Origin of the sequence: Acinetobacter sp. YH12140 (genome assembly GCF_013418475.1) — a bacterium.
In the GTDB taxonomy this organism is placed as follows: domain Bacteria; phylum Pseudomonadota; class Gammaproteobacteria; order Pseudomonadales; family Moraxellaceae; genus Acinetobacter; species Acinetobacter amyesii.
The window spans coordinates 345,472-403,142 of record NZ_VPBZ01000005.1; the positions used below are offsets into that span (position 1 = coordinate 345,472).

Genomic DNA, 57,671 nt, shown 5'->3' on the forward strand with positions numbered 1-57,671 from the left:
GGCTCAATCTGACAAAGTAATGGATGACTTTGCGACCGAGCGTAATTATTGACCTGATTTGCTTTAGTCTCTGCGATGTCTCGCGGATAAACCCCTGCAACACCCTTTCCTTCATAATGTACAGTTAGCATTACTTGAGTGGCTTGGTCAAGATTCAAAGCAAAGTATTGTTGTAAAATTTCAATTACAAAGTCCATTGGGGTGTAATCATCGTTCATTAAAACGACAGCATACATAGGAGGACGCTTTAATTCAGGTGGCGCAGTCAATACTTGAATGTCTGAATCACCATCATCCTGCATACCTTGACTGAGAGTCGAGTTTAGATGCCAGTCCACTAAACCAGATTGGTAAAATGAATTTTTAATGTCAGATAAACACGTTTGACGCTTATTGGTTCGCATAGGATTTAGGTTTCACACTTAGTTTGCACTTGCTTCAGTTTGAGGAATTTCTGAAAGGAAGGCAGATTGATTTTCAACAGGCTGACCTTTCGACCAGCTAAAACGGCGAATAACGGGTTTAGAACCGCTTAAACGCACTTCAATAAAGTCTGGACTAAAGCCTTTTGGCATGGTCCAACGTCCAGTGAGTCGCTCACTTTCGCTAAAGTTAAAGTTTTTGTCTTCTAAAGGCACTGCAAGTACTTCTGTACCCTTAATTAGACGCAGCTCAACACTTCCAGACACAATACTTTTTGACGGACTTACTTGAACGAGATCAAGTTGGTATTCATACGCATTTTCAGGTAACGGTTTAATCGCTAAATGTTGTACTGCAAGCGGCATACCACCACGTTGGCGCAATACTTCACGATACAAAACACCCAAATTACCGGTTAATTCTTGATCATCACGTGCTTTTTTAACAGCCAAATATAAATCATTTGAATTACTTACAGCGACATCACGCTCTTGAATTGCCGCATTCAAACTTTTATTCAGGCCTGCTAATTCATTTTTTTGCTTTTGCACCACATCAACCAGTTGCTCTGCATCTGCATCATATCCGACCACAGTTAAGCCCTGACGATGACCGATACTATATCCGAGAAAACCGCTGCTCAATGCAAGTACAACTGCACCAATCGCCAGTGGCATATTCGTCTTCATAAAAGGCGTTTTTTCACTGTTTTCAGGTTCTGACTTGAAATTAGATTCTGTATTCGACATCGTCATCTCTTATTTTTAGTTCACTCAAGGCACACATTTAAATCCAGTTTTAAATGTGTGTGAAGTTTTAAATCGTTTCTTATGGTAATAAACCAATGCCTTGAAGTCCTGCATTTTCAGCAAAACTAAACATCAAGTTCATATTTTGTACGGCTTGACCTGCTGCACCTTTCACCAAGTTGTCTTGAGCAACCAAAATCACTAATTTTTTCGGCTGAGGTTTGCAAATCGCAATACGTAATTGGTTCGCACCACGCACAGTACGTGTTTCAGGTGAGCTACCTGCAGGCATAACATCTACAAACTGCTCATTGGCATAGAACTGTTCATATATGCTTTGTAAATCCGCAGAAGCACCTGCGTCTGTCAAATCAATATAGATAGTGCTGAGCATGCCACGAATCATTGGTACCAAATGCGGTACGAATAAAATTTCGTTAAACACACCTTTTTGACCTGAAATATTTTCTAAAGCTTCTACAATTTCAGGATGATGACGGTGACCTGCAACTCCATATGCCTTAAAGTTATCTGCATTTTCAGAATAGATCATACCTAGGCTGGCTTTACGACCTGCACCAGACACACCTGATTTTGCATCAATAATAATGCTTTCAGGTTTCACTAATCCTTCAGCTTTTAATACTGGTGCTAAACCGAGCTGAACAGTTGTTGGGTAACAACCTGGGTTACCAATCACTGAAGCCTTTTGAATTTTTTCACGGTTTAATTCAGACAAACCATAAACTGACTCTTTTAATAGCTCTGGACATGCATGGTCTAGGCCATACCATTTCTCAAATTGAGCTAAGTCTTGCAAGCGGAAGTCAGCAGCAAGGTCAATCACTTTAGTATTTGCAGCAACTAACTCTTCTGCGTGTTTCATTGCTACACCGTGAGGCGTAGCAAAGAATATAACGTCACATTGTTTTAGTTCTTCAATATTTAGATCTGAATAGCAAAGGTCTGTATGTCCACGCAAACTTGGGAACATATCATCCACACGGCGGCCATTTTCAGTACGCGAAGTTAAAACTTTCACTTCCGCATTTGGGTGTCGCAGTAAAATACGCAGTAATTCAACACCTGTGTAACCTGTACCGCCGACAATACCTACTGAAATCACGCTCTTTACCTCTATTCAAAGTATCCATTTGATGACTGCGTAGTATGACAGGAAGTTTAGGATTTCTGAACTGTTTTACTAGGGTTTATTGCAATACAGATATTTTTTATCAGGTTAAGAGAAAACATATTTTCAGAAAGAACTAAACTTACGTTGGATGAAAGGTGCAACTGCCCTGTTTGTAGCAACTATTACTGTTTCAAACTAATTTCTACAGGTATTTTCTGTCCTTTTCTTAAAATTTCAAACTTTACCGTGTTTCCTCTTAAATAGTTTGAACTTTCAACAAATGCACTGACATCATTAATATTTTCATCATTCATTTTTAAAATGATATCTTGCGACATTATCATATTTTCAGCAGGAGAACCCAGCTTAACCACTTTAGCGATAACACCTGATTGAATACTATTATAAATTTTATCCCTTTGGGATAATTCAGTAGGATAAATACCTGTTATTGAATTAAATTTGTAAAAATAAACGACATTTAACTGATCACTTAAAGATTGGTATCGGGCTGGTCTGCTTTCTATCGTGCCTACCGGTATATTATTTAAATTATTGACATCATATTTCCCCCTATCACCACCAGAAATTCTTGCAGCCTCTGGCTGATGCATACGGGTATCATAAACAACCTTACTGCCTAAAGATTCACTACTAAAAACCGCAATAGCTGAGCCATGAAGTAAAGCTTTTTGTCGAATATCCCTCATACTTCTACTATAGGAATAATCAATTAATTTTTCAGTAGATATAGGCACATATCCTTCTTCTAGCATTTCAAGTGTCTTTTCTTCTAAATCATCTACTTTATAAATCTTTGGATTCAACCTTTGTACATTTTTCCCGCTGTAATCCTCAGCACAAACAAAATTAAAGCTACAAACCAATATCAAAGCACCACAAGATCCTAATAGCTTCATCACTCTCATTGCTCTCTTTTATATTTAATTTTCTCTTTAAACTAAATATATAAATAAAAAATCCTGATATATTCAATCATTATTAGATAAAAGAAACTTTTTGTTTAAAAACAAGCACAACACATAAGTTTCTAGATTTCAACCTTCAAATATTCCACCACCAAGGCATTGCCGTCATTTTTAGTATTTTTCGATGCTGCTGAAAATTTATATCATGCTTTTGCACTTCAGCCCAAAAATTTAGACTATGATCAAAGTGCTTAGTATGCGCTAACTCATGTACAGCCACATAACGCGTGATTTCCAACGGAAAAAGTACCAGCCCACTATTCAACATAATGTCATGCTTTGCAGAACAGCTGCCCCAGCGAGTTTTGGGCTGACGAATTGAGCAATCACCATATTTCAAGCCTGTTTCACTGCTCACTTGCTTTAAATAAATTGGTAAATACTCTTTGGCATAAGCAATCACAAAGCTTTTTAAATATTGCTCAGGCTGCCGAACACTGATGAAAAGCTGATGCTTTTCTTCATCTAAGATGAATGAGTTTTTTTGTACTTTATAAACAATGCTTAGAGGCTGCTCTAAATTGAATAGTTTTAATTCTACTGGTAGCGTTTTATCAATCTGCCCTGTTTTTTCCTGCTGCTTCTGCCATGTCTCAATCATCCATTGTTCCGATTGTTTAAGAAAATCTTGAACTTGGCGCTGTGTACAAAACTGGGGAACCGTTAATTTAATTTGAGTTGGTTCTACACGCAGCCTTAAGCGTGTGGCACGTAATTTTCGGGTGATTTGAATTTCAGGAAGGTTTGGGATCATATTTTTTATTAATTTTAAATCCTCCCTAACCCTCCTTTTACAAAGGAGGGAAAATCACCTAAATAAATTCAGGTGAAAAGTCCCCCTTTATCAAAGGGGGATTTAGGGGGATTTTATAAAACTCGTTAAACAGCAGTACGCTCTTCAATACCGTTATCGGTCGCAACAACAGCAATATCCGCTTTGTTTAATGCAAAGATACCGTTACACACTACACCTGGAATGTCATTCAAAGTCTTTTCAAGTTCCAATGCATTTAGGATATTTAAGTTGTGTACGTCTAAAATTACATTACCGTTATCTGTTACTACGCCTTCACGGTACACAGGATCGCCGCCTAAAGAAACGATTTTACGTGCCACAGCAGAACGTGCCATTGGAATCACTTCTACAGGAAGCGGAAATTCACGTGCCAACTGATCAACCCATTTAGAATCATCTACGATACAAACGAATTTTTTCGCAATAGACGCCACGATTTTTTCACGAGTCAACGCTGCGCCGCCGCCTTTAATCATGTGCATATGACGGTCGATTTCATCCGCGCCATCTACATAGGCATCTAAACCTCCAACGTGGTTCATATCAACCACTTCAATGCCTAATTTTTTCAAACGTTGTGCAGTTGCTTCAGAACTTGCAACAGCAGCTTCGAGTTGAAGCTCTGGCAATAATTCGATGAGGAAGTTCACAGTACTTCCTGTACCAACACCCAAAATACCGCCCTTTGGCAAATGCTTTAACGCAGCTTTTGCGGCAGCTTGTTTCTTTTCATCTTGGGTTGCATACAGACTCATAACTTGGCTCAACTATTTTTTGACATTAGACGCTGATTTTTCAGCCCAAATGTACAGGGGTTTGTTACAATAAACCCCTATTTTAAACTGTTAGATGGAAAATTAACATGCTGTCTCGTTTGGTTCGACAAATATTACAGGCAACGGTCTATGACGTTGCAATCGAAACCCCACTCGAAGCAGCGCCACGAATTAGTGAAAAACTAAACAATAACATTCGCTTTAAACGCGAAGATTTACAACCTGTCTTTTCTTTCAAGCTACGCGGTGCCTACAACCGTATTAGTCAATTACCGAAATCTCAGTTGGAACGTGGCGTTATTACTGCTTCTGCAGGTAACCATGCTCAAGGCGTGGCATTATCTGGTAAAAAGTTGGGTATTCGCGCCATTATCGTTATGCCTAAAACCACACCAGACATTAAAGTACAAGCGGTTAAACGCTTAGGTGGTGAAGTGGTTCTGCATGGCGATTCTTTTGATGTAGCCAATAAATACGCAATCCAATGTGCAAAAGATGAAGGTATGACCTTTATTCCACCTTATGACGACGAACTCGTTATGGCCGGTCAAGGAACCATTGCCAATGAAATTCTTCGTCAATGGCGTGATGTGGACTATGTATTTGTTGCTGTAGGCGGTGGCGGTCTTATTGCCGGTGTAGCCGCTTACTTAGGTGATGTGGCACCTCACGTTAAAGTCATTCCTGTTGAATATGATGAATCAGCATGTTTAAAAGCAGCCTTTGAAGCCAATGAACGTGTCATTCTGCCATCTGTCGGTCTTTTTGCCGATGGTACAGCGGTTGCACAAATTGGTGAAAAACCATTTGAAGTGATTCAGCTACAAAAATCAGATAACTCAGGTCCAATTGTTGAGCGTGATGTTATTTTGGTAAATACCGATGAAATCTGTGCAGCGATTAAAGATACCTTTGATGAATGCCGCAGCATTGTTGAACCGTCAGGTGCAATGGCGCTTGCAGGTATTAAGAAGTATGTTGCTGAGCATGGTCTAGAAGGCAAGAATATGGTGTCGATTGTATGCGGCGCCAATATGAACTTTGACCGTCTGCGCTATATTGCAGAACGTACCGAACTTGGTGAACGTAAAGAAGCGATCTTTGCTGTGACCATTCCAGAAGAAAAAGGTTCATTCCTCCAATTCTGCCGCGCACTACAAGGCCGTAACATCACTGAGTTTAACTACCGCGCAAGCAACTCAAGTGCCGCTCAAGTATTTGTGGGTATCAGTCTCAAAAATGGCGAAAAAGAACGTCAGGAAATTTTTGAAACCTTAAAATTCCAATACGATGTAGACGATCTTTCTGATGATGAAGTGGCTAAACTGCATATCCGTTATTTAATTGGCGGTCATGCAGATATCGAGAATGAACGTTTATTCCGCGTGGAATTCCCCGAACGTCCAGGCGCATTGCTGACTTTCTTAGAACGTCTTGGACCTACACATAACATCACCCTATTCCACTACCGTAACCACGGTGCTGCTGAAGGTCGTGTATTGGTGGGTATGGAAGCAACAGATGCGAAACAAAACCCAGATGGCTTGATTGAAACATTGGAAAATATTACCTACCCATATGTTGAGATTACCAATAATCTGGGTTATCAACGTTTCTTGAAATAAATGAGACTTCTATAAAAGAGCTGGAATCTAGATTCCAGCTTTTTTATTTGCATCAATTCTTTTCTACATCAAAAAAGAATATATTCATCAATTTAATTCATCAACGCCGTCATTGTTGTTAAATTCACCATACCCTATAATCCATTGAAAATAAAACAAAATGGATAATTAAAATTGAATATTTATGCCTTATTTATGATCGCCATTGTGGGTTTAGGTGGATATTTTTATGCATATCCGGCTTATCAACTTAAGCAAGAGGAAGATAAGATTCGTCAAAGTATGAAACAAATTCCAAATCAGTCACGTACGCAAAATCTAGAAAATATTTACGGCTATACCGCGCAGGCTGAAATGTTGAATCAATATCCAAATTACATTGTATATATTCGCTTTGATGAGCTAAGTGATCAAACCGCTCCCGAATCTGTTCAAGCCATTATCCGTGAATTTTCATGCGATGGCTTAAACCGTTTAAAGAACAATTCCGAGCTCGTTCGTAAAGCTACCCTAAATGTCATTAAAGAAGATCAGCATCAATTTCAATACATTCTAAAAAACAAATTAGGTTATGAAATTTTTAAATATCAACAAGTTATGGATAATTGCCCCAATATTGCTGAACTTTATGCCTATCAAAACACTGAAGAAATTAAAAATTAGAGCTTTTCGGTTTAGATGGATTATGTAAATTTTCATAGCCGCTCTAGGCCGAACAAGCTAACATCAACATATTCAATAACTTTAGAATAATTTAGGAATACGGCATGGCTCAATTCGCTGTGATTGGCTTAGGAAGTTTTGGCGCAACTGTTGCCACTGAACTCATGGGTTTAAAACACGATGTCATTGGAATCGATAGCAACAAAAAGTTTGTTGAAAGTATTTCGGACCAGCTGACCCATGCAGTGATTGCTGATGCAACAGATGAGCACGTTTTACAAGAACTCAATATTCAAAATTGTGAAGCCGTCGTTGTCGCGATTGGTGAAGATATTGAAGCCAGCATCTTATGTGTGCTCCATCTAAAAAACATGGGGATCAACAAAATTTGGGCCAAAGCCAAGTCCAAAGCACATCACATGATTTTAACCCATTTAGGCATCAGCAAAATCATCCATCCTGAAGAAGATATGGGTGTCCGTGTTGCCCAGTCACTGAGTTATCCAATGGTGAGCCGCTACATGGTGCTCGAAGATGATCATTATTTGGTGAAAGTTGAAATTAAAGAACCACAACAAGGCACGCGTTTAAATCAAATAATGGATCATGTCCCAGAAGTGAAGACGATTTTGCATAAACGTGGCACCGAGCTTCAATATAGTTTAGATCCGAACTTGATTTTACAAACAGGCGATATTTTAGTGGTTGAAGGTTTACTCGAACATTTACGTCGACTGGCTAAACATTTCAAAGCAACTTTGTAATCAGCGTCGTGCTCTATTTGCACACAATCGCGCAAGATGACAGTAGAAAAACATGAAACTGCACAATAAACAGCGTAATACCATTAATCTCAGCCCGCCCAGTATTTTGGCATTGGGTTTTCTTGGGCTTATTATCATTGGCACCTTGCTGTTAAAACTCCCTTATTCACATCATGGTGATTTAAGTTGGATCAATGCCCTCTTTACAGCGACCTCAGCCGTGACCATTACAGGACTTTCAGTTGTGAATGTCGGCGAAGCCTATACTGTGTTTGGTAAAGTCGTGATTATGGGTTTACTACAATGCGGCGGTCTCGGCTTTATGACCTTTGCGATATTGGCCGCTATGAGTTTGTCCCCTAAAATTGGGCTAAAACAACAAATTATGGCTCAAGAAACCATTGGACAGACAAGCCTTGCCAAAGTGACCATGACCATCAAAGGCGTACTGCTGTATTCGCTATTTTTTGAAATGGTGGGAACGGTTATTTTGACCATCGCTTGGATGCAAGAATACAATTTTAACCAGGCCCTGTTCTATGCTGCCTTTTATAGTGTTTCTGCATTTAATAATGGTGGATTTTCATTATTTCCCAATAGTTTAATGAGCTTCGCTGACCGTTATTTCATTACGTTTACCATCAGTATGCTTTATATCATCGGTGGTATCGGCTTTTTGGTACTGATGGACATTAAGCGCAATAAAAGTTGGAAAAAACTCAGCACCAATAGCAAGCTGATTTTATCGACCATTGCAGGCTTAAATATCTTCGCCTTCATCACCATTTGGTTATTAGAAGCCAATAATGCTGCAACCTTAGCCACGATGTCACTAGGTGATCAAGCCCTCAACGCGTGGTTCCATGCAACGGTTCCACGTTCATCCGGTTTTAACAGCTTACCCATGGAAAGCATGAGCGATGCATCATCACTCGTCACGATGTTACTGATGTTTATTGGTGGTGGTTCTCTCAGTACGGCCGGTGGCATTAAAGTCGGGACGTTTATTATTGTTGTACTCAGTGTGGTCAGTTTTTTAAGACGTGAAGATGAACTGCGTGTGTTTAACCACTCTGTTTCAGAAAAAACCACCTTTAAAGCATTAGCGGTAATTTTCATTACAGTGACGTTGATATTTATTGGTTTTTTCAGTCTATTGCTTCTCGAACCTGATAAACGCTTTTTAGATTTGCTGTTCGAAGCGGTATCCGCTGCTTGCACCGTTGGTCTATCTCGTGGCATCACCAGCGACTTACAACCCGCCAGTTTAGTCGCCCTGATGTTATTAATGTTCGCAGGCCGCCTTGGACCCTTAACACTGGCTTATCTGATTGCCACACCGAAGAAGAGTCGCTTAAAACACCCACCTTCTGAGATTCAGATTGGTTGATTTGTACATTTTCTCACAGTTATAAAAAACCACGCCTTAGCGTGGTTTTTTTAAATTCGCATCTTTAGAACCAATTCATTAATGACACACCGACACCGACATAGGTTGCCCGATGGTTATAGTCAATCAGGCTTTCACCATAGCCATCAAACAATTGAACTGTGCCGCGCAATTTACCATTGATTGGGAAAGTCCAATCAAACTGCACAGCACCATGTGAGTCATCACCACCTTTCAGTGAATGACGTAACATCAAACTAAAATCATGATCTTTATGACGATAAAATGCTGTTAAATCCCCACGTCCCACATAATCGGTAATGTCAGGGTTGTTATCATCTTTGGTATCCTCTTCGAAACGATACCAAGGACGTAACATCAGTGCAAAATTGTCACGTTCAAATCCTAGATTTAACATGACACGGTTCCAACTCCGCGATAAGGGATCAGAACGTCCATTAGACTGATGGTTAAAGGTTAGACCCAACATACGCCAATTCAAACCTAAGAGTTCATAGTTGGTACGAAAAACCAGACTAGCCTCAGGTTCATAGTTGGTTTCACGGAATGGTCGTGATTCGTCTTCGTTGTAGACTTGCCAACGAGAAGACTGGGTATAGCCCAACCAGATATCACCATTATCACTAAATAAGTTTTCAACAGCTTTGGTTTTTAATGACAATTGAAATTTGGCTTCCATCGATTTCAGGTTTTGTTCCTGATCGGCTTGTACCGTGTTGTTTTCATTCGGGCTTGATGGACGTTCATTTTTATCCGAAGTCCAATATCCCGGCATTAAATACACAGGTTGATAGCCACGAATATTCCACGTCCCCAATTTACTTTCTGGAGAAAGCTCCCAACGACTATCCAATAGTGAAAGATTTGGATTGAGGTTCGGTGCTTCTACAGCAAATAAACGGTCCGTAAACGCATGACTGACTTTTTCTTTCAAAGTCAGCTTTTCAGTCGGCTCAGGTTTGATTTCTTGGGCAGCTTGACGCTCAGAAACCAACATTTCTTTTTCAGCAGGTTGCACTTTAAACAAAGCGTCATAACACGATAATCGCTCTGCATTTGACTCAAGTGCCACACATGCTTCAGCGGTAGCTGGTTTAACAGCCACTTCCGCATTTTGTGCATTTACAGTATTGACATACATTGAACTGAGCGCAATGAGGCTCAGTTGCAATGTCGTACGCTCAAGAGATTTGAACGCCATAAAAACCCCTTTTTTGTTTTAATTCACTTGTTTTATTTCGAAACCAAGCTCAACCAAAGCATCTCGCTTAGCCACCGGTGCAACCACAGCTTTTGTCGGTTGTTGTTCAACCAAGTACGCCACAGCAACACGTTTTAGATCTTCCAAAGTCACATTCAAAAGACGTTCACGTAACATTTGACGGAAAGCTGGAGTGCGTTTATGCAATAAAGCATAACAAGCTGTAATAGCTTCACCCGCTGGTGACCCTGGTTTATCCATGCTGGCAATTAGACCCAAAATCGCTTCTTCTAGCTGATGCGGTTGTTGTTCAGCATTCAGTAGCCACTGCACACTTGCGTCAAAATCTTTAAACGTTTCAGCTAAACGTGGGTCACGGTAGCTATAGAAACGGAATGAACATGCATTACCGTCATAGCTTGCACCACCACCATAAGCACCACCTTTTTCACGAATCGCGCTATGCAAGAAGCCATTACGCAAATAAGCCGCCAAAATCATTAAAGGTGCTGCATCAGGATGCGACACTTCCACCGCAGGATATGCTGAAGCGCAGAACTGAACATTGGCTTGAATGAGCCAAGCTTCGTCATTGTTGCTATCTGCAAAATTCACTTGAGTTAAAGCATGTGGGTTATCATCAATCGCCACTTTATCCCAAATGGTTTGAACTTCCTCAACCAATCGGTCTGAATGATGTTCTTCACACACCACCAAGAATTGTTTTGGTGCTTTAAGCAAACGGTTATGAATTAACTTAAGCTCATCAATCAAGGCATTATAAGCAGTGTCGTCTTGCTCAATTTTGCTGACAAGTTCTGACAACCAGTTCAGCGCGCCTAGGCCTGTATTATGATAATCACGTAACGCCAATGCACTATGTTGACGACCTGCAATTTGCATTGCATAGCTATGACCAGAGCCAGAAACACGTGAATGCCAACGTGCTTTACGTTGTTGCAATAACTCTACGATACGGTTTTTCTCATCAAAACGTAGCTGTTCAAAAGCCAATTTCAATAAGCGAATGGCTTCAAGATTATTCACCAATGATTTAGTGGTCAACGTTAGCCAAGCACTAATTTGACCTTTATCGTCCACTTTTGAACGCAGCGATGCGCCCATACCTAAACCGCCACTCACAGCTGTTTGCAACTGTTGTAGCTCTAAGTAGTCGTATTCACCTGCACCAACTTCACCCATCAAAATCGATAAGAGATTGAAATACGGCGATTGCACCACTTCATCAGGAATCTGAATCAAAACTTGTTGGTAATAAAGACCATTGGTGCCTGCATGGTAAAGATTTAACGGCGTATCCAAGCCATTACTGATAATTTCGCGTAATTGACCTTGTACAATCTGTAATTGTGCAGGAACGTCTTCCAAACCTACTTTAGGTAATAGGTTCAAATCATCTGGGGTATCTTGACGAATGTTCAGTGCTTCAGTCTGCGCAATAATCTCTGCTTTTTGCGCTTCAGTTAAGTTCGCAACAATTTCTTTTAAACGTGCTTTTTCTGCTGCCGCTTCCAACGCATTTTTTTCAGCATCTGGAACAAAAGTTAATTGCACACGATGTTGATTATCTAGCAAGTAGGTTTTGATTAAGTTAGATAACCACATTGGGTCTTTCAACTCTTCCTTCACTTGTTCAATGGCCGTATCCACATCCCAGACATCCACAGGGTCTGAATGGTGAATCGCACTGCTTAAACCATTCAGAATTAAGCTTAGGCCATATGGTGTACCATCACCATTGATTTCACGCTGATGCAATTCAATTTGATGCAAAATCGCCTCAACTAAAGCCGGGTCAACAGGCTTAGCCGCAACGTCTTCTAATACTTTAAACACGCCATTTTTAAATTGTTCTGCATGCTCAGGGTTGGAACCTTGAATTGCACAGTAGAACGTCATTTCAAAGTTTGAGTCATCTACGCCCATAAATGGACCAGTAGACTGCGCATAACCACAGGTTTCTAAGTAATGACGTAATGGTGAAGCAGAATCTTCAAGCAATACACCCTCAACCAAACGCATACCTAAACGTAATTTGATATTACTTGCTTCTGGCAATAACCAAGAAAGTACATGATAGGTTTTGTCTTTGAGGTCTTCAGCATCAACTGCATACGTTTCAGTTACAGTTACAGGCGCAGTTAAACGACGTTCAGGTTTTGAATACAGCGTTTGACCTTTTTCAAATTTAGACAAAGCAAGCGTTTCAAACTGTTCTTGTAAGTTATATGCAGGCTCATTACCAAAGGTCATGAACACCGCATTACTTGGGTGATAATGTGATTTGTAGAAACTGACCAACTCTTCATAGCTTAAGTCAGGAATGTCTTTCGGATCACCGCCTGAGTTGTAATGATATGTCGTTTCTGGGAATAAATGATGTGCAAGTTGGTGATACAACTGATCTGAAGGTGAACTCATTGCACCTTTCATTTCATTAAATACCACGCCTTTATATACCGCTTCGCCATTTTCTAGCTCAATACGAATCCCTTCTTGCGCAAAATCAAGGGGGTTCAAATTCGCAGCAAAAGCAGCATCCATATAAACTTCTAACAAGTTTTGGAAATCTTTTTTGTTTTGCGTTGCAAATGGATATGCCGTCCAATCCGCTGCGGTAAACGCATTCATAAACGTATTGAGGGAACGACGAATCATTAAAAAGAATGGGTCACGTACAGGGAACTTTTCTGAGCCACAAAGTGCTGTATGCTCAAGAATATGCGCCTCACCTTTTGAATCCATCGGCTGTGTACGGAAGGCAACTAAAAATACATTTTCATCATGGTTTGTGGCTAAGTGATAATGCACTGCGCCAGTCACTTTGTGTTTATATTCAGACACTAAAATGTCTAAAGCTTCAACATGATGTTGACGAATCAACTGAAACGCGGGATGTACAGTTTGAGAAATGGTTTCAGTGACATCTACAGTCATGTGTGCTCCTAATCTATTCATTTAAATTAGGCAAAGTATACCTTAAAAAATCACAACTAGATTCACCGAAACAACATTTCCAACTGTTTTAATCAACTTGAACTTTAATTTTAAAAATCACTTGTTTTCGCACTAAAACATTTAGACTGGTTTTATAGATTGCCTATCATTTCGTGTTGACCAATAGACACAAATCACAATCGCCAATAACAATACAAAGGAAGCCATAAAGCGACTTAAATCCAATCCACCTGAACTGATTGGCTTATCTAGAAAATCGCCGACAACTGCGCCCAATGGACGTGTCAAAACAAAAGTAGCCCAAAATAAAATCGTCGTTGAGACCTGACTAAAAAAGTACAACAATGCCATCAAGATAATTAGACCACCAAATAGCCAAATGCCACCGCTATAGCCTAATCCTGCACTATCGGAAGTCCAGTCCCCCAAAGCTGTACCTAGCGTTTGAGAAAATGTAATCGTCAACCAATAAAAGATCTGTGTTCGCGGCAAATTCACTACACTTGGATTGATCGATCCTTCGACTCGATACCAACTAAAAAGCGATATGAGCACCAAACTCAGTAACAGCAAACTACCACCCAAGTAGCCAATACCTAAAGAACGATCTACAAAATCCGCTAAGGTCGTACCGACCGTGGTACTGGCAATAATCGTGGCCCAATATAAATAAGGTTTATAGGCTTTGGACTGTATTTGAAAATACAGCATACCGATAAATATGCCCGCAAAAATAAAGGTACTGAGTAAATAGCCCAAATTTAAGGACATGGACAATGCATCACCACTGGTTTCACCAAAGGTGGTCGCAAAAATTTTGATCAACCAGAACAGTGCGGTAATCTCAGGGACTTTTTTAACGTAGTCTTGTAGCTCATGCACGTGCATATGCATCACTCAATGCAGTTATTTTGATGCTTATATCTTCGACAACTGAAATGAATTTTTGCTTAAAATTTTGTTTTAAAAATCGCACTATTTTTTAGAATTACCAAATAAAAAAAGCACCCGATGTCGGATGCTTCATTTACAGTGTTTACTGTCTATTTTTGGATTGAAAACTAAACCAAATATTTGAAATAATTATAATTTGGATGACTTTCGACATAGACATAATTCTGTTTTTGATAGAATTTTGCAGCATTTTTAAGTTCTGTATTTAAGCATAGTGCAGAAAAATGCTTTTTCGCACCCTTTTCCAATTCCACCAATAGCTGCTTACCCACGCCATGCTGACGGTACTGTGGATGCACATAGAAACGACGAACTCGACCAATCCGTTCTTCTACACCAGCATCACCCCATTGCTGATTTAAACCGCCACAAGCAATCAATTTATCGCCATCATAAGCAAGCAATAATTGCTCACCCGTTTGGTCAAAACGATTTTTACCACTTTGATATTCTTCAATTAAACGGTGTATAAATGTATAGCCTTCATGCTGCGCCAAAGCAGCAATATTTTCGATTTGAGCAGGAAGTTGCTCTGCTGGACGAATCGTAATTTCCATATATTCACACTTTTAATCTGTTATCTATTTATGATGACCAAATCATCTTGATTCAGTCTGAACACCCTATAGCTCTATAAAAGTAAAATTTTTCGATTTGCACAATAGCAAAGCTGATTAAAACGGTAACTAATTCAAAAAAAATGTAAAAATATAATGGATTTGCCCGATTTTTATACACACTTGTCCTTTAATTGAATTTTCTTCAACAAACTACAGCAATCCTGAGCATTCGTGTAAACTTAGCACTTTCATTTTTTTGATGTGAACATACAACATGGCAACTGTTGACCTTTTTGCAATTGGTAATGCACTTATTGACCAAGAATTTAAAGTCTCTGACGAATTCCTAATTCAACATAATCTGCAAAAAGGTACGATGCAACTGACTGATGGCGATACTCAAGCAACCCTTTATAACAATCTAAAAGCCACTCAAGAATATAAAGGTCAAGCTTCTGGTGGTTCTGCAGCAAATACAACGGTTGCTTTTAGTGCTTTAGGCGGAACTGCATTTTATGGTTGTCGTGTCGGCAATGATGACTTAGGTCAAATTTACCTAAATGGTTTAAACGACGCTGGCATCCAAACTGCAACTCAATCAATCAGTGAAGGTGTAACTGGCACATGTATGGTATTGGTCAGCCCTGATTCTGAACGTACGATGCATACTTACCTTGGTATTACTGCTGAATTAACTGATAGCCAAATTGATTTTGGCAACTTAAATACTGCGAAATGGTTATATATCGAAGGTTATCTTTCTACATCAGACAGCGCACGCCTAGGAATAAAACAAGCACGTCAAATCGCCAAAGCCAATGGTGTACAAATTGCATTGACCTTATCTGATCCAGCAATGGTGCAATATGCACGTCAAGGTCTAGATGAGCTACTCGATGATGGCGTAGACTTATTGTTCTGTAACGAACAAGAAGCACTGATGTACACCGAAACAGATCATTTAGATGCTGCACTTGCTAAATTGCAATCACTAAGCAAACACATTGTCATTACATTAAGTGCCAAAGGTGCCTTAATTCATAATGAAGCCGCAACATTTACCGTGCCAGGTCGTAAAGTTACCGCAGTAGATACCAATGGTGCTGGTGATGCTTTTGCTGGTGCTTTCCTATATGCACTCAATGCAGGTCATGACTATCAAACGGCTGCTGAACTTGCCATCTTGATCTCAAGTGAAGTTGTGGCTCAGTTTGGTCCACGCCTAGCAGTTGAAGACTATGCTCAGCTTTTACAATCATTTCAGAAGGAATGTGCTTAATGTTTAAAATTTGCATGACGGATGATGTGCCTGAACGTGAAGCACGATCATTCGAAACGCCTGAAGGTGAAACGATTTTTATCACCCAACGTGATGGCATGTTTTACGCTTATCAAAATAACTGCCCACACTTGCACGTGGAACTTGAGTTTCTAGAAAATCAGTTTCTAGATCGTGACCAAGAATTTATTGAGTGCTCAACACATGGCGCACTGTTTATGGTCGAATCTGGGGAATGTATTTCTGGACCATGCCAAGGTCAAGCTCTTGAAAAAGTGAATATTAACGTGCATTCTGATGGTGGAATCTACCTCACAGAAGAATAAACGCTGGAATACAACCATGTCCGCATTTTTAACAGACTATAACTTAATACCCTTTCATTTAAGTTTATTGGCCGTACTGTTATTGGGCATGGTTGAAACCATTGGCTACTATATCAATATTAGTCCTAGCCAAGTTTTAAAAAGAATCGCTCCTCAGCGCATACAAGAGTTGGCATTATTGAATGTCAAATTTTCCAAGTCTCTGATTTTGTTCTTCTTACTGATGAATTTTAGCTTTGCAGGCTATGTACTTCAGTTTTGCATCCATGCCAAAGAAGGTCAATTCGTTCCAGCTTATTATTTAATTTTACCTGCGTTGATCATTGCCATATTCTTTACGGTATTTATGATTCATTGTTTGGATCAGGTTGTCCCACCCAAATATAAAAAACAAACGGTTAATTTACTCGGTCGTCTAGCCACCATTTCAAGTGGAAATGCCCGTCCCGGCTTTTCGGCTCAAGCGCGTGTACGTGATGAGTTTGGTCAACTACATTATGTGCAAGTTGAGCCAGAGTTTGGTGAGTTAGAGTTTCAGTCGAAAATCATTTTGATTCGTCAAAAAAAATCACACTATATTGGCAAAAAAATCAGTGTGTCGAACCGTTTATTTAATCCATCTTAGCGTCACATTGTTATCATTTTTCAAATCATAAAAAAGCCAGTGTTCACTGGCTTGTATTCAATCAAATACCTAAATCGATATTTTGATTAACGCTTCAGGAAACCTGAGACCAAATTCATCACTTGTTGAATATCAGCATTAGCTTCTTGCTGATTGGTTTGTCCAGCTTGTGGCGTCAATGAGTCAATAATTTGCGGCAATACCGTTGAAATTGCGCTATATACATCTTGTTTCTGAGTTTGTGTTTCTTGTGCAACTTGCTCCACTTCGGCATCATCAAATAAATTTTGTACTTGTTGATTAGTCACAGCAGCATTATCACCAGGGCCTGTAGATACCCAATCATCAACCTGACTGCTCAAGCCCTGTCCACGTAATTTATCCAAAGCACCTTGTAGGCCACCTTGTTTTTGAATCCAAGCCAGCACCAGAGGTAACACTGCTACTAAAATGGTTGATGCATTACCACCGCTACTACGTTGCTGCGGCTGCGCTGCACCACCCAGTTGGCCCAACACAGAGCCTAGAATTCCACCCAAACCACCCGCTTGGTTTTGAGCATTGGTTTGGGTATTTTGAGTGCCTGCATTTGCGCCCAATTGACCCAGCACCGAACCTAAAATACCACCCAAACCACCTTGTTGATTTTGATTGTTTGCACCACCAAGGGCCTGCTTTGCTAAAATCTCAACAATATTATTTAAATTTGTCATTTTATTTTTCCCAGTGAAACCTAGATAAACTTAATTACAGCATACGTGGGAAAACACAGATTTATCATAAATGTTTGTTAATTTTTGCAATTTCTCGCAGGCTAAGTATTTGTTACCAACGGAATTTATCCCAGTTTTCAGGATTTGCCCAAAATTTAGAGTTAAACCAATCTGGAATGTGTTTATAAGTCAAAATATTAAACTGCCATAAAGCAAAATCACTTTCATGTGTGGTTTTATCAATGAGCTGAGTAAAGCCTAAAGCACGTAATAATTGTTCATCGTGTAATTTGCTCACCACCACGATGCGTTTGGCAAATAGGTCACGCAATTTTACCAACATCTGAGTTTTCTGCTGCTGATCCAAACTCAACATCATTTCAGTATCAAGAATCACAAATCCAAGGTCAAAACGCTGGGTAAAAGGCAGATTTAAAAACTCAGTTACGTTAAAATGTTGCCATTGAATTGGATGAAATTGATTGTATTGCTCAAGATCCTGACCAATACAGATTGCGGTTGAAATGGGCTGCTCTTTTGACAAATCGTCTAGCATAGAAGTGATGACATTTTGTTCAGCCATTGACCGCATCCTTAATAATGAAGTGAGTATTCGTATGGAACTACAAGGCATTTGCCATAAAATGCATGCAGGTCTTAAAGACCTAAGTGTAACTGATCAACATACACACAAGGCAAATGTTGAGTATAAATTTATTCTAGATCGCTCAGAAGTTGATCTACCGTTTAGCCTTGGCCAAGAAATTGAAATTGAAGCCACTGGAAATATCTACTGCATTTCTTGCGGCGCAAAAACGCCTAAATCGTATTCACAAGGTCATTGCTTCAAATGCATGAAGACTAAGGCATCTTGTGATATGTGCATTATGAAGCCTGAAACCTGTCATTATCATCTCGGGACTTGCCGTGAAGATGATTTTGCCCATGAAGTTTGCTTTCAACCGCATATTGTCTATTTAGCCAATTCGAGTGCCTTAAAAGTGGGGATTACCCGCTTGGGTCAAATGCCTACACGTTGGCTAGACCAAGGTGCGACGCAAGCTTTGCCTATTATGAAAGTTGGTTCACGTCGTTTATCTGGTCAGCTTGAAGTCATGTTTGGTACGCAAGTGGCCGATAAAACCGATTGGCGTAAATTGCTCAAAGGTGAAGCAGAACCGATCAACCTGATCGAAATTCGCGACCAATTGGTGGAAGAATTTGCACCAAAAATTCAGACCATTCGTGAAGAATTTAGCCAAAATTTAGAGTTTAATGAAACTGTTGAACTGTTAGAAGATGAGTTGCCACGCCAATTTATCTACCCGGTAGATGAATATCCTGAAAAAATCAAATCGCATAATTTGGACAAAACACCAATTATTCGAGGAAAATTACAAGGGATTAAAGGTCAGTATCTGATTTTGGATACCGGTGTGATCAATATTCGTAAATACACGGGCTATGAAATTAAAGTACGTACTTAAATCGACTTAACGTGTCTAATTAAGTTTAAAAAAGCGAGATATTTCTCGCTTTTTTTCACACACTTTACCGATTTTATTCATTGAACAGTTGAAAGAAACTTTAAATATGGCAGCGCTATTAACTGCTCCGCTTCTAAGATAGGCATATGACCAACATGGTCTAAAATCAGTGGCTTTTCAGCTTTTTTAAATAAGCGTCTCAGTTCTTCTGCCACTTCAACATTGATAATCTGATCTTGCTTCCCCCAGATAATAAACACAGGTGCATCAATGCCTCGTCCAGCCAAAGCAAAGGACTCTGGCGTATACAAGGTGGCCATTTTTTGCAGTTGCTCCACCATTTTATTGGTTTGCTTAGACTGAACTATCATCAACTTTTCTTGCCCAATTTTTAATTCTTGTGGAATAAAAGGCGGGGATTGCATCACGATCTTCATCACGCGATCAAAATCACCAGTTTTTCTGACCACTAGCTCTGCAAGCTTTGCTGTATCTTTTAAATACACTGTATTACTCGACTTAAAGACACCTGCCGAATCCACCAACAATAAAGATTTCACTCCTAAGGGATACTGAGCACTATAGAGCATGGCAATTGCACCACCCATCGAATGCCCTGCGATATGTAAATTTGGATCTAACTTTGCAGCATCAATAAATCGTCGTAATTTTTCAGTTAAATTTGGAATCGATAGATCAAATTGATCTTCGACAATAGTTTCTCCATGTGCTGGCAGATCTGGAATAATGACATGATAGTTGGCCGTTAAATAACGGGCAACGCGGTTCCAATTATCACGCGTGCCTGACAAACCATGCAGCAACAACAGCGTCGGTTTTTGTGGATTTCCCCCTTCACTATATGTCCACTCGATTTCATTATTTTTGACTTTTTTACTAGTCAAGCCCGCCCAAGCTCTTTCCTGCTCTAGAACATTTTGAAAGTTTAGTTCTGCAGCTTGAATACTACTGGCAACGCAAATCGTTAGTAGCATCTGTATCATGTATTTAAAAAATGATCCATCCATCGCAATAACGGATTCTTTAAACGTTTACATTGAGGCATATACAGAGATATCATCCGCTTAATCCTTTGTCGTGATGAGTTATTTCGTCTTCATATTATTTTTTTGAGAACACCAATCTACGATGCTAGAGTCGATATTTCATTTGCCAAATCTTTTAAATAAAAATTATATCTGTCAATTTAAGTCAAAAAAAAACCAGCTCGAAAGCTGGTTTTTTTAAAGCTGCCTTAATTATTTAATTTTGGCATGATCTTTTAGATAACGTGTGTAGTCATCAAATTCTTGCTGACCACGAAGCTGTTGATAAAGTTTTTTTAACTCATCTAACTGCTCACCCGTTAATGCCGCATCAGATTGTTTGTTCACTGCAGTCACAGCAACCACAACCAACTCATTTGGTAGATTTGTAGTCGTAACAGACCAATGACCTGCTTTCGGCGCTTTTACACTAAATGCAGCACGTTGAATTTCGCGTTTCAACAAACCATCAGCACGAGTGAAGGTACCCGCATTTTCAAAGTTTAAATTGCCTTTCGCGACTGAAGCAGCAGGTTTTGCAGCAAACTCTTTCAATGTCGCTTGAATCTGGGCTTTTGCAGCATCAGACGCTTTCTTTTCAATCAGCTGAGTTTTCACATGCGCTTTCGCTTCAGCTAAGGTTTGAACACCTGCAGCATGATAGTTACGCACTTTCACCCAAACTACATCACCGTTTTTCAACTGAATGCTAGATGAAACATTACGTTCACCATTTTTAACATCATCGTTAAACAATTTAACTTTGACGTTTGCATCACTTAAAACTGGATGTTGCGATGCTAATGTTAAGCCATTCAATGATTGAACTTTTACACCTTTCACTTCTTGACCCACGACATCAAGGGCATCACTGCTCACAACCATATCATTGAGGCTGTTTACAGTGTCAGAAAAAACATTGGCTTTTTTCGAAGCAGCGACTTCTGCTTGCAGACGAGCTTTTTCTTGTTCAAATGAAGCCACTTTTACAGCTGGCGCCACTTTTTCGATCAAGTGATAACCACTGTCTGTTTTCACTGGAGCAGTCACTTGACCAGCTTGAGCACCTTCAACTGCTGCATCAAATGCATCACCAAACACACCTTTTTCATAAGCAACCAGTTCACCACCTTTTGCTTTAGATTCAGGATCTTCAGAGAATTGCGCAGCAGCTTGGTCAAAGCTTAAACCTGCTTTAATTTTAGCTTGAACACTTTCAGCCAGTTTTTTAGCTTCGGCATCTGAACGATTGTCCGCAGTGATCATGATGTGCTTAACGATAGGTTTAACTGACTTCTGTGCATTCTCAACAAAGCTGTTATACGCTTCTTTCAGTTCAGCATCAGTTGCAGCTTCTACAGGTGCAGTAATATTGGCAGGTGTTAATACGACAAAATCTGCATCAACACTAGTTGCTTGCTTAAATTTGTTTTTATGCTGCTCATAGTAAGCGGCAATTTCTGCATCAGATACTTTTACATTTTTCTTGTAATTTTCAAGATTAATGCTTGCCAACTGAATACTACGTTGTTCCGTTTGTAAGTTCGCAATTTGCAAGATATCAAGCTTACTCACCAATGCATATTCCATAAATGTTGTAGACAACATTTTTAAAGCATGGTCTTTACGTAAATTATCAATGAATGTGCGATTCGTCATACCAATCGATTCGAGGTATCGCGCAAACGCTTCATCAGAAAATTGACCATTGACTTGAAAGCTTGGCTGCTGATGAATCATTTGCACAATTTGTGCATCACTCAAGCTAATGCCTAATTTATCAGCTTGTTGCAATAGCAATTGGCGTGAAACCAAAGTATCCATCGCTTTATTGCTAATGAAATTTTGATTCAATAATGTTTCATCACCCTGAGCATATGCAAGATATTGTTCTTTTAATGAGTTCGTCAGTGCTTCGAGTTCTTTTTGAGAAATTTCAGTACCGTTTACAGTCTTTGCTGCATCTTTAGATCCACCACTAAAATATCCTTCAATACCTACAAGTGCTAAAGGGGTCAAAAACAAAACGAGCAAGACCTTGCCCAGCCAACCCTTAATGACTTTACGAAACGATTCCATAAGTATTCCAATATTTTATTTGCGGTGAATTTTAACCGAAAACCCGAGATGAATGAATGCGATATATCAATTAATCACATTTACCAATAAAAAACGCGCCAATTTATGGCGCGTCTCATGTGCTTAATAAGATTAAGCTACAGAATCTTTCAAGCCTTTACCCGCTTTGAAGCTAGGAACTTTGCTTGCTTTGATTTCTAAAGTCGCACCAGTTTGTGGGTTACGACCAGTACGTGCAGCGCGTTCTTTTACGCTGAAAGTACCGAAACCAACTAAAGTAACTGTATCACCAGCTTTTAATGCATTGGTAACTGCAGCAATTGTAGCATCTAAAGCTTTACCGGCATCGGCCTTAGATAATCCCCCATTTTCGGCAATTGCATCAATTAATTCTGATTTATTCATGAAAATTACGTCCTCTTAATATCGTTTATTTAAGGTTCAAGAATTTGTATAAAACGCCATAACGCCTTTATAGCAATGCTTTAGGGTTAAACGCAATACTCCTCAACCTCTTTTTATAGAATTTTTTGACGAAAAAAACCTTGAAAATTCGATAATATTAAAAAAGTTAGTGTTTTTTTAATATTTCGGCCCTCAGTTGGGCATTCTCTTCGGCTAATTGGTCAACTTTAGTATGTAATTGAAGTATAAGCCTTTCTAAGTGCTGTAAATCCTTTACAGTCACTAATCCTAAACGGTTTAAAGAATGATTAACACCATTATCTAAAATTTTTTCTACCTTATCTTTCGTATCGGTTACAGATTCCTTGGCTTTTTCTGAAACTTTTTCGACAGTTTGATCTGCAATATCAATCGTTTTGGACTCAAGCTCCTCTCCAACTTTGACTAAAGAGTCAAAAAGCTTATTTCCCTCTCCCTCAGCACGTGAAAAAGCACCTAATCCAGCCAACCAAATCTGTTTGGTATATTTACGGAAATCCATTTTAGAGCGACGGTCAGAATGACTACGTACGCGAGTTTTAGCCGGCTTTTCTGATGTTTCTTGTGCATCGTCAATTATGCTTTCTGTATTTTCCATAATCCGCACTTCTCCTGATTATTTTATGTGCACAGCAACATGTGATTCTTCATTTTAACAACATAATAGCAAACATATGACTTGATAGATTGATTAAACTGTTCTACAAAGCTGGTGAATTACCAACTTTTTGGTATATTCTAAGTTCCTCTAGAGCAGGACGCTCAGTTTCCAGTGCTTTCAGATTTTAACAAGGACATTTTTTTTATGAGTGATACGCAACAAACACAAGCTCAACCACATTTGTTGCTTACTATGACCCTGATTGTTTTAGAAACGATTTTTACTTTCATTTTAAAACATGACCGTGTTGTAGCATTACAAGCTAAAAAATTTGTTGATCAAAAAGTCGCACTAAAAATAAATAGCTACATCCCTTATTTTGACTTTTATGTTCAGTTTACTGAGCACGGTATTCTGTTCGACACGAAATCTCCAGATAAAGCTATCGACCTTGATGTCCGCACGACACTAATGGATTTGGTGAAAATTTTTGTATTTGGTAATCGTAAAAGCATCAAAACCATGCGTATCGATGGAGATGTGGTTTTAAAAGATGAATTTCGTGATTTGGTTTCTTTATTTAGTGTGCCGAAAATTTTATCTGACTGGAAACACTGGCTGTCTGAACCTGTCGAAGAAAATGATATCGTTGCGTCTAAAAAACGTATTGCCCCACTTTTAGAAAAAATTGAACAACAACGCTCTAAAATCAACACACTGCAAGTTGAAGTTAAACAATACAAAAACCGTATTAAGCGTATCGAACGTCGTCAAAAGCGGATTAATATCGCTTTTAGTCTAATATCTGTTCTTTTAATAACGTTATTAGTGTATAATGTGTGGTTCAAATAAATACATAATTTTTCAGACAAAATAAAACAAATAAACAATCTCAAAAAAACTTGACTATTTTAGTCAGGATTCATAAAATCTGCACATCTAGACTTAACATGTGTATCGAATCATGCGCTTAACAACTCGCGGTCGCTACGCAGTGACTGCTCTACTTGATCTAGCTTTGCAGCCAACTGAACAAACGATCACTCTTGCAGAAATTGCAGCTCGTCAAACCATTTCAGTGGCCTATCTTGAGCAGTTATTTGCAAAATTAAAGCGTCACGGCTTAGTTTCCAGCATCCGTGGAGCAAACGGTGGTTATCACCTTGCTCGTAGTGCTGAAGACATCACTGTTTTGGAAATTATTGAAGCTGTAAATGAAACAGTTGATGCAACCCGTTGTGACCACAAAGGCAACTGCCAAAATGGTGCAATGTGCTTGACTCACGATTTATGGCAGGAACTCTCCCACCACATTGCCGATTATCTTGCAAAAATCACCCTTGCTGACCTTGTAGCACGCGATAACGTTCAAACCGTATCAATTCGTCAAAATTCAGCAAACTTTGATTCAGCCCTTTTATCGGTTACAGGTATTTGACATGAAGCGTCCTATTTATCTTGACTATGCAGCAACTACACCTGTAGACCCTCAAGTCGCAGAACGTATGATGGAATGTCTAACGTTTGACGGTACTTTTGGTAATGCAGCTTCTCGTTCTCATGCTTACGGCTGGCAGGCAGAAGAAAAAGTAGAATATGCACGTGAACAAGTTGCTAATCTAGTAAAAGCTGATCCACGCGAAATCGTTTGGACTTCTGGTGCAACTGAATCTGACAACCTTGCGCTTAAAGGTATTGCTCAGTTTTATGCATCTAAAGGCAAGCACATTATTACAAGTAAAATTGAACATAAAGCAATTCTTGATACTTGCCGCGAGCTTGAAGAAGAAGGCTTCGAAATTACTTATCTTGAGCCAGAAGCAAAAACAGGTTTAATCACACCTGAAATGGTTCAATCAGCCCTTCGTCCAGATACAATTCTTGTATCTTTGATGATGGTGAACAATGAAATCGGTACAACTACTGATGTAGCTGCAATCGGTGAATTGACTCGTGCAAACAAAACTTATTTCCATGTAGATGCTGCGCAAGCTGCTGGTAAAGTAGAAATTGATCTTTCAACAATGAAAGTTGATTTGATGAGTTTCTCTGGCCACAAAATCTATGGTCCTAAAGGTATTGGTGCTCTTTATGTACGTCGTCAACCACGTGTACGTATTAAAGCGCAAATGCACGGTGGCGGTCATGAACGTGGCATGCGTTCAGGTACGCTAGCGACTCACCAAATCGTGGGTATGGGCGAAGCGTTCGAACTTGCCGGCAAAAACCTGCATGCTGAACAAACTCGTATTCGTGTACTTCGTGACAAACTTTGGAATGGCTTGCAAGATCTTGAACAAGTCTTCCTGAACGGTCACCCAGAATACAACGTTGCAAACTATCTAAACGTCAGCTTTAACTTTGTTGAAGGTGAATCGTTAATGATGGCACTTAAAGATTGCGCAGTATCTTCTGGTTCTGCATGTACATCAGCAACTTTAGAACCATCTTATGTACTTCGTGCATTGGGTCTTTCAGACGAATTGGCCCACAGCTCGATTCGTTTCAGCTTTGGTAAATACACCACTGAAGCCGATATTGACCACGTACTTGAAATTACCAAAGCAGCAGTTAAAAAACTACGTGATCTTTCACCGCTTTGGGACATGTACAAAGAAGGTATCGACCTTAATTCTGTAGAATGGGCTGAACACTAATTCATCCCGGTGAGATAGCTTTTATTTTAAGGCTATCTCATTGATTAACGTAATTTCATCCCCATATTAATCTTAAGGCTGACCCCGAGGTTTGGAGAAGCATCATGGCTTATAGCGAAAAAGTAATTGATCATTACGAAAACCCTCGTAATGTTGGTGTTTTAGACAAAAATGCAGAAAACGTTGGTACAGGTATGGTCGGTGCACCAGCTTGTGGCGATGTTATGCGTCTACAGATCCAAGTTGATGACAACGGCGTAATTGAAGAAGCTCGCTTCAAAACTTACGGTTGTGGTTCAGCAATTGCATCTAGCTCATTAGTAACAGAGTGGCTAAAAGGCAAAACTCTTGATGAAGCTCAAGCAATTAAGAACATTGATATTGCAACTGAACTTGCACTTCCACCAGTAAAAGTACACTGCTCTGTACTTGCTGAAGATGCAATCAAAGCTGCTGTAGAAGACTACCGTAGCAAGAAAGTAAAAGCTTAATTGTTTACGTGTTTTAAAAAAGATTAACGGAGTTTTCATGATTCATTTAACTGAAAATGCTGCAACTCATATCAGCAATTACATCAAGAATCGCGGTAAGGGTGAAGGTATTCGCGTTGGCGTGAAAACTTCTGGCTGTTCTGGTTTAGCTTATATACTTGAGTTTGTCGATGATATTGACACGCATGACCAAGTATTCGATCAGTTTGGCGTAAAAGTATTCGTTGATCCAAAAAGCTTAGTTTATCTTGAAGGTATGGAGATGGACTATGTGAAAAATGGTTTAAACGAAGGTTTTGAATTTAATAACCCAAATAAAAAAGGCGAATGTGGCTGCGGCGAATCGTTTACGGTTTAAGCCATTTCCACGCTCCTTTTCGCATTAAAACAGTGTAAAATTCACTGTTTTAATTGCATTTAAAGCAACACTTTTTGCACCTCTATTGCGGACACCATCTCCCATGAATCATTTTGAGTTGTTTAACTTACCTGTAGCACTCGATATTGATTTAGCAGTTTTAAAAGCTGAATTTTTAAAGTTGCAGCAACAATATCATCCAGATAAAGCCGAAGACAAAGATCAAGCCCTGATAAAATCTAGTGAGATTAATCAAGCATTTAAAGCTTTATCCAATGTTGATAGCCGCGCTGCATATCTTTTAAGTCTCAAAAAACAAGATTATCACCTTGATCAATCGATTAGTGATTTTGAGTTCCTACAAGATGCCTTAGAAATTCGTGAACAGTTAGATGAGGCAGGCTCTGCTGATGACCTCACTTCACTTAAAACTGAAGTTCAGCAATGGATAGACGGTTTGGTTCGTGAATTCAAGATTGATTATGACGACGAAGACTGGGCTGAAGCACGTGATACCGTACGTAAATTACGCTTCTTCCAAAAAGTAATGGCTGACATCGATAAAGCTGAAGATCGCTTCTTAGACGACGATAGCTTTGATTTAGACGATGATTTTTAATTTATTTTTTATATTTGACGTTCAAAGGATGTAACACACATGGCTCTCTTGCAAATTGCAGAACCTGGTCAATCAAGTGCGCCGCATGAACACCGCATTGCAATTGGTATCGATCTTGGGACTACACACTCTTTAGTAGCCACGGTACTTTCTGGTAAAGCGAAAGTGCTTAACGATGAACATGGTCGTGTGTTACTCCCTTCTATTGCACACTATGGCGAATCCACTGCGCAATATGGTGACGACGCAAAGGCATTCTTAACGACTGATCCTAAAAATACTATCGTTTCTGTAAAACGCTTTATGGGTCGCTCTAAAGCAGATATCAAATTCCAACACCCGTACAACTTAGTCGGTGAAGCGAATGAAATGCCTGCTTTTGAAACTGCACAAGGTCGTAAAACACCCGTTGAAATTTCTGCTGAAATTTTAAAACAACTTAAAGACCGTGCAGAAAGCAGCTTAAATAATCCAGTAAATGGTGCTGTGATTACAGTACCTGCCTATTTTGATGAAGCACAGCGTCAAGCAACGCGTGATGCAGCTCAGCTTGCAGGTTTAAATGTACTGCGTCTTTTAAATGAACCGACTGCTGCTGCAGTGGCTTATGGCTTAGACCAAGACACCAATCTTGCACATGATCAAAACTATGTGATCTATGATCTGGGTGGTGGTACTTTTGACGTTTCAATTTTACGTTTCTCTCAAGGCGTTTTTGAAGTTCTAGCAACGGGTGGCCACACGGCGCTTGGTGGTGATGACTTAGACCGTCTGATTGTAAAATGGGCAAAAAAACAACTGAATATTGAAACTTTAGATGATGCTGAATATGCCCATTTCATCGTTTCTGCTCGTAAAGCAAAAGAAGCTCTAACCGAGGCTGAATCTGTAGAGCTTAAAGTTCTTGATCAATCATTGACTTTAGACCGCCCTACTTTTGAATCAATCATCAAAGTTGCTTTGGATAAAACTATCAGCGTTTGTAAACGTGTCATGCGTGATGCCAAGCTTGAGCTTAGCGATATTCAAAATGTGGTATTGGTCGGTGGTTCTACCCGCTCGTATGCTGTACAAAAAGCTGTTCAAGATGTCTTCAATCAAGAACCGCTCTGCACTATTAACCCTGATGAAGTTGTGGCCATTGGCGCGTCGATTACAGCGAACCAGCTTATTGGTAACTCTAAAGATGGTTCATTGCTTTTAGACGTCACACCGCTTTCTTTAGGTTTAGAAACCATGGGCGGTTTGGTTGAGCGCCTTATTTCGCGTAATACAGCTATTCCAGTGGCGCGTCGCCAAGAATTCACAACCTATCAAGATGGTCAAACAGCGATGTTGATTCATGTTGTACAAGGTGAGCGTGATTTGGTTGAACATTGCCGTAGTCTAGGTCGTTTCGTGCTTCGTGGTATTCCACCGATGACTGCGGGTCAAGCGCGCATTGAAGTGACTTTCCAAGTTGACGCAGATGGTTTACTCACGGTGTCTGCCAAAGAAACCACTTCTGGTGTGCATGCTCAAATTGACATCAAACCATCTTATGGTTTATCTGATGCCGATACTGAACGCTTACTGATTGATGGTTATAAGTTTGCTGAAGAAGACAAAAACTTACGTCATCTTCAAGAAACCAAAGTGGAAGCAAAACGTGAACTTGAAGCACTTGATCAAGCACTTAAAGTAGATGCTCAGCTTCTCAGCCAAGAGCAACACAGTTCCCTCACCGCTGCACGCACTGTTTTAGATGTTGCACTTGAAACGACAGATATCAAAGCTATTGAACATGCTGTAGAACAGCTTAAAATACATAGCGATGCATTTGCTGCAGCTCGTATGAATCAGCACATTGATGCCGCACTGAAAGGCACAAAACTCGATGACTGGTCAAACTCAAATTAATTTATAGGTCAAGATTATGCCACGTATTAAAGTACTGCCTCACGCAACAATCTGCCCAAACGGCGCTGAGTTTGAAGTCGAAGCAAATGCTAACCTTTGCGAAAGCATGTTAAAAAACGGCATCAAAATTGAACATGCATGTGATATGTCTAAAGCATGCACCACTTGCCATGTGGTTGTACGTAAAGGTTTTGATGGTCTAGATGAAATGGATGATGTCGAAGCAGATCTTCTCGATCGTGCTTGGGGATTAGAGCCAGACTCTCGTCTGTCATGCCAAGTAAAAATTGAAGATGAAGATTTGGAAATTGAAATTCCTAAATATACCATCAACCATGCTTCAGAAAATCATTAATTTATAGATAATTTTCTATAATCAAAAAGCCAGTTCATCGTAACTGGCTTTTTGATGCATAAATTTATTCAACATTTCAAAAAAGATGACGTTTTGATAAAAGAATGAATTGAGTTCTTTTTAAAATTTTACGCAATACGATTAGATCTAATTTTAATAATGCAGGTGTTGAATCATTAAGAGTGAGATTCAGTTTTTTTGACTTCTTCGATCACTTCGTCTTCTAAATTCAGTTTAACAATACCAGCAGAGTTGGTCATTTTTTGCTGTGTTTGTAGGCGCTGAATCATGCGTTCTAAAACATGTATTAGTTCAGGATATTCAAAGTTTTGTACTTCATCTAAGTTCAACAATAGATTAAAGCCTTTATATTCGTAGTCGAACCAACGCTGATAATCTGTTTTCTGTGAGGTATATTTTTCCATCACTTGCCAAGTACGTACTGGGCCTTTGATACCTTTTAAGAAGATCGGTGCTTTGGGCGCACATAAATAGTCATTTTTCACTAAATGATGCGTGTCATCTGAAATCAAAATTTCGTCGACTTCAGCAGCACTTTGCAATCGTGCAGCCAAATTCGCATCACGACCCACGATGGTATATGCCATACGGTGAGCTGCACCATAGTTCCCAACGTGGCAATACCCTGTAGAAATACCCATACGAATGTGTAGCGGCGGATAACCCATTTTAATCCAGCGTTCACGCAGCAACTTCATTTGCTGACGCATGACCATTGCCATCTCTAAACAGGTTTTTGCATCCTGCTCTACGCCTTGGCTATGTGGATCACCAAAGAAGATTAGAATTGCATCCCCCATAAATTTATCGACAGTCGCTTCATACTGTTTGGCAATCTCAGTCATATGACTCAAATAGTCATTGAGTAGAAATGCTAAATCGTCTGGGATTAATGTTTCAGAAAGTTCTGTAAACCCTTGGATATCTGAAAAGAAAATCGTGAGTTTTTTACGTTTATATTCGATCTTAGCTTCAGACTCACCTTTCATAATCGATTGCCAAAGTTGCATAGGCGCATAACGACTTAATTGATTAGCGAATTCCATATAACGATTCATCTGATCATAATAGTGATTCTTTTTATTGCTCAAAGACTGAACTTGGGTGTGTTGATAAAATGTCCCTACACTGAAATATGTAATAAGGCACAAAAAACCTAGAACGGTTAACTCACTGCTGGTTGACTCAAAATATTCTTGAAAACCAAAGACATAAATGTTACATAAATAAAATACAGTGACGCCTACAATCCCGGCCAAGGACATCATTAAGAAATTGATTTTGTTATAAATGGTTGTATATAGCAGCGCAAAGACCGCAAGAAAAGTTAAAACAAGGCTTAAATGTACTGCAGACATCAGTACAGCAATAACGATGATATCGATCAGAAAAAGCACATTACGCTTAACTTGATTGCTATATCGATAAATTAACCAATGAGAAAACTTAGGAACGACTAAAATCAGAAAAAATAAAAATGCAGGAATATAGATTTGATATTGCGTATCTGGCTGAGTGTAATGATAGACAACAATCACCAAAGACAGCATGATATATCCCATCAAACGATGAAAATATTCAAACTGTTTAGGCTCTTTGCTGATTAAATTGTCTAACGGCACTCGATCGCCCCCATACGGACACTCATTCTTCTACTATCCTGATATTGTCCGTAAATCGGGATTAGTCCATACGCCAATCAAAAGGCATATCACCTTGACCACGTAGTGCAAGCATTAGTGTTTGGCGCATGTGTGCCAAGACATCATTGTTATAAGGAACTGCTTGCGTACCCCAAACTGGTTTCGGCCAAGCCACATCATTTTGATAACGTACAACATGATGAAAATGTAATTGTGGAACCATATTACCCAATGCAGCTACATTCATTTTGTCTGCACGGAATACACGTGACAATTGGCTTGATAACCAGCTTGATTCACGTAAAAACTGCTCTTGGTCTGCCTGACTTAATTCATAAAGCTCTGTAATTCCCGGAACACGTGGAATCAAAATAAGCCACGGGAATTGCATATCATTCATCAAACGACATGTTGACAGAGGAAAGTCGCCTACATAAAACGTATCTTGAGCAAGTTGTGGATGTAAACTAAACATATCTTTATAAATGATGCAAAATTAGAATGATGGCTAATACTATCACATCCTTATGGGTGTGAATATTCAGTACAGAACGTTTCATTACAAATAAACCGCATTTGAATAAAACGTTGCTTGCTTATGACTCTAATAAATTTTTCAAAAAAATCAAGCGTTTCTTCTATAGAAAAAACACGCATAAAAATCTACTCATTCTAAACAAGCAATTTATACGCCAAATCTAGTGATTTGGCGCTAATTCCTTCAGTAAACTGTCTAATAAGTCATTTATAAATTGAATGCGTTTGTCATATTCTTCGAGCATGACCATCACTTTTAGACGCTGTCCACCTTCCATTCGGAAGAAAGTCGGATGCTTTTGCATCATTTGGATGATGGATATGGCTTGAACTGGTGTATCTGGCGAGAATTCAATACTGCCGCCATGTGAGCTGATATCAATTTTAGTAATACCCAATTGTTCCGCTTTTAAACGCAACTGATGGACAGAGAATAACTGCTTAACTGCTTGTGGTGGTAAGCCAAAACGATCGATCAACTCCATACGAATGTTATCGAGTTTCTCTTGAGTATCCGTATTACTAATGCGTTTGTAGAACAATAACCGTTGATGTACATCACCTAAATAATCATCTGGAATTAAGGCTGGCATATGCATGCTAATTTCAGCCGTTAATGATAATGGTGAGTCAAAATTAGGTGTTTTGCCTTTTTGAATGGCTTTGGTGGCTTTTTCAAGCATTTCCATATATAGACTATAACCGATGGTTTGCATTGAGCCACTTTGCTGTTCACCCAGCAACTCACCTGCACCACGAATTTCTAAGTCTTCTGTAGCCAACATGAAACCCGCACCCAAAGTCGATGCACGAGAAATGGCATCTAGGCGTTTTTCAGCATCACCTTTTAAGCCTTTGAGTGAAGGCACAAGTAAATAGGCGTAAGCTTGATGGTGCGATCGGCCGACACGACCACGTAATTGATGCAACTGTGCTAGTCCCAGTTTATCTGCACGCTCAATCAAAATGGTATTGGCGTTTGGCACGTCAATCCCAGTTTCAATAATGGTTGAACACACCAGCACGTTATATTCTTTATGATAGAACTGCTGCATGATTTGCTCTAGCTCACGCTCACGCATTTGACCATGTGCTACCGCAACTCGGGCTTCAGGAACCAATTCACGTAGAGTTTCTGCCGTACGTTCAATGCTCTCCACTTCATTGTGTAAGAAATACACTTGCCCGCCACGTAATAGTTCACGCAAGATCGCTTCTTTGATCGAATCTCCAGTGTGTTCTTGCACAAAGGTTTTCACAGCAAGACGACGTGCAGGTGGCGTTGCAATAATTGATAGATCACGCATACCACTAAAAGCCATATTCAGCGTACGTGGAATAGGCGTTGCAGTTAGCGTCAGCATATCGACATCGGCGCGTAATGCTTTAATTCGCTCTTTATCACGCACACCAAAACGGTGCTCTTCATCCACGATCATGAGGCCGAGATTTTTAAATTGCACACTTTCCTGCAAGATTTTATGTGTGCCAATCACAATATCCACTTTACCTTCTGCGAGGTCTTCAATGGTTTTGGTATGTGATTTTGATGAACCAAAACGTGAAAGGACTTCAATACGTACAGGCCAGTCCGCAAAACGGTCTTTGAAAGACTCGTAGTGCTGCTGCGCCAACAACGTGGTTGGCACAAGTACAGCCACTTGTTTGTTATTTTGTACTGCCACAAATGCAGCACGCATGGCCACTTCTGTTTTACCAAAACCGACATCACCACAAACCAAGCGATCCATCGGCTTCGCTTGTTGCATGTCATACAGTGTCGCTTCAATAGCATTGGCTTGGTCTAAAGTTTCTTCATAGGCGAAGCCACTGGCAAACTGCATATAGAGACTTTGATCCAGTTCAAATCCATAACCCGGCTTCGAGTGACGACGGGCTTGAATATGTAAAAGTTCTGCCGCCACATCATGGATCTGCTCTAAAGCTTTGCGTTTGGCTTTAGACCACGCATCTGTGCCCAATTTATGTAATGGTGCTAGATCTGGGTCACCACCACTGTATCGGCTAATTAAATGCAGATTTGTTACAGGGACATACACCTTGGCTGCATCGGCATAGTCTAACTGCAAAAACTCATGGTCTTGGTCATCGATACTCAAGGTAATTAAACCTGCATATCGCCCCACACCATAATCAATATGAACCACAGGTGCGCCAATACTTAGCTCGGTTAAACTACGAACAAGAAACTCTTCTGATACTTCCTGTTGGCGTTTACGACGACGTTGAACCACACGGTGTTCATACAGCTGATTTTCAGAAATTACACTGAGTTTGTCAGTTAGCAATAAACCACGATCTAAGGGCGCATTGGTGATCGCAATCGCGTGCATAGAATGCATAAAATCATCAAAACTTTCGACCGTTGGGATATCACCCAAACTTGGACGCAATGCATCTTTTAAAGTTTCACGTCGACCAGCGCTTTCAGCCACCAAAAGCACTGGATAATTTGCCGCATCGATATATTGCTTAACAGCATAAAATGGCTTTTCACGTTTTGGATCGACAGGTAAACGGGGTGGAATCTCAGCTGCAAGATTGATCACGCCCTTACGTTCATCAAAAGCCTCAGGTGAAGCCACTATACGACGGCAGAGATTTAATTGTTCTAACACTTGATTTGGTTGTAGGAAAATCTGCTCTGGCGGCAAAATCGGTTGGTCGACATTATGACGACGGTCTTCATAACGACGCACAATGTCTGACCAAAACTGAATCAATGTGTCATCTATGGCTCTATCTGTAATGACAATGCCATTCTCAGGTAAGTACGAAAACAGGGTACTTTGCTCTCTCATGGCTTGTTCAGAGAAGAACAACGGAAAATAAAACTCAATACCCGGTGAAGCTATACCATCTTGTACATCTTGATAAATTGGGTTTTTCTTTGGATTTGCTGTCGGAAAATTTTCCGCATATCGATCACGAAACAGTGAACGTGCTTCTTTTAATGGAAATTCTTTTGCAGGTAAAACCGTAAAATAATCTAAGTTTTGGGTGGTTCGCTGAGTTTCAGGATCAAAGAATTTGAGGGTATCGATTTCATCATCAAATAAGTCAATACGAATCGGTGAACTTTGCCCCGAAGCGTAAATATCCATGATGCTGCCGCGTACTGCAAATTCACCATGATCATAAACGGTATCCACCAAGTGATAGCCCGCTTGTACTAATCTTAATTTTTGTTGTTCGATATCAAATTTTTGACCTACTTTAATATCAAAGTGTTCACCTAATACCCAAGATGCAGGCGCAACTCGCTGCGCTAAAGTTGTTGCTGAAACCAACAACACGCCTTGCTGTGGCATATTGGACAAAATCGCCAAGCGCTCAGAAACGATGTCTTGATGTGGCGATAGGCGATCATAAGGTAAAATTTCCCAATCAGGGAAAATAGTCGGCTTAATTCCGTAAAATTCCAGCTCACTTTCTAACTGCCCGAGATGCTGATTATTACGTGCTACAATTACAAACAACTGTTTGGATTGTTTGCTAATTTCTTTAAATAATAATGCAGCAGATGAGCCTTGTAAGTTTCCGACCCACCGCTTTTCGCCAGCTTTGAGCTGTTTAAGATTGAGTTGTGAAATTTCTTGCTGGAACATGATGTAAATAGCTTTTAATGTTTTAATCACTTAGTGATCATATTAACACGATGCTTTTTACATTCCGAGATTTAAGCAACTATATACAGTGTTTTAACCAATATGGATTTGCGATTGTATTTTCTATTGATGAGTACCATTAACGCACCCATCAAACTCAAACACTGCAGTCCATTCACTTACTTACGATCACGGATGAATTGACGATAATAATCATTCAATAGTTTGACATAGAGTTTAAACTGCAACAGATTTTCTTCAGTATTGCCTAATCGTGCAACAAAGCGTTGACTTGCAATTTCCAAGTCTATTTTTTCATTGATAATCATTGCAGTTGCATAGAGCTGTTTTAAATCATCGAAATTTGTCATTTTTCTATTCGACAGATATTCCATACGTTCAGACAATGTATTTAAAACTACGCCTTCAATGATATAGCCCTGTGTTTCATCATATTGAATGTGGTGTTGTTCTAAGTAAAGTTTCTCAGGCGACTCTTTAGCGCCTTTGAATAAATCGACTAACTTATTAAACATCTGACTATCTACAACATGATAAAAAACCTATTGTACTTCGATTACGTCCTCTTTTGGGCAAGTTAAAGCTGTTCTGACTTTATCTATTCGCTAAATTTTTCATCCAAACCTTCAAGACTATATATAGAACTATAATTACGATCTTAAGCAAATATAGCGTTTTATTTTCAACCCAATACTTTCTTTTAGAAATTAAGTTCCTATTAGAGACTTAATACATCACTGCCATCAGATTAGTTCTCTAGCTTTACCACTGATTTCTTCAAATAAATGACGAAGGTTTAACCTTCGTCATTTACTCATAATTGGGCTATTTAAAAGTCTTAAATAAGCATTTAACTCACTTGAGCGAGTGGCATACTAAATGGTGTCACTTCAGAAACTAAATTTTCAATCGAGAAAATTTCATCCAATTGACTTTCAGTTAACAGCTCTTGCTCTAAAACCACTTGGCGAATGGTTTTATTTTCGGCAATACATTGCTTACCGATTTCATCACATTTTGCATGACCTAAATATGGATCGAGTAAGGTCACGATTCCTACACTACGCATCACAGCATCAAAACACGCTTGCTCATTTGCCTGAATCCCTTGAATACATTTGCTGTCTAATGTTTTTACGGCATTCACCAAAAGCTCAATCGATTCATTCATGGACAATGCAATGACCGGCTCCATGACATTTAATTGTAATTGCCCCGCTTCTGCGGCCAAAGTAATGGTTAAATCATTCCCCATTACTCGAAATGCAATTTGGTTGACCACTTCAGGGATCACAGGATTGACCTTTGCAGGCATGATCGACGAACCTGCTTGTAACTCAGGTAAACAAATTTCCGCTAAACCTGTTCGTGGCCCTGAACTTAAAAGACGTAAGTCATTACAAATTTTAGAAAGTTTGACAGCTAAACGTTTTAAGCAACTCGATAATAAAATAAATACGCCACAATCGCTGGTTGCTTCGACATAGTCTTCTGCACCTTGCAATTTTAAACCAGTCAAATGAGCCAAATTCTCAACTGCCTTAGCTGCATAACCCGCAGGAGAATTCACGCCAGTACCAATTGCTGTAGCACCTAAATTAATTTCCAATAAAAGCTGTCGATTTTGCTCAATCAACTTCAAATCTTCTTTTAATAATGTTGCAAATGCACGGAACTCTTGCCCCAAAGTCATCGGAACAGCATCTTGTAACTGTGTACGCCCCATTTTGATGACATGTTTAAACTCATCGGCTTTGAGATGTAAGCTTCCGATTAGTTGATTTAACACCACAAATAAAGCATCAAAAGCGCTAAATGTTGCTAGACGCAGCGCTGTTGGATAGACATCATTGGTGGATTGTGACTTATTGACATGGTCGTTTGGATGAATCCGTTGATAACTGCCTTTTGCATCTCCGAGCGACTCAAGGGCAATATTAGCAATGACTTCATTGGCATTCATATTGATCGATGTACCTGCTCCACCTTGATAAATATCAATTGGAAATGAATCTGACCATTGTTCTGGATGATCAATCAATGCATCACAGGCCTGCTGAATCGCTTGGCGAATATCATCTTGTATTAAGTTAAATTGATAATTGGTTTCTGCTGACGCTTTTTTTACCTGAGCAATAGCGCGTACAAAGTTTAAATTTTGTCCGACATGCTGCTTTGATATTTGAAAGTTTTCGATGGCACGCAATGTATGTATACCGTAATAACATAACTGCGGGACTGCTTTATCCCCCAATAAATCATGCTCTATTCTCGTTTTTTCCATTTGAACCGTTGTCACTGCGCATTCCCTCTAATTACGCACCAAGACTGTGCATACCTCATATTCGACCTGTTCAAATCATCTCACTACAGATGATGTGATGCACATTTGCAACCAAATATTTCAAATGCACCTTTCTTGTTCACCATGTAACATTGTGTAATTTTTACCTAATTTCATTAGTTCTCTTTTTGTGATGAAAAGTCTTAAGTAAATTTACATATCAAAATTTAAATTCCCTTCTGTACAACATTTCAGCAGCACAATAAAAAATTCGATTTGTAATAAGAAAAAATATCATTTACGCAAAACATACATAAAATATGCTTAAAGGTTACAGAGTGTAATTTTTAAATCGTGCTTGAATCTGCGACTTACGACAGAAGTACAAATTTTCATCTAGGACAGAGATGATTTGCTTTCATTAAGGATGAACCGCCTATGAGCCATTTAAACCCGACATTAGTCACCTTTATTTTTTATATTCTTGCAATGCTTGCCATTGGTTTGTATGCCTACAAAGCTACGCATAACTTTGACGAATACATTTTAGGTGGACGAAGTTTAGGAAGTGTTGTGACTGCACTTTCAGCAGGTGCATCCGACATGAGTGGTTGGCTACTCATGGGTCTCCCTGGTGCAATTTATCTATCTGGTCTTTCCGAAGCTTGGATTGCAATCGGCTTAATTATAGGTGCTTGGTTGAACTGGCTGATCGTTGCTGGTCGCTTGCGTGTTCATACCGAATATCAAAATAATGCCCTGACCCTGCCCGATTATTTCACGAGCCGTTTTGCAGACCGTAAAAAGATTTTACGTATCATTTCAGCTGTAGTGATTTTAGTGTTCTTTGCGATTTACTGTGCTTCTGGCATGGTGGCTGGCGCACGACTTTTCGAAAGTTTATTCGGTTGGAACTACACAACAGCACTGTGGATTGGTGCCATTGCAACCATCAGCTATGTCTGTATTGGTGGATTCTTAGCGATCAGTTGGACCGATACTTTCCAAGCGGGTCTGATGATCTTTGCACTGCTGATCACACCGATCATCACCTACCTTGCTTTAGGTGATAACAGTCAAAATCTTGCTGCTGTTTTGGAAACAGCTCGCCCACAAGCTTCTAATTTATTTGAAGGTTTAAGTACAGTTGCGATTTTATCCAGCATGGCATGGGGCTTAGGCTATTTTGGTCAGCCGCATATTTTGGTTCGCTTTATGGCAGCCGATTCTGTTAAATCCATTCCGAATGCACGACGCATTGGTATGACATGGATGATCCTGTGTCTAGGCGGTGCTGTAGCAGTGGGTTATATCGGTATTGCTTACTTCCAAGTCCACCCAGAACTGGCAAGTGTCGTTAATGCCAACCCTGAAACGGTATTTATGGAGTTGACTAAAATTCTATTCAATCCGTGGATTGCTGGGATTATTTTAGCCGCAATTTTAGCTGCGGTGATGAGCACACTTAGCTGTCAGTTATTGGTGTGTTCAACAACCTTGACGGAAGATTTGTACAAAGGATTTATTCGTAAAAACGCATCGCAAAAAGAATTGGTTTGGATTGGACGTGCGATGGTTTTGGCAATTGCCGTATTTGCAATCACCTTTGCAATGAACCCTGCAAGTAAAGTTTTAGGCTTAGTGGCTTATGCATGGGCAGGTTTCGGTGCTGCATTTGGCCCACTGATTATTCTTTCATTGCTGTGGAAACGTATGACGCTTAACGGAGCAATCATTGGCATGATCGTGGGTGCTGTGACTGTCATCGTGTGGAAAAACTACTTAGGCCACCTTGGTTTATACGAAATCATTCCAGGCTTTATTTTCTCTGCGATCAGTATCGTTGTCGTGAGCTTATTGGGCAAAGCACCAGAGGCGGATGTGGTTGAACGCTTTGAAAAAGCCGAAGCGCAATATCAAAAAGAAATGTCTGAAATCTAAAATTTTTGACACTAAAAAGGGGCTAAATGCCCCTTTTTAGTACTCAATTATTGATGATTAGCTACTTCGGCCGAGCCGCAGGTTTCAGCTTAATTTGCATACTTTCTTTGATCACTTCCATCACAGGATAACTACGCGTTTCCTTGATACCAGGTAATTGCCAAAGCACCTGCCCTGAAATTTTTCTAAATTCTTCCATATTTGCGCAGCGTATTTTCACCACAAAATCAAAACCACCGCTGATCATGTGACATTCTACGATTTCTGGAATTTGACGCACTGCATCCGAAAAATCTTCCAATACGTTGGGCGTGGTTTTATCTAGTAAAATCTCCACAAAAACCACAAATCCATTGTTGAGTAAGACCGGATTTAAACGTGCTTCATAGCCTAAAATAAAGCCTTCCTTCGATAATTTTTGCACACGTGCCAACGCCGCAGTAGGTGATAAATTCACCATTTCTGCAAGCTTAATATTGGACAATTTTCCATCTTGTTGCAGCAGCTCTAAAATTCGAATATCTATACGGTCTAAGCTCAAATATTGGCTACTCATCTGAATTTTTCTCTAAATATTATTAAAACTATAGTGAGTTATTCGCTAAATATTCTGTGATGATAAATTAAATAAAGGATCAAGCTCAAGATTTATTTGCTCGTCATAGAACTTTGACACGGAAATTTGAAACATGAATGGAAAAGTATTTGAAGTCACGGGAAGCGATGACTACATCACCGAATTTAAAGACAAGAATAGCTTTGAACAATCGATTAATACAGCATGGCGTCGTGCTGAAACTGAGTGTATTGATAACTTATTAGCACACAGTGAAATCCCTTCCCCGATCAGCGATCAAATTCAACAATTGGCTTTTGACTTAGCCCACTCATTACGTGAACGTAAAAGCGGTACAGGTAAAGCAGGCATTGTACAAGGCTTGCTACAAGAGTTTTCATTGTCTTCACAGGAAGGCATCGCGCTCATGTGTTTAGCTGAAGCGCTACTCCGTATTCCAGACAAAGCAACACGTGATTTACTGATCAAAGATAAAATCAACCAAGGTAACTGGAAAGATCATGTTGGCCAAAGTAGCCTCATGTTCGTTAATGCTGCTGCTTGGGGATTAATGCTGACGGGCAAACTGATGGAAACCCCTCAACAAAAAAGTCTGTCTAGTCTATTGACGGGTATTTTAGCACGCAGTGGTCGTGGCATTATCCGTAAAGCTGTCGACGTGGCTATGCGTATGATGGGCGAACAGTTTGTCACAGGCGAGACCATCAATGAAGCGCTTAAACATGCAGAAGTATTAGAAGACAAAGGCTTCCGTTATTCATATGACATGTTAGGTGAAGCAGCATTAACTGAACCTGATGCTGAACGATATTATCAAGACTATACCGATGCGATCCACGCGATTGGTCAAGCTTCTGAAGGTAAGGATGTTTATAACGGAGCAGGCATTTCGATCAAATTATCTGCCCTACACCCGCGCTATCAACGTTCACAGATCGACCGTGTGCATAACGAACTTTATGGCAAAGTGCTTGAACTTGCAGTATTAGCCAAGCATTACAATATTGGTCTAAACATTGATGCTGAAGAAACTGACCGCCTAGAAATTTCTTTGGAACTACTTGAGCGCCTGTGTTTTGAGCCTAAATTAGCAGACTGGAAAGGTATTGGATTTGTGATTCAAGCCTACCAAAAACGCTGTTTCTATGTGGTCGACCATATTATTGACCTCGCTAAGCGTAGCCAAAAACGTTTAATGATCCGCTTAGTGAAAGGTGCATACTGGGACAGCGAAATTAAGAAAGCGCAAATTGAAGGTATGAGTGACTATCCTGTATTTACGCGCAAAGTTCATACCGACCTGTCTTATATTGCATGTGCTAAAAAACTTTTAGCAGCACCTGAGCAAATTTATCCTCAGTTTGCAACACACAATGCGCAAACCGTTGCTACGATCTACCAATTAGCACAGCCAGAGCTTTACTATCCAGGCCAGTATGAATTTCAGTGCCTTCACGGCATGGGTGAACCCCTCTATGAACAAGTGGTGGGTTCGAAGTCTGAAAACAAACTGGGTGTGCCTTGTCGTATTTATGCACCAGTGGGTAACCATGAAACCTTATTGGCCTATTTGGTTCGACGTTTACTGGAAAATGGTGCGAATACCTCTTTCGTCAACCGTATTGCAGATAAAAATTTAAAAATTGAAGATTTAATTGAAAATCCAAGACAGACGATATTAGCGACGGCTGAAAAAGAAGGTATCACTGGAGCGAAGCATCCTTCTATCCCTTTTCCGCAAGATTTGTATGGCACAGAACGTCGCAACTCAAAAGGACTCGATTTAGCCAATGATCGCGACTTATCTCAGCTCAATACCACGGCAGTACAGCATGCGCATACCCAATGGCATGCCAGTGCAATGGGTGCTAATTTAGATGAAATTCACACTGCACCCATCAACATTACGAACCCTGCAAACCGTAGTGATGTAGTCGGCACTGTCAGCGAAGCCAGTTTAGAACAAGCGGAAATCGCTCTCAATAATGCGGTAAATGCCCAAGCTTCATGGAAAACTTTAGCCAAAGACCAGCGTGCAGCATGCTTAAACCGTGCGGCGGATTTGATGGAAGCACAATTGCAATCTCTGATGGTATTATTGTCACGTGAAAGCGGTAAAACCTACGCCAATGCTATTGCTGAAGTCCGTGAAGCTGTAGATTTTCTACGTTATTATGCGGCTCAAATGATTGATCTAGCTGAAAATACGCAAATTGAACCCCTTGGTACTGTGCTGTGCATTAGCCCGTGGAACTTCCCGTTGGCTATTTTCACAGGTCAAATTGCTGCGGCCTTGGTTGCAGGTAATACCGTGATTGCCAAGCCTGCTGAACAAACACCGCTAATTGCTGCTCAAGCTGTACATATTTTATGGGAAGCAGGTGTTCCGTTTGATGTATTGCAACTCCTTCCTGGCCGTGGCGAAACCATTGGTGCCAAACTCAGCGCGGACTCACGTGTCCAAGGCATCATGTTTACAGGCTCAACGGAAGTCGCACGTATCTTGCAAAAAACCGTGGCACAGCGCTTAAACCAATTTGACGAGAGCGTGGTTTTGATTGCTGAAACTGGCGGTCAGAATGCCATGATTGTTGACTCATCAGCATTGACAGAACAAGTGGTATTGGATGTCGTTAACTCTGCCTATGACAGTGCAGGTCAACGCTGTTCTGCCCTACGTATTCTCTGTGTACAAGAAGATAATGTGGACGTTGTCCGTACCATGTTACAAGGTGCAATGAAGCAACTTCGTGTCGGAAATCCTGCACTTTTAGCAACTGACATTGGCCCAGTGATCGACCTTGAAGCACAGCAAAATATTGAAAAACATATTGAGAAGATGCGTAGCAAAGGCTATCCAGTACATCAAATCATGTTTAATGCTGATGACAATGCCTTAAGTACGGGAACTTTCGTTGCACCAACTTTGATTGAACTGCCAAATTTAAATGATTTAGAACGCGAAGTTTTTGGGCCAGTATTGCATTTAATCACCTACAAATATGGTGAGATTGAAAACCTATTAACACAAATTAATGCCAAAGGTTATGGTTTAACCATGGGCTTGCATACACGTATTGATGACACGATTCAAAAAGTCATCGGTCATGCAGAAGTCGGCAACCTGTACATTAACCGTAATATTGTAGGTGCTGTGGTTGGTGTACAACCCTTTGGCGGCGAAGGCTTATCAGGTACAGGTCCAAAAGCTGGCGGTCCTTTATATCTTTACCGTTTAATGCATCAAATTTCTGAGAAAAAATTGGCTACACCTTATGCGGCTCAGGCAGAAACACAAGCTGTACACTTCCCTGCATATGAAGCTTTTAACGCTTGGGCGAAGCAGCATTTTTCAGGCATTGCGATTCAAACACCACAGGCCATAGCCGCAGGACAAAGTTTTGAACTGCAAGGACCAACCGGTGAAAACAACCAATATGCCATTTTGGCACGTAAGGGTGTGCTTTCATTAGCTAATAATGATGCAGATCAACTGAATCAAATTGCTGCGATTTTATCGGTGGGTAGTCAACCCGTGGTACTTGCAGACAATACTTTTGTGTTGAAACACTTAAATAGCATGCCGAAAATCCTCGTGGACCAATTTAAAGTGATCACTGATCTTTATCATGGTAATTTTGATGCGGTTTTACATCATGGTGAAAAATCTGAGTTATTAAAAATTCAACAAGTCATCGCGTCTCGTGAAGGTGCAATTATTGGCATTACGCATTTAGCTTCAGGCCAATATGACATCCCTGTAGAGCGTTTCGTGATTGAGCGGGCAATCAGTGTCAATACTGCGGCAGCCGGTGGTAATGCCAGCTTAATGACGATGAATTAAACACTGAATTGAACTCCAACTAATCAGTTCCTCACTTAGCTCAATCTTTATGAATGTTCCATAAAGATTGAGCGTTTTTTTAACTACCCCTAGATAAATATTCTGTTTAGCGCATTCAGACTCATTTTCTCGACAGATAAATACAGCCAAAAGTGGAATTAATTTAGTCTTATAAGGTGAATTTTGCTAACATGACTTTTTTTAATATGTTTGCGATTTTTTACTGCATATGACTTCAACTTATCAGCAACAACTTGATGCCAAAGTTGCCCGCATTTCGGCTCAATTTTCAGAATATAACCCTCCCTCTTTAGAAGTTTTTCCTTCTGCTGAACAAAACTTTCGTATGCGAGCGGAATTCCGAATTTGGCATACTGAAAATGATATGTTCTATGCAATGTTTGAACGCAATGCAGACAATGAAAAACAAGTTGTCGAAATTAAAGATTTCCCGATTGCAGATAAAAGCATTAATGATTTAATGCCAATATTATTAAATGAACTCAAGGCGCAAGAGATCTTATCGAGCCGTTTATTTGAGGTTCATTTCTTAGCGACGCTGAAAGGTGAAATGCTGGTTTCATTGGTTTACCGCTGCCCGCTAAATGCTGAATGGGAAGTTGCTGCCAAAGCGCTGTCTGCAAAGCTCAATATCAAGATTTATGGTCGTAGTCGTGGTCAGCGCGTGATTTTGACTGATGACTATGTGATTGAAGAACTCCAAGTGTTTGACCGTAAATATCAGTACAAACAAATCGAAAGTAGCTTCACGCAGCCCAATGCCGGCGTATGTCAAAAAATGCTGGAATGGGCGTGTCAGGCTGCCGATCATTCAGACAAAGACTTACTTGAGCTCTACTGTGGTAATGGTAATTTCACGCTGCCTCTTTCAACACGCTTTAATCGCGTTTTGGCAACCGAATTAGCCAAGTCTTCAGTTTATGCCGCGCAGTGGAATATTGAGCAAAATGGCATTGATAATATCCAAGTGGCTCGTCTATCAGCTGAAGAGTTTACCCAAGCCTACAATGCTGAACGTACATTCCGCCGCCTTGAAGAAGCTGAAATTGAAATTTCAAGCTATAACTTCGATACGGTATTTGTCGATCCACCGCGTGCAGGTATCGATGATGAAACACTAAAACTGTTGCAACGTTTTGAACGCATTATCTATATTTCATGCAACCCAGATACTTTACATGACAATCTTAAACTGCTTTCACAAACGCATAAAATCAGTAAATTTGCCTTGTTTGATCAATTCCCTTATACACACCATGTAGAGTCTGGTGTGTTTCTTGAGAAGATTTAAACAAATTATTTCAAGACATGTTGTTGTCATAAAAGGAGCTTTCTAAAAGCTCCTTTTTTATATGCTAAAAAAGCTTTATTTTCTCGCCACATGCGGTGTAATGGATGCCTTTCTATATCAATTAGGCAAAGATTCTAAAAGTCCAATCGAAAAAATGATCATTCAACTGGCTAAAATATCACTTTAGTGGTCTTGCTTTATTTATTGGATTGGTTATATTTCGTCCTATGTTAGGTCGCAAATGAAGGCTCTATGAGTTTTTGGCATAAGTTGTTCGCTACAGAACAGCAAAACGGGCATAAGAATCAAATTGCCTGTGTTGAAAATGATTGCTCTTGTAAAACCAATGAACAGCTTATTGCTGCTCTTACAAAGGCAACGGATGAAGATGTTATCCTCGGCATTAAAAAAGTACTCGCTTCGCGCGGTTATAGCCGTAAGGAATTAAATGAAATCCAGCATCTACCTCTACAGTAGAGTCTGAACATTCAATGTTCAAACAAGGCATTCTGTTTTACAGAGTGCCTTTTTCATTTTTAGTCTAATCAAAAGTATGCCGCTTATTTACAGATCAGGTTTTGTGGATTGGCCACATCGCTATTTACAGCTTTTATGCTATGCTCCAAGGCAACTCAGTGATGTCTAATTTTTAAACACACAACAATAAAACCTAATATTGCACTAAATTAGAGGCAGATGACCTCTAAACAGCATTGATATAAAAACTAAAGGAATAAACATGAATAAATTAACAATTTGCCTAATCGCCTGCTGCATACTTAGTCTAAGTGCTTGTAGCCAAATTCCCAAAGAATGCGAAGAATCTTGGGACAAACTCGAAGCCTTATCGAAACAAATGGGCTTAAACGAAGAACAAATCAAAGAACAGAAAAAACAGTTTGAAGAAAGTATTAAAAAACAATCTAAAGAACAAGCCATTCAAATGTGCCAAACTCAAAGTACCTTTTTAGGTTTAGTCGGCAAATAAACAGTAGTTTCTATCAATCTAAACACTGTACAGATGAAACCCGATTATTCGGGCTTTTATTGTTTGCATTGAGATGTTATTGTATACGCTACAATTGGCCCTAAAGGTTTCAAACTTGAATCATGTCTATTCAATGCTTGAATATCTGCACTAGACACAGATCCATCTAAATACAAGGCATTGTTAATCGATAATTGCTGCTTAAAATATTGTGCAAATGCATAAAACGACACGCCTTCACGACTGATCACAAAATACAACTTCCCGTTCTTGATCCCCACGCCATTGCGGATTTTCAATGAATCTGACTGTGGGATAAAGTTTGGATTGATTTTTCCATCTACCACCAGCATTGGACCTGACTGCGTTGCATAACGTGCCTTAAAATCTGTGGAAGCATATTTTTGTGTAGTTAATATCACCGCTTGCTTGTCATTCCATGCCAGAACACCATTCGGCTGAATTAAAAAATTACCAAAGCCTCGTGTTGCACGATTCAAGGCTTTTTTCTGCAGCCCATTTTCAACGTAAAGACCAACAGGCGCTAAATCTGCATGATACATCCCGGCATTCATTGCGAAGTTCATCGTATTACACTTACGCGCTAATGACTGCTTTAAACGCTGTAGGTCTCGATATGGCTGCTGCTCTGCATCATATAAATAGAGCTCTAGTTTACTCAAATCCGAAATTTCAACCACATCCACTGCAATGGGCTGACTGACACGTTTCGCTTGAATATTGGCATAGGAAATACTCGGTGAGAAAATCAGACCGAGCAGTATCATAAAGCGCATTTTTTTAAACATTGAGGTTGATTGAACACCAAGCATGACCCTATCCATAGCGTGCGTTAAAAATCGAACAAATTTTAGCTAAATCATCGCTAAAATAGTCGATTAATTCACAGATTAAAAGTAGACTAATCTTTAAAAATAATTCGGATTTAAAGTAGGACTGGTAAATTCATGCACGTGCAGAAAGATGGTTTTCCTCTTGGAACACATCTTATTGTTAAACACTTCGGTTATAGCCATCATGGCATATATGCCGGCCGCGGTAGAGTCATTCACTACTCTGGTTTTGCACACCTTTTCAAAAAACATCCAATTGAAATGACTTCGATCGAAAAATTCAGCCACGGCAAAAAAATTATCGTTCAGTCATATAGCAATCCAAAATTTAAAGGTCGTAAAGTGGTGCGTCGTATGCGCTCTCGCATGCATGAAAACAACTATCATCTGATTATTAATAACTGTGAACACTTATGCACATGGGCTATTACCGGCGTTGAAAGTAGTCCTCAAGTGTTCCGTATGATGAACCGACTCACCACGATTGGCTATATCAGTTCTCTGATGAGTTTTATGAGCAGTATGATGCTGACCGTGACCACCACTTGCTTTGCACTGGTGTTCTATATCAAAAAGAAACTGCGCGAAAAAGCCAAAATGCAAATGCCGGTTTATACCTATCTAAAGCGTGAAGAACATAAAAATCGTTAATTCAATGCAGCAGCATTGAACCGTGGCTTTTTCAAATTTTAATACATCAGCACATTGCTTCGAGATCCTGTGCCAATACACAAGATTTTGCTTACCGCGTATCAGATGTCATGCTTAATTTTGGTCACTCTTCACATTGCTAAAAGTTCGCATTGCTAGAAGGTGGAAATTTATCTTCAACCAAATTGCTTTGCAGGCCATGTTCTAAATAAATTTTGGCTGCATCCAAAACCGTTGTAAAACCACCTGTACTATCGATAATAAAATCAATTAATGCCTGACCTTGCAGAGGAATCTTTGAATTTTTGATACGAACGTAGGTTTCCATCGGGCTAATCTGCTCAAAAATAAAATCGACTTGAGTTTTTGGTTCTCCCCACTGTATTTGAATTAATTTGTTTTCCTTAATACTCAGCACGTCTACATCGGCGACTGCATTATATTTCTGCCAAGTCCATTGCACGGTTTTACCTTCTTCTAGATAGCCACTCGATGCACTAAACCAAAAATGCTGTGTTATTAAGGGATCAACAAAAGCATTAAATACGATATTGATGGACTTACGAATTAACATCTGGGTTTCAATCACGACACTCATCAGCATTCCTACAGTATTTTAATTTTATTCAGTGATAGCACAGAGAACTGATCATTACCTACCACTGAATTGTTATTGCCCTATTCTGCTGTATGTTCTGAAATAAATGCTGATGTCACTAGCGTTGGATTTTTCTCTGCAAATTGCCCATTCCAATACGGATAGTATGGATAAGGTGGATACACTGCACTGACTACGTCTAATTGGGCTAACTGCTCTACGCTTAATGACCATTCCTTCGCCGCAAGGTTATCCAACAGTTGCTGTTCATTACGTGCGCCTATCAAAATACTAGACACAGTCGGTCTGGTTTTCAGCCAATTCAATGCAATCTGCGGGATAGAGTGCCCTGTTTCCATGGCAATTTCTTGCATTACATCTAACACTGCAAATAACTTTTCATGTCGAACTGGCGGTGCGAATTGTGCTGTTTCATGCAGCCGACTTTGCTTTGGAATCGCGTGCTCACGATCAAATTTTCCTGTTAATCTCCCCCAGCCCAGCGGACTCCAAACCACTGCACCAATCTGTTGATCATGCTGCGCAGGCATCAACTCCCATTCATAGTCACGTCCAATCAAAGAATAATAGACTTGATGCACACTTAGCTTTTCATAGCCCTGCTGTTGCGCAATCGACTGAGCTTTCATGAGCTGCCAGCCTGAAAAATTCGACGCACCGATATAGCGAACTTTTCCACTACCTACCAAGTCATCTAAACTGCGCATAAGCTGCTCAAGTGGCGTCGTGCTATCAAACTGATGTAGTTGCAGGACATCAATATAATCTGTGCCTAAACGCTTTAAACTCGCCTCCACGGCTTGAATTAAATAGCTTCTTGAATATCCACCTTGATTGATTCCATCGTTCAATCGGATACCCACTTTGGTGGAAATAATCACCTCTTGGCGTTTTGATTGAAGTAATGCACCGAGCATCTGCTCAGAGGCACCATTTGAATAAGCATCTGCGGTATCGAAATAATTCACGCCTTGATCAATACACAGATCAATCATCCGTTGGGCATCATTTAAGCTCGCTTGCCCCCATGCAGAGAATATTGGGCCTTGCCCGCCAAATGTACCTGCACCAAAGCCAAACTCTGATACTTGTAATCCAGATTGCCCTAGATTGTGATAGTTCATAGATATTTCCTGTGTTTGATTTATACACAGAATAGGCACAGATATTTATCAGAAAAACCCTGAATATCGAGAAAGACTTTCTTGATTATATTGATAATGCTAACTGAAGATTTCGACTTATTTACACGAATGGCGGCACTGGGTTCAATCAGTCAAGCCGCCAAAGAAGCCAATCTCTCTGTTTCTGTCGCTAGTAGCCGTCTACACAGACTTGAACAAAGTTTAGGGCTGCGCTTATTTCATCGCACTACACGGCAGCTACATTTAACACAGGAAGGTGCTGTTTTATTGCAGCAAGGTTTTCCCTTATTCGAACAATTTAATTCTCTCCTGAGCCAATTTCAGCCTGCACCACAACAACTCAGCGGCGTATTAAAAATCACATGTTCAGAAGTTTTTGGAAATCGTATTTTAGGGCCAGTATTTGCAGCCTTTGCCAATCTACACCCAACATTGACTTTGGATATTGAACAGACCGATCAAAATTTAGATTTGGTCTCCGCAGGTATCGACGTTGCGATACGTATTGGACAGTTAGAAGACTCATCACTGATTGCTAAACCGCTCAGCTTAAACCGTCGTATTTTGTGTGCCTCGCCTAGCTATATCGAACAACATGGCGAACCTCACTCCCTAGAAGAGCTCTCTATACACCAATGCATTTTACAGAAATACCCTAAGGGTGTTTCGCAGCTTTGGACATTCGTCCAAGATCAACACAGCATAAAAATACCCGTTTCAGGGCAATTTCATATCAACTCAGGCGAAGGCATACGCCAAGCAGCACTTGCAGGTTTAGGCATTTCGAACCACTCCATCTGGCATGTGGATGAAGATTTACAATCTGGCCAGCTCATCCAAGTTCTACCCAAGATCCCTGTTCAAAGTACTGCAATCTATGTGGTAATTCCGCATCGACATTTTGTACCACCTAAAGTACAGGCTTTTATGCGACACTTGGACGATTATTTTCAGCATCAATATGCTTGGTACGTATCGCCGAATTTATCTGAAAATTAGGCCAAGAATTTATCTTAAATTACTGTTAAAAGTCTTAATCAGCGGCGGAAGTTCAACTTCTAAGCTACTATACATTTCACGCTCAATGTTTCGTACAATCGAGTCCAGCGGTAAATCATTTTCCTGCAAGCCAAAAGGCTCTTCCAGTTCTGCACTTAACGCATCCAAACCCAAAAATAAATACGCAATCAAAGCCACAATGACAGGTGTCCATATCCCTAAACTGGCCTCTAGGCTAAATGGCAAAATCAGACAAAATGAATACACTGCGCGATGTAAAAGCACCGAATAGGAAAATGGTAATGGCGTGGTCATGATACGGTCACAGCCTGCATGGATATCACCCATCGCTACGGTATGACGTGTAAGCGTGCTGTAAATAATGTCTGTAATCTGACCTTGTTTATAGGTTTTGACTAAATCTTTTTGAATAATTTCAAGTAAATACTGTGGTGCGTTGATATTGTCTCGGCATTGCTGCCATTGCTGATCCGTCAAAGTTACGCCGTCTTTAAAATGTGCAATATCTTGTGATTCATAGCGTAAGCGATCACGTAACAAATTGCAAAACAGCATGATGCGGTACATCAACACGGTTCTTTGCTCATCATCAAGTACATGACTATCCCGAATCATGTGGCGTGTATTGGCAATCAATGAGCCCCAAAGCTTGCGACCTTCCCACCAACGGTCATAACAGGCAGTATTTCGAAAGCTCAAAAAAATCGACAGAATTACCCCAAAGATAGTAAACCCGATGGCTGGAACTTCGGGCGTATTCAGGTAGTGTGCAGCGCTAAGATACACCAAAATCGCCGACAAACTCACGACGACAGCCAACGCAGGCATGACTTTTGGGAGTATCGTGCCATGCCATGCAAATAAAAGTTTAAAGCTATTATTCTTATTTCGAATGATCACTTATTTCCCCTCTGTACTGCCTTAATGAACCATCTCAAGCATGAAAAAAGCCCAACCGAAGTTGAGCTTAATCTTAACCTACTTGATCTTAACCTATTGGGGATTCAAAGATGAATCCCTTTAAAAACTAAGATTTTATTTACCCGGTTTAAAACTGTCTTTCAAATCTAGGATGCGGTTAAACACTGGTTTTTCAGCTGTATGATCAAACTGATCTGCAACAAAGTAACCTTCACGTTCAAATTGGAAACGATCTTCAGGTTTTGCTTCTGCCAATGCAGGCTCAATGACCGCTTGAACCACTTTAAGTGATTCTGGATTTAAGTTTGCAAGGAAGTCATCACCCACTTCAGGGTCTGATTCAGTGAATAAACGGTCGTAGATACGAACTTCCGCAGCAATACCCTTGCTTGCAGAAACCCAATGTACAACACCTTTCACTTTACGGCCTTCAGGGTTTTTACCTAAAGTTTCAGGGTCGATTGAACATTTCAATTCAACCACTTCACCGTTCTCGTCTTTAATCACTTCATCGCACTTAATCACATACGCATGACGTAAACGCACTTCACCGCCCGGAATCAGACGTTTAAAGCCTTTAGGCGCAACTTCTTCAAAGTCTTTACGATCAATGTAAATGTCTTGAGTCAACGGAATGATACGGTCACCCATGTCAACGTTAGGATGACATGCATGCACCAAATCCATTGCTTCAGGCAAGTTAGTTAAAGTCACTTTGAGTGGATTCAACACTGCCATACCACGTGAAGCAGTATTTTCTAAAGACTGGCGAATACAGTATTCAAGCATTGCAACATCTACGATACTGCCATCGACTTTCGTTACACCCACACGTTTACAGAAGTCACGCAGACCTTCTGGGGTAAAGCCACGACGGCGCATACCCACAACGGTCGGCATACGCGGGTCATCCCAACCATTCACAAAACCACCTTCAACCAATTTACGTAATTTACGTTTAGAGGTAATGGTGTAATCTACATTTAGGCGGCTTGATTCATACTGATGTGGTACAGATGGTGATTTAACTTTCTCGACAACCCAGTCATAGAATGGACGGTGATCAACAAACTCTAGTGTACACAGTGAATGCGTAACCCCTTCAATGGCATCTGATAATGGATGCGCATAGTCGTACATTGGGTACATTTTCCATTTATCACCAGTTTGGTGATGTTCAGAATGCAAAATACGATACAAAATAGGATCACGCATATGGATGTTAGGTGAAGTCATATCAATTTTAGCACGTAGTACTGCCTGACCTTCTCCCAACTCACCATTACGCATTTGTTCAAAACGCGCTAAGTTTTCTTCTACGCTAGCATCACGTTGCGGCGAATTTTTACCCGGCTCCACAAAATTACCGCGGTTTAGTTTGATTTCTTCAGGGCTCTGCAAATCCACATAAGCATCACCTTGTTCAATCAATTGCACTGCCCAAGTGTAAAGCTGATCAAAATAGCTTGATGCATAACGTGGCTCGCCGTTCCACTCAAAACCTAGCCATTTCACGTCATTGGCAATACCGTCTACATACTCTTGCTCTTCGGCATCCGGGTTTGTATCGTCAAAACGGAGGTTACATAGACCTGCGAATTCTTGAGCAATACCAAAGTTTAGGCAAATAGCTTTTACATGACCAATATGTAGGTAGCCATTTGGCTCTGGTGGAAAACGTGTTACAACTTGTTCGGTACGACCTGCAGATAAATCATCTGTAATGACTTGACGTACAAAATCTAAGCCTGGCTGTTGTTCCTGCTGCGCAGCTTCGACAGGGGCATTGTTCTTGGTTGTCGGATTGTTAGGCAGGGATGAAACAACATCGTTTGGCTTCATGGTAATAAAATCACTTCTATAAAGATAAAATTAGGATAATTAAAACGCTTTTCTTTATTTTTAACAAAGAAAGTAACGTTTTTACTTGCCTTGTAGTTTACAGTTTGCTTATGCTTCTCACAACCAAAAAACCCATGGCTTTCATGTCCATGTACAGGAGATTACACAATGAGTTTTCCTCAAGTCGAATTAAACACCAATAAAGGTCGTATTGTTCTTGAGCTTAACACTGAAAAAGCACCTAAAACTGCTGAAAACTTCTTACAGTATGTTCGCGATGGTTTCTATGACGGCGTGATTTTCCACCGTGTTATTGATGGTTTCATGATCCAAGGCGGCGGCATGGATGAAAACTTCAAAGAAAAAACAACTCGTGATTCTATTGAAAACGAAGCTGACAACGGTTTAAGCAATGATGTTGGTACGATCGCTATGGCACGTACTCAAGCACCTCATTCTGCTTCAGCTCAATTCTTCATTAACGTTAAAAACAACTCCTTCCTTAACCACACTGGTAAAACAGCGCAAGGTTGGGGCTATGCAGTATTTGGTAAAGTAGTTGAAGGTCTTGACGTTGTTGACGCAATCAAAAGCGTTCGCACTGGTAACCGTGGCTACCACGCAGACGTTCCTCTAGAGAACGTTGTAATCGAATCAGCTAAAATCATTTCTGAATAATTTTTAAATCCTCCCTGAGTAGCATTGCTGCGCAAGTCCCTTTAATAACGGAGAGAGTTTCAATATGAAATAAATGTCGGAACTCCTCCCTTTTCTAAAGGGAGGCTGGGAGGGATTTTTAGAATAAGGAAAAGATTCGTGACCTATCTGTTTATCGCTGATTTACATTTGTCACCTGAACACCCTCGACTCGTTCGGGGGTTTTTAGCTTTGTTAGAACAATACAAAACTCAAAATACCCAGCTGTATATTTTAGGTGATTGGTTTAATGCTTGGATTGGTGATGACTTTACTGCTCCATGGTTAGATGAAATCATTGCAGCGCTAAAAGATTTTACTGCTTTGGGAAATCAAATTTATTTCCAAGTAGGTAATCGTGACTTTGCATTGGGTCAAAAGTTTTTAGATAAATTTCACGGTCAATTATTACAAGACGTGGATTATCTCCACGTTGGCAACTATAAAATTCGCCTCGAACATGGGGATTTACTTTGCACCGATGATATATCTTACCAAAAGTTTCGTAAAGTGATTCGTAATCCTTTGCTTTTAGGTTTCTTAAAAAGCTTACCGCTTAGCATTCGACAAAAAATAGCCAATGGATTCCGCAAAAAAAGTACAGAAACCAAGCAAGTTAAATCCTATGACATCATGGATGTAAATGCCGAAGCTGTAGAAAAAGCTTTAGAGCAAGCCGATCTACTGATTCATGGACATACCCACCGGCCCCAAATACATGATGTGCATGGCAAACTACGTATCGTTTTAGGGGACTGGCGCGCAGAACAAGCTCAAATATTAGAGGTTGGTGAAAACCCATCTGTGAGTGATTTAAAATTAAAAAAATGGTCTTACTAACCCTTAGGCTTTAGTTAAACCTGCCGTCATATTTGGTTAAAACAATACATCCAGATATCAAGACATAGCCTTTTACCGGACTATCTCAACAGATTATCAATTGAACTGCATCCTACATATAGCAGATCAACGTCATTTAAAATCAAAAAAAAACAAAGTTTAAACTTAAAAATAATTTCACGAGGAATTCACTATGGACTACTTTCATCCACAGTGAACATCTTCAGATATTAATTAAGCAGCAATGACAGGTTGCTTAACTGCTGGACTATTACCAATTTGCCATACATATGGTAGCGGCGTTTGATTAATCTCCCAATCACCAATGACTTTCTGTTTATAAATAAGTGGATTATGCGATGACACTACACGAGCATTACGCCAAAAGCGGTCTAACTGTTTAGTTGTCGAACTTGCTGAAGCGCCCAAGGCATTAAACAACTCACTACTCAAATTTAGTACCAACTCTGATATGACCACTTGCCCTTTAGAGGATTCAAGCTCCGCAAGGTCATTCGCTTGCTGATCCAACTGCGTATCAGACTGAAAATGACTTAAATATGCGACATCCAAAGCTTCTGCTGCACGAAGTGTAATTGCTTCAGCTGCATAAGACTGTGCCGACGCCTTACCAATCACTTGTAAAATTTGTGCATCATCTCGAACTAAATCAGCATTACCATGGCTGTAAATACGTGTGCGTTCACGGACTTCATTACTGAAAACGTCCACAGCATTTTGTGCTATACCTGCCAGCGTTGCCAAATGCACGACCTGATAGAACGCCGTTTGATATTTAAAGCGCTGATCGAACGGCAAAATATGATCACGATCAATGCTGACATCTTGAATATTCAGTGTGCCGCTGCCTGTGGTTTTTTGGCCAAAGCCATCCCAGTCATCGTATACTTGTATGCCAGCGTCATGTGTTGAAACTGCGGCTATAACATGTTGATTCGTTGTTTCATCTAAAGCGAATAGATCGATCCAATCTGCAAAGATTGTTCCGGTAGAATAGTATTTTTGACCATTGACCCTTAGCTGACCTTGCACATTTTCAGTAACTCGGGTAACAACATCTCCAATTTCAACTTTTCCGATTTCTGTCCAAGCATTACCGACCAAATCGCCTTGCAGAAAGCGCTTAAACCAAACTGTTTGATCTTGTGTTTTTTGCGCATTTAAACGGTCTTCTACAAAAGCAAAATGACCTCTTAATGCCTGTACAACATTAGAATCGGCCTTAGCCAATTCAATTAACAACTGAAACAACTGTTTTTGTGAAACCCCGTCACCGCCAAAAGCCACGGGTACACGGACCGCACCAAATCCAGCTTGTTTTAACCATGAAATTGCATCATACGGCAGTTTCCTATTTTGTTCCCGCGCCAAAGCGCCTTCTGCAATTCTCTGAAAAATCGGACGGAATTTAGCGGCCACTTGATCATAGTCAGCACCTAAAGATAAGGGCTGTTTATTATTTTGAATCGTCATAATCTTCTCCTCTTAACTCCAAGCATGGCGCGGCGGTGGTACATCATTTAAATAGTAGTTGCCTACAATATTCAGCTTCCAACGTACGGGATCGTGCAAAGTATGCGTGCGCGCATTACGCCAATGACGGTCTAAATTCAGCTCAGACAACGTTGATCGTGTGCCTGAGAGTTCAAATAGTTTATTCGCCGCAAGTAATGCAATTTCAGTCGTCAGGACCTTAGATTCTGCTGTTAGTAGTGTTGCCTCTGATACCGTTTCTTCTGTTGGGTTCTCTACGGCTCGGTCTATCGCTTCACCCGCCAAAGCCAACACTGCCTCTGCAGCTCGGAGTTTAATTTTCAACTCGCCGATGTTGGCAATCGTATACGGATCTTGCACCGCCTTTTCTAAGCCTGAATCAATCCAAGGACGTGCATGCTGGCGCACATATTGAATCGTTTCATTAATCGCACCGCGCGCAATACCAGCATCGACAGCAGATTGAATGAATTGAGAAATAGCGCCCGCAGCCGTTGGACGTTCAAAAGCTTGATGAATGGGTACAATGTGATTTAAATCCACTTTGACATTGTCCAACAGTACAGAACCGCTGACTGTCGTTCTTTGTCCAAAACCACTCCAGTCGTTAATAATGGTTAAACCCGGCGTATGCTGGGGTACTAAGGCTGCATAAGGTTTTCCATCATTCACTGCAACCACAGGTATCCAATGTGCAAGCAAAGCGCCTGTTGCAAAGAATTTTTGACCATTAATGAGCGCATGATCATCTTTAAACTCAATGGCTG

54 protein-coding genes (2 of these 54 only partly in view) are annotated in these 57,671 nt (G+C 40.1%); 25 read left to right on the plus strand and 29 right to left on the minus strand.

Features of this window, described 5'->3' with window-relative positions; translation table 11 throughout:
- The 6 genes from clpS to rpiA all read right to left on the minus strand — a co-directional run.
- Positions 1-404, minus strand: the 5' portion of a protein-coding gene (gene clpS, locus FTU75_RS08740) for an ATP-dependent Clp protease adapter ClpS (RefSeq protein ID WP_180115734.1). It extends 10 nt beyond the left edge of the window; the window shows 404 of its 414 coding nt (coding positions 1-404); it begins with the start codon at positions 402-404; the stop codon falls past the left edge of the window.
- Between the two features lie 18 nt (positions 405-422).
- Entirely contained in the window at positions 423-1,172 is a 750-nt protein-coding gene (locus FTU75_RS08745) for a hypothetical protein (RefSeq protein ID WP_180115735.1), read from the minus strand.
- A gap of 79 nt (positions 1,173-1,251) precedes the next feature.
- Complete coding sequence (argC, locus tag FTU75_RS08750) at positions 1,252-2,298, minus strand: N-acetyl-gamma-glutamyl-phosphate reductase (protein WP_180115736.1); 1,047 nt, start codon at positions 2,296-2,298, stop codon at positions 1,252-1,254.
- Positions 2,299-2,489: 191 nt separating this feature from the next.
- Positions 2,490-3,227, minus strand: coding sequence for a S1C family serine protease (locus FTU75_RS08755; RefSeq protein WP_180115737.1), 738 nt, complete (start codon positions 3,225-3,227; stop codon positions 2,490-2,492).
- A gap of 145 nt (positions 3,228-3,372) precedes the next feature.
- A complete protein-coding gene (locus FTU75_RS08760; RefSeq protein ID WP_180115738.1) occupies positions 3,373-4,050 on the minus strand; it encodes a SprT family zinc-dependent metalloprotease in 678 nt (225 codons plus the stop codon).
- A gap of 125 nt (positions 4,051-4,175) precedes the next feature.
- Positions 4,176-4,847, minus strand: coding sequence for a ribose-5-phosphate isomerase RpiA (rpiA, locus tag FTU75_RS08765; protein WP_078188646.1), 672 nt, complete (start codon positions 4,845-4,847; stop codon positions 4,176-4,178).
- Between the two features lie 107 nt (positions 4,848-4,954).
- Here rpiA and ilvA point away from each other — a divergent pair, with 107 nt between their 5' ends.
- The 4 genes from ilvA to FTU75_RS08785 all read left to right on the plus strand — a co-directional run bounded on the left by ilvA (position 4,955) and on the right by FTU75_RS08785 (position 9,310).
- A complete protein-coding gene (gene ilvA, locus FTU75_RS08770) occupies positions 4,955-6,493 on the plus strand; it encodes a threonine ammonia-lyase, biosynthetic (protein WP_078188647.1) in 1,539 nt (512 codons plus the stop codon).
- Positions 6,494-6,667: 174 nt separating this feature from the next.
- Positions 6,668-7,156 carry a hypothetical protein gene (locus FTU75_RS08775; RefSeq protein ID WP_180115739.1) on the plus strand — a complete coding sequence of 163 codons (489 nt, stop codon included), beginning with the start codon at positions 6,668-6,670 and terminating at the stop codon, positions 7,154-7,156.
- Between the two features lie 104 nt (positions 7,157-7,260).
- On the plus strand, positions 7,261-7,920 hold the full coding sequence (locus FTU75_RS08780; protein WP_180115740.1) for a TrkA family potassium uptake protein: 660 nt from the start codon (positions 7,261-7,263) through the stop codon (positions 7,918-7,920).
- A 52-nt stretch (positions 7,921-7,972) separates the two neighbouring features.
- Positions 7,973-9,310, plus strand: coding sequence for a TrkH family potassium uptake protein (locus FTU75_RS08785; RefSeq protein WP_180115741.1), 1,338 nt, complete (start codon positions 7,973-7,975; stop codon positions 9,308-9,310).
- 64 nt (positions 9,311-9,374) lie between these two features.
- Here the strand turns inward: FTU75_RS08785 and FTU75_RS08790 are convergent, their stop codons facing one another.
- The 4 genes from FTU75_RS08790 to FTU75_RS08805 all read right to left on the minus strand — a co-directional run bounded on the left by FTU75_RS08790 (position 9,375) and on the right by FTU75_RS08805 (position 15,022).
- On the minus strand, positions 9,375-10,532 hold the full coding sequence (locus FTU75_RS08790) for a phospholipase A (RefSeq protein WP_180115742.1): 1,158 nt from the start codon (positions 10,530-10,532) through the stop codon (positions 9,375-9,377).
- Between the two features lie 18 nt (positions 10,533-10,550).
- On the minus strand, positions 10,551-13,490 hold the full coding sequence (locus tag FTU75_RS08795) for an insulinase family protein (protein ID WP_180115743.1): 2,940 nt from the start codon (positions 13,488-13,490) through the stop codon (positions 10,551-10,553).
- A 141-nt stretch (positions 13,491-13,631) separates the two neighbouring features.
- Positions 13,632-14,405: a hypothetical protein gene (locus FTU75_RS08800; RefSeq protein ID WP_180115744.1), complete on the minus strand. Its 774-nt coding sequence runs from the start codon at positions 14,403-14,405 to the stop codon at positions 13,632-13,634.
- Positions 14,406-14,572: 167 nt separating this feature from the next.
- Positions 14,573-15,022, minus strand: a complete 450-nt coding sequence (locus FTU75_RS08805; protein WP_180115745.1) for a GNAT family N-acetyltransferase — start codon at positions 15,020-15,022, stop codon at positions 14,573-14,575.
- Positions 15,023-15,299: 277 nt separating this feature from the next.
- On the opposite strand from FTU75_RS08805, the gene FTU75_RS08810 reads away from it, so the two are divergent.
- Genes FTU75_RS08810 through FTU75_RS08820 form a run of 3 tightly spaced genes read left to right on the plus strand, consistent with a single transcriptional unit; the run spans position 15,300 to position 17,255 of the window.
- Positions 15,300-16,304 carry an adenosine kinase gene (locus FTU75_RS08810; RefSeq protein WP_180115746.1) on the plus strand — a complete coding sequence of 335 codons (1,005 nt, stop codon included), beginning with the start codon at positions 15,300-15,302 and terminating at the stop codon, positions 16,302-16,304.
- Positions 16,304-16,630, plus strand: coding sequence for a Rieske (2Fe-2S) protein (locus FTU75_RS08815; RefSeq protein WP_078188656.1), 327 nt, complete (start codon positions 16,304-16,306; stop codon positions 16,628-16,630). The genes FTU75_RS08810 and FTU75_RS08815 overlap by 1 nt, the downstream gene beginning before the upstream one ends.
- A gap of 16 nt (positions 16,631-16,646) precedes the next feature.
- Positions 16,647-17,255: an OB-fold-containig protein gene (locus FTU75_RS08820; RefSeq protein ID WP_180115747.1), complete on the plus strand. Its 609-nt coding sequence runs from the start codon at positions 16,647-16,649 to the stop codon at positions 17,253-17,255.
- 86 nt (positions 17,256-17,341) lie between these two features.
- Here FTU75_RS08820 and FTU75_RS08825 read toward each other — a convergent pair whose 3' ends face one another.
- Both FTU75_RS08825 and FTU75_RS08830 read right to left on the minus strand, forming a co-directional pair.
- Positions 17,342-17,968 carry a YidB family protein gene (locus tag FTU75_RS08825; protein ID WP_180034821.1) on the minus strand — a complete coding sequence of 209 codons (627 nt, stop codon included), beginning with the start codon at positions 17,966-17,968 and terminating at the stop codon, positions 17,342-17,344.
- 112 nt (positions 17,969-18,080) lie between these two features.
- Positions 18,081-18,551, minus strand: a complete 471-nt coding sequence (locus FTU75_RS08830) for a DUF6231 family protein (RefSeq protein ID WP_168378602.1) — start codon at positions 18,549-18,551, stop codon at positions 18,081-18,083.
- Positions 18,552-18,585: 34 nt separating this feature from the next.
- On the opposite strand from FTU75_RS08830, the gene FTU75_RS08835 reads away from it, so the two are divergent.
- Complete coding sequence (locus FTU75_RS08835) at positions 18,586-19,455, plus strand: DUF2797 domain-containing protein (protein ID WP_078189198.1); 870 nt, start codon at positions 18,586-18,588, stop codon at positions 19,453-19,455.
- A gap of 77 nt (positions 19,456-19,532) precedes the next feature.
- Here the strand turns inward: FTU75_RS08835 and FTU75_RS08840 are convergent, their stop codons facing one another.
- The 4 genes from FTU75_RS08840 to FTU75_RS08855 all read right to left on the minus strand — a co-directional run bounded on the left by FTU75_RS08840 (position 19,533) and on the right by FTU75_RS08855 (position 23,622).
- A complete protein-coding gene (locus FTU75_RS08840; protein ID WP_257223745.1) occupies positions 19,533-20,459 on the minus strand; it encodes an alpha/beta fold hydrolase in 927 nt (308 codons plus the stop codon).
- A 255-nt stretch (positions 20,460-20,714) separates the two neighbouring features.
- Positions 20,715-22,580, minus strand: coding sequence for a SurA N-terminal domain-containing protein (locus tag FTU75_RS08845; protein ID WP_180115749.1), 1,866 nt, complete (start codon positions 22,578-22,580; stop codon positions 20,715-20,717).
- A 132-nt stretch (positions 22,581-22,712) separates the two neighbouring features.
- Positions 22,713-22,985: an HU family DNA-binding protein gene (locus FTU75_RS08850; protein ID WP_078188662.1), complete on the minus strand. Its 273-nt coding sequence runs from the start codon at positions 22,983-22,985 to the stop codon at positions 22,713-22,715.
- Between the two features lie 166 nt (positions 22,986-23,151).
- Positions 23,152-23,622 (minus strand): phasin family protein, encoded by a 471-nt coding sequence (locus FTU75_RS08855; RefSeq protein ID WP_180007822.1) that lies wholly within the window; start codon positions 23,620-23,622, stop codon positions 23,152-23,154.
- A gap of 207 nt (positions 23,623-23,829) precedes the next feature.
- Here FTU75_RS08855 and FTU75_RS08860 point away from each other — a divergent pair, with 207 nt between their 5' ends.
- From FTU75_RS08860 to fdx, 8 genes are all read left to right on the plus strand, one after another.
- A complete protein-coding gene (locus tag FTU75_RS08860; protein WP_078188664.1) occupies positions 23,830-24,477 on the plus strand; it encodes a hypothetical protein in 648 nt (215 codons plus the stop codon).
- A 112-nt stretch (positions 24,478-24,589) separates the two neighbouring features.
- The gene (locus tag FTU75_RS08865; protein WP_078188665.1) at positions 24,590-25,063 is read left to right on the plus strand and encodes an Rrf2 family transcriptional regulator; all 474 of its coding nucleotides are present in this window, start codon (positions 24,590-24,592) and stop codon (positions 25,061-25,063) included.
- Between the two features lies 1 nt (position 25,064).
- On the plus strand, positions 25,065-26,282 hold the full coding sequence (locus tag FTU75_RS08870; RefSeq protein ID WP_180115750.1) for an IscS subfamily cysteine desulfurase: 1,218 nt from the start codon (positions 25,065-25,067) through the stop codon (positions 26,280-26,282).
- A gap of 104 nt (positions 26,283-26,386) precedes the next feature.
- Entirely contained in the window at positions 26,387-26,773 is a 387-nt protein-coding gene (iscU, locus tag FTU75_RS08875) for a Fe-S cluster assembly scaffold IscU (RefSeq protein ID WP_078188667.1), read from the plus strand.
- Between the two features lie 37 nt (positions 26,774-26,810).
- Positions 26,811-27,131: an iron-sulfur cluster assembly protein IscA gene (iscA, locus tag FTU75_RS08880; protein ID WP_180115751.1), complete on the plus strand. Its 321-nt coding sequence runs from the start codon at positions 26,811-26,813 to the stop codon at positions 27,129-27,131.
- Positions 27,132-27,234: 103 nt separating this feature from the next.
- Positions 27,235-27,750, plus strand: a complete 516-nt coding sequence (hscB, locus tag FTU75_RS08885; protein WP_180115752.1) for a Fe-S protein assembly co-chaperone HscB — start codon at positions 27,235-27,237, stop codon at positions 27,748-27,750.
- A gap of 39 nt (positions 27,751-27,789) precedes the next feature.
- On the plus strand, positions 27,790-29,649 hold the full coding sequence (gene hscA / locus FTU75_RS08890; RefSeq protein WP_180115753.1) for a Fe-S protein assembly chaperone HscA: 1,860 nt from the start codon (positions 27,790-27,792) through the stop codon (positions 29,647-29,649).
- 16 nt (positions 29,650-29,665) lie between these two features.
- On the plus strand, positions 29,666-30,004 hold the full coding sequence (gene fdx, locus FTU75_RS08895; RefSeq protein WP_078188671.1) for an ISC system 2Fe-2S type ferredoxin: 339 nt from the start codon (positions 29,666-29,668) through the stop codon (positions 30,002-30,004).
- A 176-nt stretch (positions 30,005-30,180) separates the two neighbouring features.
- On the opposite strand, the gene FTU75_RS08900 is transcribed toward fdx, so the two are convergent.
- The 5 genes from FTU75_RS08900 to aspA form a co-directional block, all read right to left on the minus strand.
- Positions 30,181-31,647, minus strand: a complete 1,467-nt coding sequence (locus tag FTU75_RS08900) for an adenylate/guanylate cyclase domain-containing protein (protein ID WP_078193484.1) — start codon at positions 31,645-31,647, stop codon at positions 30,181-30,183.
- A 61-nt stretch (positions 31,648-31,708) separates the two neighbouring features.
- Positions 31,709-32,143: an HIT domain-containing protein gene (locus tag FTU75_RS08905; protein ID WP_180115754.1), complete on the minus strand. Its 435-nt coding sequence runs from the start codon at positions 32,141-32,143 to the stop codon at positions 31,709-31,711.
- Between the two features lie 223 nt (positions 32,144-32,366).
- On the minus strand, positions 32,367-35,834 hold the full coding sequence (gene mfd, locus FTU75_RS08910) for a transcription-repair coupling factor (protein WP_180115821.1): 3,468 nt from the start codon (positions 35,832-35,834) through the stop codon (positions 32,367-32,369).
- Between the two features lie 179 nt (positions 35,835-36,013).
- A complete protein-coding gene (locus tag FTU75_RS08915) occupies positions 36,014-36,370 on the minus strand; it encodes a hypothetical protein (RefSeq protein ID WP_180115755.1) in 357 nt (118 codons plus the stop codon).
- A gap of 335 nt (positions 36,371-36,705) precedes the next feature.
- Complete coding sequence (aspA, locus tag FTU75_RS08920; RefSeq protein ID WP_180115756.1) at positions 36,706-38,154, minus strand: aspartate ammonia-lyase; 1,449 nt, start codon at positions 38,152-38,154, stop codon at positions 36,706-36,708.
- A 423-nt stretch (positions 38,155-38,577) separates the two neighbouring features.
- Between aspA and putP the strand changes: the two genes are divergently transcribed.
- Positions 38,578-40,080, plus strand: a complete 1,503-nt coding sequence (gene putP / locus FTU75_RS08925; RefSeq protein ID WP_180115757.1) for a sodium/proline symporter PutP — start codon at positions 38,578-38,580, stop codon at positions 40,078-40,080.
- 61 nt (positions 40,081-40,141) lie between these two features.
- Here the strand turns inward: putP and FTU75_RS08930 are convergent, their stop codons facing one another.
- Entirely contained in the window at positions 40,142-40,636 is a 495-nt protein-coding gene (locus tag FTU75_RS08930) for an Lrp/AsnC ligand binding domain-containing protein (protein ID WP_180034812.1), read from the minus strand.
- Positions 40,637-40,769: 133 nt separating this feature from the next.
- Between FTU75_RS08930 and putA the strand changes: the two genes are divergently transcribed.
- The 4 genes from putA to FTU75_RS08950 all read left to right on the plus strand — a co-directional run bounded on the left by putA (position 40,770) and on the right by FTU75_RS08950 (position 46,801).
- Positions 40,770-44,501: a trifunctional transcriptional regulator/proline dehydrogenase/L-glutamate gamma-semialdehyde dehydrogenase gene (gene putA / locus FTU75_RS08935; protein WP_180115758.1), complete on the plus strand. Its 3,732-nt coding sequence runs from the start codon at positions 40,770-40,772 to the stop codon at positions 44,499-44,501.
- A 229-nt stretch (positions 44,502-44,730) separates the two neighbouring features.
- A complete protein-coding gene (gene trmA, locus FTU75_RS08940; RefSeq protein ID WP_180115759.1) occupies positions 44,731-45,813 on the plus strand; it encodes a tRNA (uridine(54)-C5)-methyltransferase TrmA in 1,083 nt (360 codons plus the stop codon).
- 252 nt (positions 45,814-46,065) lie between these two features.
- Positions 46,066-46,290, plus strand: coding sequence for a hypothetical protein (locus FTU75_RS08945; protein WP_078193492.1), 225 nt, complete (start codon positions 46,066-46,068; stop codon positions 46,288-46,290).
- A gap of 262 nt (positions 46,291-46,552) precedes the next feature.
- Entirely contained in the window at positions 46,553-46,801 is a 249-nt protein-coding gene (locus tag FTU75_RS08950) for a hypothetical protein (RefSeq protein ID WP_111883726.1), read from the plus strand.
- Positions 46,802-46,857: 56 nt separating this feature from the next.
- Here FTU75_RS08950 and FTU75_RS08955 read toward each other — a convergent pair whose 3' ends face one another.
- The gene (locus FTU75_RS08955) at positions 46,858-47,634 is read right to left on the minus strand and encodes a phosphodiester glycosidase family protein (protein ID WP_257223746.1); all 777 of its coding nucleotides are present in this window, start codon (positions 47,632-47,634) and stop codon (positions 46,858-46,860) included.
- 135 nt (positions 47,635-47,769) lie between these two features.
- On the opposite strand from FTU75_RS08955, the gene FTU75_RS08960 reads away from it, so the two are divergent.
- Complete coding sequence (locus FTU75_RS08960; RefSeq protein WP_180115760.1) at positions 47,770-48,306, plus strand: lecithin retinol acyltransferase family protein; 537 nt, start codon at positions 47,770-47,772, stop codon at positions 48,304-48,306.
- A 139-nt stretch (positions 48,307-48,445) separates the two neighbouring features.
- Here the strand turns inward: FTU75_RS08960 and FTU75_RS08965 are convergent, their stop codons facing one another.
- Positions 48,446-48,904 carry an SRPBCC domain-containing protein gene (locus tag FTU75_RS08965; protein ID WP_373685853.1) on the minus strand — a complete coding sequence of 153 codons (459 nt, stop codon included), beginning with the start codon at positions 48,902-48,904 and terminating at the stop codon, positions 48,446-48,448.
- 80 nt (positions 48,905-48,984) lie between these two features.
- Positions 48,985-50,049 carry an aldo/keto reductase gene (locus FTU75_RS08970; protein ID WP_180115762.1) on the minus strand — a complete coding sequence of 355 codons (1,065 nt, stop codon included), beginning with the start codon at positions 50,047-50,049 and terminating at the stop codon, positions 48,985-48,987.
- Between the two features lie 96 nt (positions 50,050-50,145).
- On the opposite strand from FTU75_RS08970, the gene FTU75_RS08975 reads away from it, so the two are divergent.
- Positions 50,146-51,069: a LysR family transcriptional regulator gene (locus FTU75_RS08975; RefSeq protein WP_180115763.1), complete on the plus strand. Its 924-nt coding sequence runs from the start codon at positions 50,146-50,148 to the stop codon at positions 51,067-51,069.
- A gap of 9 nt (positions 51,070-51,078) precedes the next feature.
- On the opposite strand, the gene FTU75_RS08980 is transcribed toward FTU75_RS08975, so the two are convergent.
- Together FTU75_RS08980 and FTU75_RS08985 are read right to left on the minus strand one after the other, a co-directional pair.
- Positions 51,079-51,990 (minus strand): bestrophin family protein, encoded by a 912-nt coding sequence (locus tag FTU75_RS08980; RefSeq protein WP_180115764.1) that lies wholly within the window; start codon positions 51,988-51,990, stop codon positions 51,079-51,081.
- A 135-nt stretch (positions 51,991-52,125) separates the two neighbouring features.
- Positions 52,126-53,853 (minus strand): glutamine--tRNA ligase/YqeY domain fusion protein, encoded by a 1,728-nt coding sequence (locus FTU75_RS08985; RefSeq protein WP_180115765.1) that lies wholly within the window; start codon positions 53,851-53,853, stop codon positions 52,126-52,128.
- 168 nt (positions 53,854-54,021) lie between these two features.
- Here FTU75_RS08985 and FTU75_RS08990 point away from each other — a divergent pair, with 168 nt between their 5' ends.
- Entirely contained in the window at positions 54,022-54,531 is a 510-nt protein-coding gene (locus FTU75_RS08990) for a peptidylprolyl isomerase (protein WP_078193500.1), read from the plus strand.
- 138 nt (positions 54,532-54,669) lie between these two features.
- Entirely contained in the window at positions 54,670-55,389 is a 720-nt protein-coding gene (locus FTU75_RS08995) for a UDP-2,3-diacylglucosamine diphosphatase (RefSeq protein WP_180115766.1), read from the plus strand.
- 234 nt (positions 55,390-55,623) lie between these two features.
- Here the strand turns inward: FTU75_RS08995 and FTU75_RS09000 are convergent, their stop codons facing one another.
- On the minus strand, positions 55,624-56,883 hold the full coding sequence (locus FTU75_RS09000) for a monooxygenase (protein ID WP_180115767.1): 1,260 nt from the start codon (positions 56,881-56,883) through the stop codon (positions 55,624-55,626).
- A 12-nt stretch (positions 56,884-56,895) separates the two neighbouring features.
- On the minus strand, positions 56,896-57,671 hold the 3' portion of the coding sequence (locus FTU75_RS09005; protein ID WP_180115768.1) for an SfnB family sulfur acquisition oxidoreductase. The gene runs 472 nt beyond the window's last position; the window shows 776 of its 1,248 coding nt (coding positions 473-1,248); its start codon lies off the right edge, out of view; its stop codon occupies positions 56,896-56,898.

Excerpts from the sequence above, each read along its gene's own strand:
- FTU75_RS08745 (WP_180115735.1), bottom strand. The coding sequence starts at position 1,172 with ATGTCGAATACAGAATCTAATTTCAAGTCAGAACCTGAAAACAGTGAA.
- FTU75_RS08755 (WP_180115737.1), bottom strand. The coding sequence starts at position 3,227 with ATGAAGCTATTAGGATCTTGTGGTGCTTTGATATTGGTTTGTAGCTTT.
- FTU75_RS08760 (WP_180115738.1), bottom strand. The coding sequence starts at position 4,050 with ATGATCCCAAACCTTCCTGAAATTCAAATCACCCGAAAATTACGTGCC.
- rpiA (WP_078188646.1), bottom strand. The coding sequence starts at position 4,847 with ATGAGTCTGTATGCAACCCAAGATGAAAAGAAACAAGCTGCCGCAAAA.
- ilvA (WP_078188647.1), top strand. The coding sequence starts at position 4,955 with ATGCTGTCTCGTTTGGTTCGACAAATATTACAGGCAACGGTCTATGAC.
- FTU75_RS08780 (WP_180115740.1), top strand. The coding sequence starts at position 7,261 with ATGGCTCAATTCGCTGTGATTGGCTTAGGAAGTTTTGGCGCAACTGTT.
- FTU75_RS08785 (WP_180115741.1), top strand. The coding sequence starts at position 7,973 with ATGAAACTGCACAATAAACAGCGTAATACCATTAATCTCAGCCCGCCC.
- FTU75_RS08790 (WP_180115742.1), bottom strand. The coding sequence starts at position 10,532 with ATGGCGTTCAAATCTCTTGAGCGTACGACATTGCAACTGAGCCTCATT.
- FTU75_RS08795 (WP_180115743.1), bottom strand. The coding sequence starts at position 13,490 with ATGACTGTAGATGTCACTGAAACCATTTCTCAAACTGTACATCCCGCG.
- FTU75_RS08800 (WP_180115744.1), bottom strand. The coding sequence starts at position 14,405 with ATGCATATGCACGTGCATGAGCTACAAGACTACGTTAAAAAAGTCCCT.
- FTU75_RS08805 (WP_180115745.1), bottom strand. The coding sequence starts at position 15,022 with ATGGAAATTACGATTCGTCCAGCAGAGCAACTTCCTGCTCAAATCGAA.
- FTU75_RS08810 (WP_180115746.1), top strand. The coding sequence starts at position 15,300 with ATGGCAACTGTTGACCTTTTTGCAATTGGTAATGCACTTATTGACCAA.
- FTU75_RS08815 (WP_078188656.1), top strand. The coding sequence starts at position 16,304 with ATGTTTAAAATTTGCATGACGGATGATGTGCCTGAACGTGAAGCACGA.
- FTU75_RS08820 (WP_180115747.1), top strand. The coding sequence starts at position 16,647 with ATGTCCGCATTTTTAACAGACTATAACTTAATACCCTTTCATTTAAGT.
- FTU75_RS08825 (WP_180034821.1), bottom strand. The coding sequence starts at position 17,968 with ATGACAAATTTAAATAATATTGTTGAGATTTTAGCAAAGCAGGCCCTT.
- FTU75_RS08830 (WP_168378602.1), bottom strand. The coding sequence starts at position 18,551 with ATGGCTGAACAAAATGTCATCACTTCTATGCTAGACGATTTGTCAAAA.
- FTU75_RS08835 (WP_078189198.1), top strand. The coding sequence starts at position 18,586 with ATGGAACTACAAGGCATTTGCCATAAAATGCATGCAGGTCTTAAAGAC.
- FTU75_RS08840 (WP_257223745.1), bottom strand. The coding sequence starts at position 20,459 with ATGATACAGATGCTACTAACGATTTGCGTTGCCAGTAGTATTCAAGCT.
- FTU75_RS08845 (WP_180115749.1), bottom strand. The coding sequence starts at position 22,580 with ATGGAATCGTTTCGTAAAGTCATTAAGGGTTGGCTGGGCAAGGTCTTG.
- FTU75_RS08850 (WP_078188662.1), bottom strand. The coding sequence starts at position 22,985 with ATGAATAAATCAGAATTAATTGATGCAATTGCCGAAAATGGGGGATTA.
- FTU75_RS08855 (WP_180007822.1), bottom strand. The coding sequence starts at position 23,622 with ATGGAAAATACAGAAAGCATAATTGACGATGCACAAGAAACATCAGAA.
- FTU75_RS08860 (WP_078188664.1), top strand. The coding sequence starts at position 23,830 with ATGAGTGATACGCAACAAACACAAGCTCAACCACATTTGTTGCTTACT.
- FTU75_RS08865 (WP_078188665.1), top strand. The coding sequence starts at position 24,590 with ATGCGCTTAACAACTCGCGGTCGCTACGCAGTGACTGCTCTACTTGAT.
- FTU75_RS08870 (WP_180115750.1), top strand. The coding sequence starts at position 25,065 with ATGAAGCGTCCTATTTATCTTGACTATGCAGCAACTACACCTGTAGAC.
- iscU (WP_078188667.1), top strand. The coding sequence starts at position 26,387 with ATGGCTTATAGCGAAAAAGTAATTGATCATTACGAAAACCCTCGTAAT.
- iscA (WP_180115751.1), top strand. The coding sequence starts at position 26,811 with ATGATTCATTTAACTGAAAATGCTGCAACTCATATCAGCAATTACATC.
- hscB (WP_180115752.1), top strand. The coding sequence starts at position 27,235 with ATGAATCATTTTGAGTTGTTTAACTTACCTGTAGCACTCGATATTGAT.
- hscA (WP_180115753.1), top strand. The coding sequence starts at position 27,790 with ATGGCTCTCTTGCAAATTGCAGAACCTGGTCAATCAAGTGCGCCGCAT.
- fdx (WP_078188671.1), top strand. The coding sequence starts at position 29,666 with ATGCCACGTATTAAAGTACTGCCTCACGCAACAATCTGCCCAAACGGC.
- FTU75_RS08905 (WP_180115754.1), bottom strand. The coding sequence starts at position 32,143 with ATGTTTAGTTTACATCCACAACTTGCTCAAGATACGTTTTATGTAGGC.
- mfd (WP_180115821.1), bottom strand. The coding sequence starts at position 35,834 with ATGTTCCAGCAAGAAATTTCACAACTCAATCTTAAACAGCTCAAAGCT.
- FTU75_RS08915 (WP_180115755.1), bottom strand. The coding sequence starts at position 36,370 with ATGTTTAATAAGTTAGTCGATTTATTCAAAGGCGCTAAAGAGTCGCCT.
- putP (WP_180115757.1), top strand. The coding sequence starts at position 38,578 with ATGAGCCATTTAAACCCGACATTAGTCACCTTTATTTTTTATATTCTT.
- FTU75_RS08930 (WP_180034812.1), bottom strand. The coding sequence starts at position 40,636 with ATGAGTAGCCAATATTTGAGCTTAGACCGTATAGATATTCGAATTTTA.
- putA (WP_180115758.1), top strand. The coding sequence starts at position 40,770 with ATGAATGGAAAAGTATTTGAAGTCACGGGAAGCGATGACTACATCACC.
- trmA (WP_180115759.1), top strand. The coding sequence starts at position 44,731 with ATGACTTCAACTTATCAGCAACAACTTGATGCCAAAGTTGCCCGCATT.
- FTU75_RS08945 (WP_078193492.1), top strand. The coding sequence starts at position 46,066 with ATGAGTTTTTGGCATAAGTTGTTCGCTACAGAACAGCAAAACGGGCAT.
- FTU75_RS08950 (WP_111883726.1), top strand. The coding sequence starts at position 46,553 with ATGAATAAATTAACAATTTGCCTAATCGCCTGCTGCATACTTAGTCTA.
- FTU75_RS08955 (WP_257223746.1), bottom strand. The coding sequence starts at position 47,634 with ATGCTTGGTGTTCAATCAACCTCAATGTTTAAAAAAATGCGCTTTATG.
- FTU75_RS08960 (WP_180115760.1), top strand. The coding sequence starts at position 47,770 with ATGCACGTGCAGAAAGATGGTTTTCCTCTTGGAACACATCTTATTGTT.
- FTU75_RS08965 (WP_373685853.1), bottom strand. The coding sequence starts at position 48,904 with ATGAGTGTCGTGATTGAAACCCAGATGTTAATTCGTAAGTCCATCAAT.
- FTU75_RS08970 (WP_180115762.1), bottom strand. The coding sequence starts at position 50,049 with ATGAACTATCACAATCTAGGGCAATCTGGATTACAAGTATCAGAGTTT.
- FTU75_RS08975 (WP_180115763.1), top strand. The coding sequence starts at position 50,146 with ATGCTAACTGAAGATTTCGACTTATTTACACGAATGGCGGCACTGGGT.
- FTU75_RS08985 (WP_180115765.1), bottom strand. The coding sequence starts at position 53,853 with ATGAAGCCAAACGATGTTGTTTCATCCCTGCCTAACAATCCGACAACC.
- FTU75_RS08990 (WP_078193500.1), top strand. The coding sequence starts at position 54,022 with ATGAGTTTTCCTCAAGTCGAATTAAACACCAATAAAGGTCGTATTGTT.
- FTU75_RS09000 (WP_180115767.1), bottom strand. The coding sequence starts at position 56,883 with ATGACGATTCAAAATAATAAACAGCCCTTATCTTTAGGTGCTGACTAT.